The organism is Streptomyces naganishii JCM 4654, assembly GCF_014650575.1.
In the GTDB taxonomy this organism is placed as follows: domain Bacteria; phylum Actinomycetota; class Actinomycetes; order Streptomycetales; family Streptomycetaceae; genus Streptomyces; species Streptomyces naganishii.
Genome location: NZ_BMVF01000002.1, coordinates 1 through 57,671 on the forward strand (window position 1 = coordinate 1; position 57,671 = coordinate 57,671).

Consider the following 57,671-nt stretch of genomic DNA (forward strand, 5'->3'; position numbering starts at 1 on the left):
GTTTCCGACTCTATCAGATCTTTTCTCGACCTGATCCCCAGTCAGCGGGGTTTGTCTTCCCGGTCGTTGGGCCGTTCCGACGTTCCAAACCTTAGCGGACTCTCTCCGTGTTTCCCAAATCGAGGCCGATTCGGGGATCGGAATTGAATTCGGACATGCCGAAATCGTTCCCACTGGGAGGTCGTGCAGAGGTTTTGGAGTGCCGCTCGTGCGGCGGGAGGTGTCGCCGCAGAACCGTTCCGGTCCCGTGACAACCCGAAGAACTCTACGGACCGGGGCAGGCGCTGTCAACCACCCCCGGCCAGGATCTTCAGTCCAGGTCGGTGAGGCGGCCGCCGGCGTCCGGCTGAGCGTGTTCCACCCTGCGCAGGAGGCGGATGAGGACATCACCGAGGGCGGTGCGCTCGGCCGGGGAGAGGTCCTGGAGGAGGTCCGCCTCGAAGACGGTGGCGAGGCGCATCGCCTCCAGCCACTTCTCGCGGCCGGCCGTAGTCAGCTCCACGATCACGCGCACCCGGTTGCTCTCGTCGCGCTCGCGGGTGACCAGCCCCTCGGTGACCATGCGGTCGATCCGGTGGGTCATGGCGGCCGGCGTCAGGCCGAGGCGCTTGGCGAGGTCGCTGGGGCCCATTTGATAGGGGGCGCCGGAGAGGACCAGCGCCTTCAGGACTTCCCAGTCGGCGTTGCTGATGCCGAGTTCGGCGGTCTGGCGGCCGTAGGCGACGTTCATCCGGCGGTTCAGACGGGACAGCGCGTTGACGATCTTCTCGACCTGGGGGTCGAGGTCCTGGAACTCGCGCTGGTACGCGGCGATCTGCTCTTCGAGTGTCGGCTCGCTGGGGCCGGGGGTGTCGCCCATTGCCGCAGTATGGCACGACCTCACTTTGCCTCGAAGTCCTTCGCTGTGTACTCTTTAGTATCGAACTTTAGCTTCTAAGCCTTCATGGCTAACTAGTGAGAGAGGTGAACGTGACCAGGGCGATGGGCGCAGCGATGCGCCGGATCCACGTGGGCAACGCACTCAGCGCGTTCGGGCTGGGCTTCACCGTCCCCTACCTGTACGTCTATGTGGCGCAGGTGCGGGGTCTGGGAGCCATGACGGCGGGGCTCGTCCTCGCCGTCTTCGCCGTGGCCGCGCTGATCGTGCTGCCGTTCGCCGGCAGGGCGATCGTGCGGCGCGGCCCGCTGCCGGTCCTGCTCACCGCCCTGGCCACCGCCGCGCTCGGCGCGCTGAGCCTGGGGCTCGCGGGTGGGGCCGTCTCGGTGCTGGCGTCGGCGGCGGCGCTCGGGGCCGGGCAGGCCGTGATGCAGCCGGCGCTGGCGACGATGATCGTGGACTGCTCGACCTCGGAGACCCGTTCGCGGGCGTTCGCCATGCAGTTCTTCCTCCAGAACCTGGGGCTCGGGGTCGGCGGCCTCATCGGCGGTCACCTCGTCGACACCACGCGCGTCTCCTCCTTCACCCTGCTCTTCGCCATCGAGGCGGCGGTGTTCCTGCTGCTGGTGGTGCTGATGTCGACCGTGCGGATGCCGCACTCGCCACGCATCGAGGACGCGCCGGCGCAGGCCGGGCGCTCGGCGCGGGACAGCTGGCGGCAGCTGGCGCGCAACCGGGCCATGGTGCAGCTGTGCGTGCTGGGCTTCGTGCTGTTCTTCGCCTGCTACGGACAGTTCGAGTCCGGGCTGAGCGCGTACGGCGTGGAGGCCGCCGGGATCTCGACGTCGGCGCTGGGTACGGCACTGGCCGCGAACACGCTGATGATCGTGGTGGCGCAGTTCGCCGTGCTGCGGTTCGTGGAGCGCCGGCGGCGGTCCCGTGTCATCGCGGCCGTGGGGCTGATCTGGGCGCTGGCCTGGACGGTGGCCGCGTACGCGGGGCTCGGGCACGGCAGCCGTGCGATGGCCACGGCCGCGTTCGTGTCGACGTACGCGCTGTTCGGACTCGGTGAGGCGCTGCTGTCGCCGACCGTCGCCCCGCTGGTGGCCGATCTGGCGCCGGACGGGATGGCGGGGCAGTACAACTCCGCCTTCGCCCTGGTGAAGCAGCTCGCGCTGGCCGTGGGCCCCGCAGTGGGCGGTCCGCTGGCGGCCTCGCTGCCGGGGCCGTACGTGGCGACGTTCCTGCTGTTCTCGCTGGGCATCACCGTGCTGGCGCTGCGGCTGGGGCGTGGACTCACCGCCGTACAGGATCATCCGTGGGGCGCGCGGAGCCGGGTGGTGGCGCGCGGTGGTGCGGCCACGGAGCCGGTCAGCGCGTAGGCGTGAGGCGGGCGTGGGCTCGCGGGGGCGGCCGTCGTCTTCGGACGGCGGCCGCCTCGGCGTTCCCGTCGGGCCTTTGGGGGCGCGCGGAGGCGCGTCCCCCGTCAGCGGACCGCTGTGGCGAGGATCGTGGTGAAGGGGAGGGTGACCGTGCCGTCGGCCGCGGTGCGGTCGGCGAGGCGGTCGGCCACCGCGCGGCCCGCCTCGGCCAGGGTCTCCTCGCCGTGGGCGTCGAGGATGTCCTGCCCCCAGGGCAGGACCGAGAGCTGGGCCGGGGCGTACTCGGCGGGCGGGGGCAGCGTGATGCCGAAGGTGACCTCGCGGGCCGCCGGGTCCTTGAAGCCGGCTGTCCGCAGGGCGGTGGTGAGGCGGTCGGCGGTCAGCGCCGAGACGGCGGCGAAGCTCTCGGCGGCCTGCTGACCGCCGTAGTCCTTGATGACCTCGTACTGCGCGGCGAAGTACGGGCACAGCGAGCGGTCCGCCCAGACCGTGGCGGCGAAACGGCCGCCCGCGCGGGTGACGCGGGCGGCCTCGGCCAGGGCGGCGTCGAGGTCCGGGAAGAACTGGGCGCCCTGCTGGCAGACCACCGCGTCGAAGGTGGCGTCCGGATAGGGGAGCCGGTCGGCGGAGGCCACGGTGAACTCGATGTCGGGGTACATGCGCGGGTGGCGGGCCTCGGCCACCTTCAGCATGCCCTCGTTGATGTCGGCGCCGAAGACGCGCCCGGCCGGGCCGACCTGGGCGGCGGCCGTGCGGGCGGCGATGCCGGTGCCGCAGGCGAGGTCCAGGACGGTGGCGCCGGGGTAGAGGTCCACGGCTTCCAGGAGCGCGGTGACGAAGGGCGCCATGATCGGCGCGACGGACTGCTCGTAGCGCTCGGGAGCGCTGCCCTTGAGTTGGAACCCGGATGCGTCAGCCATGGTGAGCTACTAGCACCGCGCGCCGGGTTCGCCCAGCCGCCGCGCGCTCGCCGCACCCGTCATGCCCCGCACGTACCCGCCCAGCACCCGTGACGTACCTGCCCAGCACCCGTGTGGCTGCGTCAGGCGTGGCCCGTGCGGGGCTGGGCTCCGGCCGGGAGGGCGAACTCGCACCACACCGCCTTTCCGCCGCCCGGGGTCCTGCGGGAGCCCCAGTTGGAGGCGATGGTGGCGACGATGGCGATGCCCCGGCCGGACTCGTCGCCGGGTTCGGCGCGGCGGCGCCTGGGCAGGTGGTCGTCGCCGTCGGTGACCTCGACGATGAGGCGGCGGTCGGTGCGGCGCAGCCGCAGGCGCATGGGCGGGGTGCCGTGCTGGAGGGAGTTGGCGACCAGTTCGCTGGCGGCGAGGACGCCCAGGTCGTGCAGGTCGGCGGGGAAGCGCCAGCTGGTCAGGACGCCGGAGGCGAACGCGCGGGCGCGGGGGGCGGCTTCGACGCCGCCGAGCAGTTCGAGGGCCGCGTTGCGGAACCGTTCGCCGTCCGGGCCGGTGCGGGCGGGGTGCTGCAGGACGAGTACGGCGACGTCGTCGTAGTGGTCGGCCTGGACGCCCGCCGAGCGGACCAGGCGGTCGCAGACGACCTGGGGGGTGCCGGTGGCGCCGGCGAGGGCGCGCTCCAGGGCGGCGATGCCCTCGTCGAGGTCCTCGTCGCGGCGCTCGACCAGGCCGTCGGTGTAGAGGACGGCCATGGAGCCCGGGCCCAGCGGGACCGAGCCGGAGGCGTGGATCCAGCCGCCGGTGCCGAGCGGCGGGCCGGTGGGTTCGTCGGCGCGCAGCACCGTGCCGTTGTCGTCGCGGACCAGGATCGGCAGGTGCCCCGCCGACGCGTACACCAGGCGGCCCTCGTTGGGGTCGTGGACGGCGTAGACGCAGGTGGCGATCTGGTTGGCGTCGATCTCGGAGGCGAGGCCGTCGAGGAGCTGGAGGACCTCGTGCGGGGGGAGGTCGAGGCGGGCGTAGGCGCGGACGGCCGTACGGAGCTGGCCCATGACGGCGGCGGCTCGCACGCCTCGGCCCATCACGTCGCCGATGACCAGGGCGGTGCGGCCGCCGCCGAGGGTGATGACGTCGTACCAGTCGCCGCCGACCGCTGCCTCGGTGCCACCGGGCTGGTAGGTGGCGGCGATGCGCAGGTCGTCGGGCTGTTCGAGGACCTGGGGCAGCAGCGAGCGCTGGAGGGTGACCGCGGTCTCGCGCTGCCGGCGCTCGCTGGCGCGCAGCCGCTCGGCGGCCTCGGCGTGGTCGGTGACGTCGGTGGCGAAGACGAGGACGCCGGGGCCGGTCCCGCGCGGGTCGCTGGCCGCACTGTGCGGGTCGCTGCCCGTACCGCGCGTTTCGGAGGCGGTTCCGCGCGGGTCGGAGGCGGTTCCGCGCGGGTCGATGCCGGTGCCGCTCGGCTCGGCGGTCGCCCCGCACGGGTCGCTGCCCGTCTCGTGCGCGTCGGGGACGGCGGTCGCCCGCGGGGTGGTGGCGACCCCGCGCGGGTCCGTGGCCGGGGTCCCGCGTGTGTCCGTGGCGGTGGTCCCGCGCGGGTCGTGGTCCGGGGCGCCGGCCGGGGTGCAGGTGAAGGTGTACCAGCGGCCGTCCGTGGCCTTGCGGGACTTGAGGGTGCGCGGCCTGCGGCTGCGCAGGACCTGGTCGAGGAGCGGGAGCAGGCCCAGTTCGCGCAGTTCGGGCAGGGCCTCGCGCGCGGGCTCGCCGTGCGGCCGGGGCCCGAAGGCGGCGGTATAGGCGTCGTTGACGTAGGCGACGCGGTGGTCCGGGCCGTGCACGAGGGCGACGAGGGCCGGCACGCGGTCGAGGACGTCCCGCGCGGGCAGCCCGTCGACGGCGGGCACGGGCCCTGTCCCGTCGGTCAGTTGTCCGGCGCGGGCCGCCGGCACGGAGCCGTCCGCCCGGCGGTCCAGGGCGGTGGCCGTGAGATCGGTCCGCGCTGCGGCGCGGCGCTGCGTTCCGGGGATTCCGGGGAGCCGGGCGCTCCAGCGCGTGAAGTTCACGAATCCTTGCCTCGTGTCGTCGTCTCAGGCCGGCTCCGGCCCGGCCGGGGATCTGGGGCCGCGCGGCGGTGACCGCACATTCTTACCGCCCCGCGGGTGCGGCACAGCGGTTATGCGTCAAAGCCTGCCGCCCGCGCGGGCTGTCGCCTGCGTGCGGTTGCCCGCCGGCGGTCGGGGACCAGTCTGGCAGTGCGGCCGGTCCGGCCGGGCCCACCGGAGGGCCTCAACGGGCCGTACCGGGCCGGATGGCCGGTATCCGTGGGACGCCGGGGCGCCCGGTGGAGTTCCCCGGTCCGGTCAGGACGACCCTTTCGGGTTGATGTTCGGGTCGAGAGGATGCTTTCCACCGGCGGCGAGTTCGAACTCCGCGCGGGGGTGTTCCAGCGAACCCAGTGAGACGATCTCCCGTTTGAACAGCCCCGCCAGCGTCCACTCGGCGACCACCCGGGCCTTGCGGTTGAAGGTGGGCACCCTGCTGAGGTGGTAGGTGCGGTGCATGAACCAGGCGGGCCAGCCCTTGAGTTTGCGCCCGTAGACCTGGGCGACGCCCTTGTGCAGTCCGAGCGACGCGACGGAACCGGCGTACTTGTGCGCGTACGTCTCCAGGGGCTCGCCGCGCAGCCGGTGCGCGATGTTGTCGCCGAGGAGCTTGGCCTGGCGCACCGCGTGCTGGGCGTTGGGCGGGGTCTCCTTGCCGGGCTCGGCGGAGGTGACGTCGGGGACGGCGGCGGCGTCGCCCGCGGCCCAGGCGTGGTCGACGCCGTCCACCGTCAGCTGGGCGGTGCACCTGAGCCGGCCTCGGCCGTTCAGCGGCAGGTCGGTGGCGGCGAGGACCGGGTGCGGTTTGACGCCGGCGGTCCACACGAGGGTGCGGGTGGGGAAGCGCTGCCCGTCGCTGAGGACGGCCACCCGGTCGGCGCACGACTCCAGGCGGGTGCCGAGCAGCACCTGGATGTTGCGGCGGCGCAGTTCGGCCACGGTGTAGCGGCCCATCTCCTCGCCGACCTCGGGCAGGATCCGGTCGGAGGCCTCCACGAGGATCCACTTCATGTCCTCGGGCTTGACGTTGTGGTAGTAGCGCGCGGCGTAGCGGGCCATGTCCTCCAGCTCGCCGAGCGCCTCCGTGCCCGCGTATCCGCCGCCGACGAAGACGAAGGTCAGGGCCGCGTCGCGGATCTCGGGGTCGCGGGTGGAGGAGGCGATGTCCATCTGCTCCAGCACGTGGTTGCGCAGGCCGATGGCCTCCTCGATGGTCTTGAAGCCGATGCCGTAGTCGATCAGGCCCGGGATGGGCAGGGTGCGCGCGACGGAGCCAGGGGCGAGGACGAGTTCGTCGTACGTCAGCTTCTCGGTGCCGCCGCTCTCCTCGGTGGCGAGGGTGGTGAGGGTCGCGGTGCGGTGCGCGTGGTCGATGGAGGTCGCCTCGCCGACGACGATGTGGCACTGGTCGAGGACGCGACGCAGGGGTACGACCACGTGGCGGGGGGAGATGGCGCCCGCGGCCGCCTCGGGCAGGAACGGCTGATACGTCATATAGGGGTCGGGCGTCACGACCGTGATCTCGATCTCGCCCCGCCTGAGCTCCTGCTTCATCCGCCGCTGCAGTCGCAGCGCCGTGTACATCCCGACGTAGCCGCCGCCGACAACGAGAATGCGCGCACGTTCCTTCACCATCCCATGACGCACCCGGCGCTGCCGTTTGTCCACAGCCCCGGCAGTTTGTGTGACCGTCGGCCATCGCCGTCCCGGGTTGGCCGAATTACCCGAGTTCGCGGAAGGAGCGCAGGTCAGCGAGGGTGGGCCGGGGTGCGGAAGGGGGCGTTATCCGGACGTATACGGCCCGTACTCCGATCGGGGGGCGCTCCGTGCGGAACCTGCCCCTTCTGAATTGACCCCCGCTCAACTATGTTCGTGTGTCGACGGGGTGTAGGGGATGTTGTCGAGCGAGTCCGTGGGGTCCCACCGGATCCGGCAGGCGGGCGCGGTCGCGCACGGTCCCCGCTGTGTGCATCCCGCGTTCAGTGACGGGGAGAGTCTCCGGGGGGAGACGTCATTACCGGGGGATCAGTTATGCACATTCAGGACACTCATTGGTCGACCGCGTCCGCCATCGCCGGTGGCGCCGCGATGAGCGCGACGGCGGGGGGCGGGCGCGGTGACGAGGGCCGGTCCTCGCGTACGGCACCGCTGCGGGTGGACGCACAGCGCAATCTCGAGCACGTGCTGAGGGCGGCGCGCGAGGTCTTCGGCGAGCTGGGCTACGGCGCGCCGATGGAGGACGTGGCGCGCCGCGCGCGGGTCGGCGTCGGCACGGTGTACCGGCGTTTTCCGAGCAAGGACGTCCTGGTGCGGCGGATAGCCGAGGAGGAGACGTCCCGGCTGACCGAGCAGGCGCGGGCCGCGCTGGGCCAGGAGGACGAGCCGTGGTCGGCGCTCTCCCGTTTCCTGCGCACGTCGGTGGCCTCCGGCGCCGGGCGGCTGCTGCCGCCGCAGGTGCTGCGGGTGGGCGTCGGCGAGGACCCTGCCGAGGAGACGGCCGAGCGGCGGGTGCCGCAGCAGCGGACCCAGCCCGAGGCCGGTGAGCTGAGGCTGGTGTCCGACGAGCCGGCGGCGCTCGCCCCGGAGGCGGACGACGACACGGGGGCGGCGACGCTGCTCGACGTGGTGGGCCGGCTCGTGGAACGGGCGCGTGCGGCGGGCGAACTGCGGCCGGACGTGTCGGTCTCCGACGTGCTGCTGGTCATCGCGACGGCGGCGCCCTCCCTTCCGGACGCGGCCCAGCAGGCGGCCGCGTCGGCACGGCTGCTGGAGATCCTGCTGGAGGGCCTGCGGTCGCGGCCCGCCTGAGCGTTCTCCGCGAGGGCGAACGGCACGGAGTCCGCCGCGGCAAGCCCCACGGACGAGTGGACGGTCCCCGCGAGCCGGTCCCCCGCGCAGGACGGCGTGGCCCTCTGACCGGGCCATCGGGTCTCTGCTGGGCTTGCTGCGGGGGCTTCCCGCGACGGGCGTTGACGGGCGCGGCGCGCCCCTCGGCGACGGCGAGGCGCACACGCGCGGGCGACGCCCACAGCCGGCGCCGCGCCAGGGCGAACCGGCCGAGCCACCGGCGGGCATGCGGGCGTGCCGGCGCGGCGCGAGCGCGGGGACGACGAGGGCCCGCCGCGGCAGGCGCCGGGCGAGGGCGGATCCGCCGAACCGCCGACGGGCATGCCGACCCGGCGCGAGCGCGGGCACGACGACGGACCGCCCACGGCAGACGCAGCACCAAGGCGAACCCGCCGAGCCACCGACGGGCATGCCGACCCCGCGCTCGCGCCGGGACGACGACGGGCCGCCCGTGGCAGCGGGGCGGGCGCCCTCCAACGCGGGGCTGGTCACGCGGATCCGCGCAGGGGACGACACGGCCTACGAGGAGCTGTAGCACCGCCAGGGCCCGCGAGGAGCTGCGGCCGACCGTCGAGGCGCCGCGGCCGCCAGGGCCCGCGAGGAGCTGCGGCCGACTGCCAAAGCACCGCGTGTCTTATACGCGGTGACGCTCGCGGACTGGGCCGAGTCGGGGGTTCACCTGCGAGTGGCGAGGTGGACCCGCGCGGCCTCGGCGAGCTCGTCCAGGATCACGTCCATGGTGAGGGCGGCGCCCCGGTCGCGCTCGGCGGCCCAGCGGTCGGGGGCGAGTCCCGCGCGGGCGGTGGCCTCGATCCGCTCGGCGTGCGCGCGCTCCGGCATGGGCCGCGGGCGGCCCTCGCGCCGCCGGTCGGCGGCGGCCAGCAGACGCACCGCGTGCGGCAGGTCGCCGAGCAGGGCAAGCGGCTCGGCCGCCATGTCCAGCAGGGCCGTCGTGACCACCTCCGAACACCGCCGCTCGACGGCGGTGCGCAGCGCGTCCGCGAGCATGGGCAGCCCACTCGCCGGACCGTCCTCCCGGGCCGTGACCAGGGCGTCGACGCCGGTCAGCACCGCCTCGAACTGCGGCGGCGGGGAGCCCCGCCGCGCCTCGGCGTGGGCCGCGTCGCACTGCGCCCGGGCACCGGCCACGTCACCGTCGTCCAGCGCGAGCTGGGCGCGCAGCAGATGCACGAACGCCCTTGAGTCCACGACGGCATGGCGCTCGGCCGCCGCACTCGCGTCGTCCAGGGTGGCCAGGGCGGCGGTCCGGTCACCGGAGCGGTAGGCGATCTCGGCGAGCCGCGCGAGCAGGAACGGCGACTCCGTGTGCGCGCCCACCTCGTGGGCGAGGCGCAACGCCTCCTCGTACTCCCCGCGCGCCTCGGCGAACCGGCCGCGCGCCATGGCGGCCTCCCCGGCCGCGCTGCACACCTGCGCGCGCATCCAGCGGTCGCCCACGCGCCGGCTGAGCTGCCGCAGCTCCGCGAGGTCGTCGTCGACGCCCCGCAGGTTGCCGGGGGAGTCGACGACCATGTGGGCGCGGAACATCAGAGTGACACCGAGCTCCCAGTCCCCGCCGTACGTACGGCAGTTGGCGACGGCCGCGTCCAGGGCGGGCCGTACCTCGGCCGGGCCGCCGGCGTAGTGGACGGTCAGCGGCCAGATGACGCCGGGCATGCGCGCCGCGCGCGGGCCGCCGCTCTCGAAGGCGGCCCGCACCCGGGCGACATAGTGCTGGAAGCGCTCGTCGCGCACCCAGTCCCCCTGCTCCGACTCGGACGTGAGGAACAGGTGAAACAGCCGCAGCTCCATCCGCTGCCCGTACCGCGGGTCGTCCGCCGCCTCCTCCGGTACGGAGAGCAGGTCGTCCACCGGGTCCGGCGAGCCGGGCGGGGCCGCCATGCGCAGCACGCGCCGGACCCACTCCACCGCCTCGCGCCGATAGTTGCGCAGCCACCAGAACCAGCCCATGGCGATGACGAGGTCACCGGCCTCCGCCTCGTCCCCGGCTGCGAGGGCGCGGTCGAGGGCCGCGCGGACGTTGTCCAGCTCGGTCTCCAGGCGGGCGATCCACGGCAGTTGCCCGGCGGAGCGCAGCTGCGGCTCCGCCTCCCCGGCGAGCGCGCGCACCCACGCGCGGTGCCGGCGTTCGGCGGCCGCCCGCACCTCCGGGACCTCGGCAGCGCGCTCGACGGCGTACTCGTGGATGGTCTCCAGCATGCGGTACCGCATGCCGCCGTCCGGCCCCGGCGCCGCCACGACCAGGGACTTGTCGACGAGCGCCCCGATCAGGTCGGCCACCGGGCCGGTGCACACGGCCTCGGCCGCGGCGAGGTCCCAGCCGCCCGCGAAGACGGACACCTCGCGAAGCACCGTCCGCTCCTGCGCGTCGAGCAGGTCCCAGGACCAGTCGACGACGGCCCGCAGGGTCTGCTGGCGGGGCAGGACCGTACGGCTGCCGGCGGTCAGGAGGCGGAAGCGGTCGTCGAGCCGGTCGGCGATCTGCCGGGGCGTGAGCAGCCGCAGCCGGGCGGCGGCCAGCTCGATGGCCAGCGGGAGGCCGTCCAGCCGCCGGCAGATCTCCGCGACGGCCTCCTCGTCGAGCGAGCCACCCCCGTCGGGACGTACGGCGGCGGCGCGCTCCGCGAAGAGCCGGTGCGCGTGCTCGGGCGGCAGGGGCTCGACCGGCCGCACCGACTCGCCCGGGACGCCCAGGGGTTCACGACTGGTGGCGAGGATCGTGAGCCCCGGGCAGCGGGTGAGCAGCGTCTCGGCGAGGTCGGCGGCCGCACCGATGACATGTTCGCAATTGTCAAGGACCAGGAGTCCGCTGCGCTGTGCGCAGTACTCGACGAGCAGGGCTACGGGATCGTCCTGCGAGGCCGCCAGGTCGTTGCCCATGAGCACGGTCTCCCGCAGCCCGAGCGCGCTGACCACCGCACCCGGCACCGCCCCCGGCCGGTCGAGCGGCGCCAGCTCGGCCAGCCACGCCTCCGGCAGCCCGGCGGCGGCTTCCTCGGCGAGACGGGTCTTCCCTGAGCCGCCCGGTCCGGTGAGCGTGACGAGACGGGCCCTGTGCAATTCGGAACGGATGGCGGCCAGCTCGGGTTCCCGCCCCACGAAAGAGGTAAGCCGCGGCCGAATATTGACGCGCCCCACGGCACCCCGGGCAACCGGCGCCAGCAACTCCGCGTGCAGAGCCCGCAGTTCCGCCCCCGGATCCGTACCGAGCCCCCCGGCAAGCGCACGCCGCACACCCTCGTACGCGGCCAGCGCCTCGGCCCCCCGCCCGCAGTCACGCAGAGCGCGCACCAGCAGGGCGTGCAACGGCTCGTCATACGGATGACCGGCCGCGAGCTCCGTCAACTCCGCCACGACATCCTGAGCCCGCCCCAGCGCCAGCAACGCCCCGGCCCGCCCCCGGACCGCCTCCAGCCACAGCGCCTCGAACCGGGCCCCGGCCGACCGATCGGCCAGATCGACGAGCGCGCCCCCACGCCACAACCCGAGCCCCCGCTCGAACAGCCGCAGGGCCTCCCGCGCATCCACCCGCCCGAGCGCGGCCGCACCCTCCCGCACCAGCCGCTCGAAGACGAACACATCGACGTCGTCCTTGCCCGCGACGAGCCGGTACCCGCCCGCCCCCGACGCCACCGCGTCCTTCCCCACACTCCGCCGCAACCGCCCCACGAGCGCCTGAAGGGCCGCCACCGCGTCCTCCGGCGGCGCCTCCCCCCACACCTCGTCGACCAGCACCCGCGCCGGCACCTCCGAACCCGGCCGCGAGGCAAGCGCACAAAGCAACCCCCGCACCCGAGGCCCACCCACGGCCACAAGGCCGCCCCGGTCGTCCTCCACCTGGGCAACCCCCAGCACCCTGTACCGCACGCCCCGATTCTCCCAACCCACACCCGGCACCACGACGAAAGCCGCACGAGCGAGACGGCGGAAGGGGCCGTGGGGGCGCGTCACAGCCCGCCGCGTACAGCAGTCGCTGCCGACACCAACCACTCGACTCACAGCAGTACGTCCCACGTGCGGCGGGCTGGACACGCCCCCACGGCCCCGCCCCACAACGCACCGCACCGCACGCACCCGGCCAACGCACCGCACCCGGCCACCGCACCACGCACCGCACCCGGCCAACGCACCGCGACCGAACCACGGACCACAACCGGCCACCGCACCGCGACCGAACCACGGCCCGCACCCGGCCACCGCACCGCGACCGAACCACGCCCCGCACCCGGCCAACGCCCCCAGGCAACCGATCCCGTCACCCGCCGGAGGCCAACGCCCCCCGCCGAGGCGCGACCCCGGAGGGCACGGCCCGGGCCCGCCCAGGCGTCCCCGTCCAGCAGGTCCCCCGCCGGGCGAGCAACCTCCGCAGCCACACCTCGAGCGACACCAGATCCGCCAGCCCGTCCAGCGGCAGCGCCTCCCCCTCCGCCGCCCCCCGCAACGCCTTCCGCACCACCCGCGCCTCCACCAGCCCCGCCTCCGCGAGCAACGGCGCCCCGAACAGGTCGATCAGCCCGTCCACCGCCACCCGCAGCCCGGTCCGCGCCGCGACCGCCGTCGGCGCGTGCGAGGGCGCCCCCCACCCGGCGGGCAGCTCCCCCACCCCGGCCCCCTCCAGCACCGTACGCAGGATCGCCCCCCGCGCCCCCGGCTGCACCCGCAGCGCCTCCGGCAGGGCCCGGCAGGCCCGCACGACCTGGTTGTCGAGGAACGGCGCGTGCAGCCGCTGCGACCGGATCTCCACCGCCTGCTCCAGCACGCGCAGATCCGCGGCCTGCCGCGTCAGCGCGGCACGCGCGCGATGGTCACCGGGCCGCTGCCCGGGCCCCACGAGCTGTGCCCGCCCGGTCGCACGCTGCAGGCGAACCGATACTTCAGCCAGCGCCTCCCCGGTCACCCACCGCGCGGCCGGCCCGGGTCTCGCCCAGGTCAGCGCGGCCAGGGACGCCCCGACCGCCCCGCCGGGCTCGTCGAAGCGCCGGTGCATCAGCCGCTCCGCGAGCCCTTCGAGCCCGGACCGGTACGGCGTGCGCGCGAGCCGCCGCGCCGCGCCGTACACGCGCGCGGGGACGGTGACCGACCCGTCCGCGCGGGCGAGCGCGGCCACCGGCCGCACCAGGTGCCTGCGCTTGCGGTCCATCAGCAGATCGGCGAGCCGCGCGGGATGCGCGTCGAGCACCTGGCGCGCGCCGTACCCGGTGAAGTGGTCCGCACTGCCGGCGGCCAGGCGCGCGCGGTGGCGGGCCGCGGTCACCAGCGAGGGCCCGGGCTCGTCGGTCAGCGGCCCGTCCAGGTCGGCGTACGGCAGCACGTCCTCCCCGCCGGTCACCACCACGTGGTGCAGCCGGGGGTTGGCGGCGAGCGCCCCGGCCCGCTCCAGCTCGGCCTCGCGCCCGGCGACGGCGAGGTCGTTGAAGGTGACGGCGAGCAGCCGCTCACCCGCGCCCGTGCCGTGGCCGAGCAGCGTGCCCGGCACGCCGGGAAGCCCCGCCGCGAGCAGCGCGAGCGTCCCGGAGGCCGGCCCGCCGGACAGGTCGGCGCCGATGCCGGGCACCGGCATCCCGCGGGCGGCCCGGCGCTCGGCCGGGCCCATGCCGGGCACGGGTCCGGGGTCGATGTCGGGCACGTGCCGCGGCGCGGAGAGCCGGGCGCGCACGGCCTCGACCAGCGCGTCGCGCACCGCGTCGACGGCGCTGTCGGGGTCGGCGGCGGGGGCCGCGACCGCCAGCGAGGCGACCGGCTCGTAGCCGGCGACCTCGCGCGCCCCCGCCCGCAGGATCAGGGCGTGCCCCGGCGGAACGCGCTGTACGCCCTCGTACGGCGTGGAGTCGTGCAGCGCGGCCGGTACGTCGGGGGCGGCGAGCAGGGCGGCCAGGTGCCCGAAGTCGAGGTTGGCCTCGATGAGGTCGGCCAGCGGGAGCGCGGCGGTCGCGTAGGCGGTGCCGCCGGCCCAGGGGGTGTGGAAGACCGGGCGCGCGCCGGCGAGGTCGCCACAGACGGTGACGCGCCGGCCCACCTGGACGACGGCCGTGTAGCTGCCGGACCAGGCGGTCAGGTGCCGCAGGGCGCCGCCGCGCGCGGCGAGCAGCCCGACGCGCAGCTGTTCGTCGGAGGCGCCGCAGACGCCGAGCACGGCGATCCGGGTCTGCGCGTCGACGGTGATCAGGCGGACCTCGTCGGGGCGCCAGTCGCCGACCGCCCACAGCGGGTCCGGGTCGCCCCACAGGAGCTGGGAGCCCACCGGGTGCAGGGTCTCACCGTCGTGTCCGGTGGCGCCTGCCGATCCAGCCCCGGCGGCCCCCGCGGCGGTGCTGCTCCATCCCACCAACCACCGCATCGACGCCTCCACGGACTTTCCACGGACTGTGGACCACCAGTGCACCGCACGAACCGGGTCACCATGCTGCCACGAAGGACGCGCGCCGGAGGGGAGGCGGAGCCGCCTTCGCTCCCCCGAACGCGCCCTCGCGCGCCTGTCCGCGAGTTGGCGAACCGCCGTACTGGGCAAGGCCGCTGCGACGTGAATGCGCCCCCTGATGCGCTCCCCTCAACACCGTTCGCGCCGTCAAGTGCCGTGGTAGGAGCCGCATTCGGCGGCGGAAAGCGGGGTCGGTTTTCGGCCAAATAGCCGTTGGGGGAACAGGGCTGCGCACGCTCCGTACATGGTCCGCGCCGAGCGCGGACAACGCGCAGCCCGGGAGGCGGAGTTCGCCTCCCGGACCGTTCCGCCGCCCGCGGGGATGAAGGCGGCGGTGTCCCCCAGCCCACTGGATCCAGTACAGCGGGCCGACCCACGCACCGCCATGGAACCCCTTCCGCGATGGCCGGAGTAGAGCGCACGGACGGGCGCACGGCCACACGTCAGGAGCACGCCGCAACCCTGCGTGCAGGGCCCGTACTTCCGTGCGGGCCACAATCCCGCCATCCGGCGGAATGCCCCTTAACGCTTGGGATGCGGCGAACTACGCTGGGTTTACGAATGCCGCGTGCTTATGCCACGGCGGCAGCCGTCTGTGTCGAGGGGTGGCGCATGTCCAGGGAGCAACGCGGGCCGAACGAAAAACTCGGCGCCGTTCTCGCCCTCGCGGGAATCAGCAACGCAGGACTCGCGCGCCGCGTCAACGACCTTGGCGCCCAACGCGGGTTGACACTTCGCTACGACAAGACCTCCGTGGCGCGCTGGGTGTCGAAGGGCATGGTGCCGCAGGGCGCCGCGCCGCACCTGATCGCGGCCGCCATCGGACAGAAGCTCGGCCGCCCGGTGCCGCTCCACGAGATCGGCCTGGCGGACGCGGATCCCGCACCCGAAGTGGGCCTCGCCTTCCCCAGAGACGTCGGCCAGGCGGTCCGGTCGGCCACGGAGCTGTACCGGCTGGACCTGGCGGGCCGCAGGGCCGGCTCCGGCGGCATCTGGCAGTCGCTGGCCGGCTCCTTCGCGGTGACCGCGTACGCGACGCCCGCCTCCCGCTGGCTGATAACCCCGGCCGACAGCTCGGTGGCGCGCGAGGCGGGCGGGAGCGACGGCTCGGGCGCACCGATCAAAGTCGGCCACAGCGATGTGCAGAAACTGCGGGAGGCCGCGGAGGACGCGAGGCGCTGGGACTCCAAGTACGGGGGCGGCGACTGGCGTTCGTCGATGGTGCCCGAGTGTTTACGCGTGGAGGCCGCTCCGCTGCTGCTCGGCTCGTACTCCGACGAGGTGGGCCGCGCCCTGTTCGGCGCGAGCGCCGAACTGACGCGCCTGGCGGGCTGGATGGCGTTCGACACCGGCCAGCAGGAGGCCGCCCAGCGCTACTACATCCAGGCCCTGCGCCTGGCCCGCGCCGCGGCGGACGTCCCCCTCGGCGGGTACGTGCTCGCCTCCATGTCCCTCCAGGCCACCTACCGCGGATTCGGCGACGAGGGCGTCGACCTCGCGCAGGCCGCCCTGGAGCGCAACCGCGGGCTGGCCACGGCCCGCACCATGAGCTTCTTCCGTCTCGTCGAGGCACGCGCGCACGCACGCGCGGGCGACGCCCAGGCGGCCGGCGCGGCCCTGAAGGCCGCCGAGGGCTGGCTGGAGCGCTCGCGCGAGGGCGACAACGACCCGACGTGGCTGGGCTTCTACGGCTACGACCGGTTCGCCGCCGACGCCGCCGAGTGCTACCGCGACCTGAAGGCTCCGCGCCAGGTCCGCCGCTTCACCGAGCAGGCGCTGTCCAAGCCAACGGAGGAGTTCGTGCGCTCGCACGGCCTGCGGCTGGTGGTCTCGGCGGTCGCCGAGCTGGAGTCGGGCAACCTCGACGCGGCCTGCGAGCAGGGGGAGCGCGCGGTGGAGGTCGCCGGCCGCATCTCCTCGGCCCGCACCACGGAGTACGTCAAGGACCTGCTGCACCGGCTGGAGCCCTACGGCGACGAGCCGCGCGTGGTGGAGCTGCGGGAGCGGGCCCGCCCGCTCCTGATGGCCCCGGCCTGATCCGGCGGCGGTCCCGCCCGCCGTGCGGGACGGGAGGCCCCCCCGTCCGGCTTCCGCCGGGCGCGGGGGCCTCTGGCCTGCCTGCCGGTTTGAGGGCATTGTCAGTGGCGCAGTGCACTATCGAAGCCGGGAGGTGGAGCAGGTGCGGCCAAAGATCGCATACGACTGCGACGTGCTGGTGATCGGTGGCGGGATCGTCGGGCTGTCGACGGCGTACGCGATCACGCGCGCCGCGCCGGGCACACGCGTGACCGTGCTGGAGAAGGAGCCGGGCCCCGCCCGCCACCAGACCGGCCGCAACAGCGGGGTGATCCACAGCGGGATCTACTACCGCCCCGGCTCCCTGAAGGCCAGGTACGCGGTGCGGGGCGCCGCCGAGATGGTCAAGTTCTGCGCGGAGTACGGCATCGCGCACGCCGTCACCGGCAAGCTGATCGTCGCGACCGGGCGGGACGAGCTGCCCCGCCTGCACGCCCTGGTGCAGCGCGGCCGGGAGAACGGCATTCCGGTGCGCGAGCTGGGCGCCCCCCAGATCGCGGAGTACGAGCCGGAGGTGCGGGGCCTGGCCGCCATCCACGTCGGCACCACCGGGATCTGCGACTTCGTGGGCGTGGCCCGGCAGCTGGCCGGGTCCTCCGGCGCCGACATCCGCTACGGGGCGCGCCTGGCCCGCGTGGACCGGCGACCGGAGCTCGGGGTGGCCGTGGAAACCGCCCGCGGCGAGGTCGTACGCGCGCGCGTGCTGGTCAACTGCGCCGGTCTGCACTGCGACGAGGTGGCCCGGCTGACCGGGGACGAACCGGGCATGCGGATCGTGCCGTTCCGTGGCGAGTACTACGAGCTGGCGCGGCCGGATCTGGTGCGGGGCCTGGTGTATCCGGTGCCGGACCCGGCGTTCCCCTTCCTCGGCGTGCACCTCACGCGCGGGATCGACGGCGGCGTCCACATCGGGCCCAACGCGGTGCCGGCCCTGGCCAGGGAGGGGTACGGCTGGGGGACCGTACGTCCCCGGGAGCTGGCCGGGACGCTCACCTGGCCCGGCTCCTGGCACATGGCCGGCCGGCACTGGCGGTACGGGGTAGGGGAGCTGCGGCGGTCCATGTCCAAGAGCGCCTTCACTACGGCCGTGCGCAGACTGCTGCCCGCGGTGACGGCCGACGACCTGGTGCCGGCGGCGGCCGGGGTCCGGGCGCAGGCGGTGCTGCGGGACGGGACGCTGGTGGACGACTTCCTGATACGCGAGGGCGCCCGCACGGTGCACGTCCTCAACGCGCCGTCGCCCGCGGCCACGGCCTGCCTGCCCATCGGCCGCGAGGTGGCCCGGCGAGCGCTGGCCGCGCTGGCGTCGACGGACTGACCCCGGGACCGGGCGATGCCCGCCGCCTGACCGCTGACCGAGCGGCACCCACCGCCCGACCGGACGACGTCGGCCGCCTGACCCCGGACTGGGCGGCGCCTGCCCACCGACCCCGGACCGGACGGCGCCCGCCGCCTGCCCCCCACCGGACGGCACCGGCCGCCTGCCCCCTGACCGGGCGGCACCTGCCCACCGACCCCGGACCGGACGATGCCCGCCGCCTGCCCCCCGACCGGACGGCGCCCGCCGCCTGACCCCGAACCGGACGGCACCTGCCCACCGACCCCGGACCGGACGATGCCCACCGCCCGCCCCCCGACCGGACGGCGCCCGCCGCCTGACCCCGGACCGGACGATGCGCTCGGGCCGTAAAATCGGGTCCACTGTGTCTGACTCCCTCAACACCCCCGAAGCTCCCGGAGCCGCGCGTCCCGCACCCGGCGAGCAGCCCCCGCACGCCCCCGGAGTGCCCGTCCGGCACACCAGGGCCAAGGGGGAGCCGCGCTTTCCCGACGGGCCGCGCGCCGATCCGGCCGGCTCGCACTTCGAGCGGCGGATCCGCAGCTTCCAGCCGCGGCGCAGCCGGGTGACCACGGGCCAGGCCGACGCCCTGCAACGGCTGTGGCCCAAGTGGGGGCTGGACATCGACGGTCAGCGGGTCCTCGACCTCGCCGAGCTGTTCGGGAACACCCGCCCGGTCGTGCTGGAGATCGGGTTCGGGATGGGGGAGGCCACCGCGCAGATGGCCGCCGCCGACCCGGACACCAACATCCTCGCCGTCGACGTGCACACGCCCGGCCAGGGCAACCTGCTGAGCCTGGCCGACCGCAACGCGCTCACCAACGTCCGCGTCGGCAACGGCGACGCGATCATCCTGTTGCGCGAGATGCTCACCCCCGACTCCCTCGACGGGCTGCGCGTCTACTTCCCCGACCCCTGGCCCAAGAAGCGGCACCACAAGCGGCGGCTGATCCAGCCCGAGTTCCTCACGCTGGCCGCGACCCGGCTGCGCCCCGGGGCGACCGTGCACTGCGCCACCGACTGGGAGCCGTACGCCGAGCAGATGCTCGAGGTGCTGACCGCGCACCCCGACTTCGAGAACACCCGCCCCGACGGGGGTTTCGCACCCCGTCCCGGGTTCCGGCCGCTGACCCGTTTCGAGGGCCAGGGACTGGACAAGGGTCATGTGGTGAACGATCTGCTCTTCCGCCGCGTACCGCACGAGGACCGGACTCCGGAGCCGCCCGCCGACCCCTCGGCAGGCCCCGTCGCGGGCGGCGCACTCCCTCGTTAGGGTCAATGCCGTGGCCACCAGTCCCCCGTACCCGACACGTCCGAGCGTTCCCCCCGGCGGCCGGCCCCGGCACGCGCACTGGTGGCAGAGGCGATGGGTGCGCTACGGCGCCCTGATCACCCTGCTGGCGCTCTCCGGGCTGGTCATCCTCGCCCTGGTGCGCCGGCAGACCGGCACCGAGGGCTTCCTGGTGGGGCTGGGCCTGGCCGTGCTGCCGGTGCCGCTGCTGATGGCCGCCTTCCGCTGGCTGGACCGGGTCGAACCCGGCCCCTGGCGGAACCTGCTGTTCGCCTTCGCCTGGGGGGCGTGCGCGGCGGCGCTGATAGCGATCGTCGCCAACAGCTTCGCCACCCGCTGGATAGCCACCTCCACCGCCGACCCGTCCAGCGCGGACACCCTCGGCGCGACCGTCATAGCCCCGATCGTGGAGGAGTCGGCGAAGGCCGCCGCGGTCCTGCTGATCTTCCTCTTCCGCAGACGCGACTTCACCGGCATCGTCGACGGGGTCGTCATCGCCGGCGTCACCGCGACCGGCTTCGCGTTCACCGAGAACATCCTCTACCTCGGCACCGCCTTCGGCACCGACCAGATGAGCGGCGGCCAGGGCATCGCCTCCGTCACCGCCGCGACGTTCTTCGTGCGCGTGATCATGTCGCCGTTCGCGCACCCCCTGTTCACCGTCCTCACCGGCATCGGCTTCGGCCTGGCCGCGCTGTCCGGGGACCGCCAGCACCTGCGCCGGATCCTGTTCCCCCTGGCCGGCCTGCTGCTCGCGATGGGCATGCACGCCTTCTGGAACGGCTCGTCCACCTTCGGCGAGTACGGCTTCTTCGCGGTCTACGGCGCCTTCATGGTGCCCGCGTTCGGGCTGCTGACCTGGCTGGTCGTCTCCACCCGGCAGCGCGAACTGCGGACCGTGCGCGCCGAGCTGCCCGCGTACACGGCGGCCGGCTGGCTCACCCCGGCCGAGCCGTACGCCCTCGGCTCCATGCGCGCCCGCAGGCTGGCCCGCGAGTACGCCCGCCGGCACCTGGGCAGGCAGGCCGCGCGGACCGTGGCCCAGTACGAGGCCTACGCCACCTCCCTGGCCTTCCTGCGCCACCGGGGCAACCGGGGCCGGGCCGGCGCCGACTTCGTCCTGCGGGAGCAGCAGTTGCTGCACGAGCTGTGGCGCAGGCGCGAGACGGCGCAGCCGGCACTGGACCACGCGGCCCGGATGACCGCGCCCCCGATGCGGATGGCCGCGCCACCGTGGCCGGCGCACGGGCCAGTGCACGGACCGGTGCACGGGGTGTACGGCGCCCAGCCGCATCCGGTGCACCCCGTACACCCCGTACACCCCGCTCAGGGCCGGTACGCGCCGCCGCCGGGGCCGTACGGCTCCCAGCAGGGCTCGTACGGCCCGTACAACCCGTACCGCACCCAGCCGTAGGCGGCCCGGGCGCTACGCCGACGCGTTCGTCAGCCTGGCGACCTCGTCCTGTGTCAGCCGCAGATCGGCCACGCCGAGCAGGGCGGGCAGCTGCTCCACCGTGCGCGCGGAGGCGATGGGGGCGGCCACGGTCGGCTGGGCCGCGAGCCAGGCCAGGGCCACGGTGGCGACCTCGGCGTCGTGGGCGCGGGCGACCTCGTCGAGGGCGGCCAGGACCCGCTGCCCGCGCTCGGTCGCCAGGTGCTTGGCGGCGCCCTCGGCCCGCGCGCTGTCCACCTTCGCACCCGGCCGGTACTTGCCGGTCAGGAAGCCGGAGGCGAGCGCGAAGTACGGCACGGCGGCCAGACCGGCGCGCTGGGCCAGGTCGAGCAGGTCGCCCTCGTAGGTGTCGCGGGAGACGAGGTTGTAGTGCGGCTGGAGCGCCACGTACCGGGCCAGGCCCTCCCTCTCGGAGAAGTCCAGCGAGGCCTTCAGGCGCTCGGCGGAGATGTTGGAGGCGGCGATGTGCCGCACCTTGCACGCCCTCACCAGCTCGTCGAGGGCCCCGATGATCTCCTCGACCGGCACCTCGGGCTTGTCGAAGTGGGTGTAGTAGAGGTCGATGTAGTCGGTGCCCAGGCGCTTGAGGGAGGCGTCGGCGGCGGCCCTGATGTTGGCGGCGCTCAGGCCTGGGTAGTCGGGGTGCTGGCTGACCTTGGTGGCGATGACGACGTCGGAGCGGTTGCCGCGCGCCCGCACCCACTCGCCGATGATCGTCTCGGACTCGCCGCCCTTGTTGCCCTCGACCCAGGCCGAGTAGGAGTCGGCGGTGTCGACGAAGTTCCCGCCGGCCGCCGTGTAGGCGTCGAGGACGGCGAAGGACTGTTCCCGGTCGGCGGTCCAGCCGAAGACGTTGCCGCCGAGGGCGAGCGGGAAGACCTCGAGGTCGGATGTGCCGAGCTTGCGTACGGAAGTCATGTACAACATCAACAACGGCTTCCGGACGGCCCATTCCGGCACGCGCCGCATACTGCCGCAAAGGTTGCGCAAACCCCCGGACGGCGGTGCCGGCGGGGGCCGGGCGTGCGGGGTGTCAGGGGTTGAGGCCCTTGCCGCGCAGCCACGTCATCGGGTCGACGGCGGTGGCCTGGCCGTTCGGGTGGACCTCGAGGTGCAGGTGCGGGCCGGTGACGTTGCCGGTGGCGCCGACGCGGCCGATGACCTCGCCCGTGCTGACCTTCTGCCCGACCGAGACGCTGATCGAGGACTGGTGGCAGAACCACAGCTCGGTGCCGTCGTCGAGGGTCAGGACCGTGCGGTAGCCGTAGGCGCCGGCCCAGCCGGCCTCGGTGACGGTGCCGCTGTGGATGGCCTTGATCAGGGTGCCGGTGGGCGCGGCGAAGTCCAGGCCGGTGTGGTAGCCGGAGGACCACATGGAGCCGGGCTGGCCGAAGGTCCCGGTGAGGGTGTACGAGGAAGTGGGCAGCGTGTACTGCTTGGCGAGCTCGGCCAGCCGGGCGGCCTCGGCCTTCTTCTCCGCCTCCGCCTCGGCCTGCTTCTTCGCGGCGGCGGCCTTGGCCTCCGCGTCCTTGGCCGCCTTGGCGGCGGCCTCGTCGGCGAGCTTCGCGGCGGCGGCCTCTGCGGCCGCCTCGGCCTTGGTGTCGACCTGGGACTGCTGCTGCTCGGCCTGGGCCATGATGCGGTTGCGCAGCGCCTCGCCCGCGTCGGCGGCGCCCTTGGCGTTGTCGGCGGTGGTCACGCCCACGGAGCTGAGCGCGGTCGCGGAGCCCTGCGGGGCGTCGTCGTGGGACTCGTCGAACAGCGAGCCCACGGAGGGCAGGTCGGGCAGGGATATGGACACCGGCGGCTTGCCGGTGTTGGCGCTGGCCATGCCGCCCGCGCCGACGGCGGCTATGACGCCGACGCCGAGGACCGTGGAGCTGCGGGCCAGCCCGCCGCCGCGCTGCTTGCTGACGCGGTGCCGGCCGCGTGCCGGGCGGAGGGACTCCTCGGTGGGGTTCCACTCCTCCCAGGGGCCCTCGTCGTCACGCCGGTCGCCGTAGGCGAAGGTCCCGGTCCGCTGGCTCGGCATGGACGGGGCTTGTGGGGCAGGCGGGTTGGACGCCACTCGGGCGCGCTCCTTTCCTTCCGTTTCGCCTACCGGGTTAGCTGACGGGTTCGGAGCGGGAAGGTCTCCTACGCGCGTAAAGCCAGCCGTGCCAACACGGCGGACAACGCCCGATTCACCCCAATTCGGTGGTTCCCCGGTTCCCTTGCGGGATTCGGCGCGTGCGCACGGAGCCGCCTTCTGTGACGGCTGGGACGACCGCGCTGCGTTATCGAACGTTAATAGAGGGGAGGCACCGATTCCAAGCCGTTCGGCTTGATCCTTAAACCTTTTTGGCCAGGACTTACCGTCCATGAGCGGCGAAACCCGGGTGAGTTGACAAGAGTCCGGTAACGAACGGGCCACCCCGCCGCCGTACGGCGAGAAGCGCCATGTCGTCCGTCATCCCGCCCCCGCAGTGCCGCGCACCTCCGCCGCGAGGGCGGCGAGCAGGGCGTGGGGATCGCCGAACGCACGGCCCGCGAGGCGGAGTTCGGGGTCTTAGAAGGGAGCACCGCGGCCCGGCTGGACAGCAGCGGCGCGGCGACGAGGGGGGACGCGGTGAGGCTCGCGGGGGTGAGGCGGTCGTAGCAGGCACCGGCGAGGAGCAGCAGCGCGGGCAGGAACCGGACGGTTGCGCGGGCCGAGGCCCCGGCGGAGCTGAGCCGCCACCACCGGCCTGCGGCCGGGAGGCCGTCCGCGGCGCGCATCTCCATTTCGCTGCCGCCGTCCAGGTTTCCCGCAGCGGGCGCGGACAGCGAGTCGGTGTGGCCGTCCGGATGACAAGGTGTGACGAGGGACACGCCTGATGAGGGCCCGCGCACCGGCCGAAGGCACCCGGACGGCCCCGGACGGCCAGGGAAAACGTCCAGGGCCGGAATCCTTGATCGGATTCCGGCCCTGGGCCTTCAGTAGCGGGGACAGGATTTGAACCTGCGACCTCTGGGTTATGAGCCCAGCGAGCTACCGAGCTGCTCCACCCCGCGTCGTTGTGATTCCAGTGTACGCCATGTTCGGGGGCGCTCGCGCCCACATAAACGCCGGCCGGTCCGCTCAGCCCACGAGGTGCCGGTTCGGCTCCTTGGCGGCCTCCTCGAACTCCGGTACGACGACGACCTCCGCGCCCCCGGCCGCCAGCACTCCGGTCCCGTCGGCGCCCTGGACGAAGGTGTCCGGCTCACGCCACGCGGTGACCACTCTCCTCACGCCGGCGTCCAGAATCAGCCGGGCGCACGGGCGCGGGCGGGAGGCGCGTCGGGCGCACGGTTCGAGGCTGCTGTAGACGGTGGCTCCCGCGAGCCGCGCATCGGCGGGGTCGACCTTGGCGAGGGCTGCCTCCTCGGCGTGCGTGACCGGGTCGCCGGCCTCCCGGGAGTGTCCCCGCGCCAGCTCGGTGCCGTCCGCGGCGACGACCACCGCGCCCACGCTGAACGCGGTCCGCGACGGCGGGCACTGCGCGGCCAGCTCGCAGGCGACGCGCAGCCAGTGCCGGTCGGCGGGGACGGCGAGGGACCCGGTGCCGGGGGCGGTGGGCTCGTAGCGCATGAGGACCACGTCCTCGATGACGCGGGTCTCCACCAGCCGCAGCCGTCCTCCTTGGTACTCCCCCGGCCCGAACAGCCGGGGCGCCTTCGCGTCCCCGACGAACAGCGGGGCGAGCACGAGCTGCACCTCGTCCGCGAGGCGCTGCTGGAGCAGCTGGGTGTGGACGGTCCCGCCGCCCTCGACCATGAGCCGGCGCACGCCGAGCACGTCGTGCAGGTGCTCCAGGAGCCGCGCCCAGTCCAGCGCGGCGCCCAGCGGCACGACCTCGGCGGCGATCCCGGCCTCGCGCAGCCGGCGCGCGCCGGCGTCGGTCGTGTAGACCGCCTTGTCCCCGCCGGTGTGCCAGAAGACCGCGTCCGGGTCCAGCTCTCCGGAGGCGCTGACCGTCACCTTCAGCGGGTACTCCGGCTTCCCGGCGGCCACGCGGGCGGCGCGCCGCCCGGGCGAGTTCACCAGCAGCCGCGGGTTGTCGGCGCGCAGGGTGCCGGCGCCGACCAGGATCGCGTCCACGGACGCCCGCACCTCGTCGACGCGGTCGAAGTCGGCGGGCGAGGAGAGCAGCAGCCGCTCGGGCCCGGTGTCGTCCAGATACCCGTCGAGGGAGACGGCGGCGGACAGCAGGACGTAGGGACGGGGCATCGGCGCGCTCTCTCTGGCCAGACAGGTGACACCCCCATCCTCCCGGCCCACCGCGGGCCCGGGAAACCGGGGGCGAGCCGGAGGGCCCGGCAGCGCGGTCCCGCGGCGGCTCGGGCGGTCCCCGGCGGTCCTCGGCGGAGTCAGGCGGTGGCTTCGATGGTCGTCGGCTGGGACACCTCGAAGCCGGTCACCTCAAGCTCTTGATTCGACACATTTCTATGTTGACGTTTCTCGATTCAAGACGCAAGGTTGCATCAATGGACGTCGATACAGGCGGTTCCGGGCCACCGGCATGCCCCGTCACCTGGGAGTGAGTCATGAGTGAGCAGTCCACCGACCTGCGCGAGACCGTCCGCCGGCGCTACGCCGCCGCAGCCGTGAAGGTGACCGAGGGCGGTGCCGCGTGCTGCGGGCCGCAGCCGGTCGAGGTCGACGCGGACTTCGGCTCGGCCCTGTACGCCGCCGAGGAGCGCGACGCGCTGCCCGCCGAGGCGGTCGCCGCGTCCCTCGGCTGCGGCAACCCGACCGCCGTGGCGGAACTGCGTGAGGGCGAACGCGTCCTCGACCTGGGCTCGGGCGGCGGCATCGACGTCCTGCTCTCCGCCCGGCGTGTCGGCCCCACCGGCAAGGCCTACGGGGTCGACATGACCGACGAGATGCTGGCCCTGGCGCTGGCCAACGCCGAGAAGGCGGGCGCGACGAACGTCGAGTTCCTCAGGGGCACCATCGAGTCCGTCCCGCTGCCCGCGAAGACCATCGACGTGGTGATCTCGAACTGCGTGATCAACCTGTCCGTCGACAAGGCCGCCGTGTTCGCCGAGGCCTTCCGCGTCCTCAGGCCCGGCGGCCGCATCGGCGTCTCCGACGTCGTCGCCGACGACACCCTCACGCCCGAACAGCGGGCCGAGCGAGGCGACTACGCCGGCTGCGTCGCCGGCGCGCTCTCCTTCGCCGAGTACCGCGCGGGGCTGGAGGCCGCCGGGTTCACGGACGTCGAGATCGTGCCGGCCCACCCGGTCGCCGACGGAATGCACTCGGCGGTCGTCCGGGCCACCAAGCCTCCGGTGGCCGATGCCGGAGCCGATGCCGGGGACACGGCCGCCACCTGTTGCGGCGTCAACGCCTGCTGCACTTCTGCCGAGTCGGCGGCCGACCCGTCCCGGACCGTCACCGGGGCCAAGGCGGCGTCGGGCTGCGGCTGCACCGGCTGAGCGCGCGAACGCGAAACGGACTCGGCGCCCGGCCGGCCGAAACCGGCCCGGGCGCCGCGCGGCTGGCGGAGGGACCGGCCCTCCGTCCGCATCCGTAGGCCCTGTGGGACTCGAACCCACAACCAATGGATTAAAAGTCCACTGCTCTGCCAATTGAGCTAAGGGCCCAGGCGATGTCGCCTCCCCGAGCATAGCCGGACGAGGCCGGGTCTCCGATCGGGTATCGGAGTGCCGGGCCGGAAGTGTGCCGTACGGGTCAGGGGTCGGCCGGGTCGGGGGCGCTCGCGCCCGTGCCCGCAGCCGGGTCCGCGTCCGCAGCCGCGTCCGCGGCCGGGCCCGTCCGGGCACCGACGCCCGCGCGGGTCGCCTCCCGGGCCAGGGTGCGTTCGTGGGTCGGGTTGAGGAACCAGTGGCGGGCCGAGGCGAGCCACCAGGTGGTGGCGAAGCCGAGGACGACCAGGACCGCCACCGGGGCGTAGTTGAAGGTCTCCCAGGTGACCGGGGAGACCTGGGGGAGCATGAAGAGGATCGTGATCGCGCCGACCCAGGCCACCGCGATCACGCCGATCGTCCGCGACCAGCGGCCCAGGTGCCAGGGCCCGCGTTCGAAGTCGTCGCCCCGGCGCACCCGCAGCAGGGTCGGGACGACGTAGGCGATGTAGAGGCCGATGACCGCGATCGACGTCACGGCCGCGTAGGCGGTCACGTTGATCAGGTAGGGCAGGCCGAGGACGAGGGCGCCCAGGGCCGCGAGCCACACCGCCGCCACGGGGGTGCGCGTGCGCGGGCTGACCGTGTGCCAGACGTGGGAGTAGGGCAGGGCGCCGTCGCGCGAGAAGGCGTAGATCATACGGCTGTTGGCGGTGACCGAGGCCATGCCGCAGAACAGCTGGGCGCCGACGACCACCAGGAGCAGCAGCTTGCCCGCCGTGGCGCCGAGGGCGTCCAGGAGGATCTGGGCGGGCGGCGCGCCGGTCGGGGAGGCGAGCTCCTTGTCGTAGGACTGGATGGCGAAGGTGAAGCCCAGCAGGAGGACGAAACCGGCGATCCAGGAGGTCCAGATGGAGCGGACGATGCCCTTGGGGCCGGCCGTGGCGGCGTCGTGGGTCTCCTCCGTCATGTGGGCGGAGGCGTCGTAGCCGGTGAAGGTGTACTGGGCCATCAGCAGGCCGAGCAGGACGACGTACACCCCGCTGCCCCAGCCGGTGTTGTCGACGAACTTCGTGAACACGAAGGACGCCGACTGGTGGTGGTCGGGTACGAAGGCAAGCGCGCCGACGATCACCGCGACGCCCAGCACGTGCCACCACACGCTGACGCTGTTGAGGAAGGCGACGATGCGCACCCCGAAGGTGTTCAGCAGGCCGTGCAGCACCAGGATCGCCGAGAAGAGCAGCACGGTGCGGCCCGGGGTGACCTCGAAGCCGAACTGGAGGTTGAGGTAGGCGCCGAGGAAGGAGGCCGCGCCGAAGTCGATGCCGGCCGTCACCGCCACCTGCCCCAGCACGTTGAACCAGCCCGTGAACCAGGCCCAGGCGGCGGCCGAGCGCGGCGGCGCCAGCCGATGCGCCCAGAAGTACAGCCCCGCCGAGGTCGGGTACGCCGAGCAGATCTCGGCCATCGACAGCCCGACGAACAGCGTCATCAGGCCGACGCCCACCCAGCCCCACGTGATCACGGCGGGGCCGCCGGTGTTCATGCCGAAGAGGTAGAGGGTCAGGCAGCCGGAGAGGACGGAGATGATCGTGAAAGAGACCGCGTAGTTGGCGAACGCCGACATGCGGCGGGCGAGGACCTGCGTGTAGCCGAGCTGGGCAAGCCGTTCCTCGTCCGACAGCCCACCGCTGGAGCCCGTTCTGGCGTCATCTGTCATGCCCCCAGCAATTCCCTTGCCGGGGGCGTGACATGCGTCACTCGCGGACCGGTGTCAGCGCGTCAGCCGTTGCGCTTCAGCGCGTCAGCCGTTGCGCTTCCAGCGCGTCAGCCGTTGCGCTTCCAGCGCGGCTTGTCCTCGCGGCGGCCGAAGGAGCCGCCACCGCGGTGGTCGTCGCGGCGGCCGTACGGGCGGTCGTGGCCGCCGGTACGGAAGCCGGGGCGCTCGCCCTGACGGTCACGGTTGAACGGACGGTCGCTGCCGCGGTGCCCGCCGCGCTCGTCGCGCCGGGCCGGACGGTCGTCCCTGCGGAAGCCGCCGCGCTCGTCCCTGCGGTCGAAGGAGCGGGGGGCGCGGTCGCGGTCACGGTCGCGGTTGAAGCCGCCCCGGTCGTCGCGCCGGTCGTCGCGCCGGTCGTCACGGCGCTCGAAGGAACGGCCACCACGGTCGTCACGGCGGAACCCACGGTCCCGGTCACGGTCCCGGTCCCGGTCGAAGGAGCGCGGGGCGCGGTCGCGGTTGAAACCGCCCCGGTCGTCACGGCGGTCGTCACGGCGCTCGAAGGAACGACCACCACGGTCGTCACGGCGGAACCCACGGTCCCGGTCACGGTCCCGGTCCCGGTCGAAGGAGCGCGGTGCCCGGTCGCGGTCACGCTCGCCCCGGTCGTCGCGGCGCTCACGGCGGTCGTACGACGACGAACCCGCCGTACGCTCCTCACGCTCGCCCCGCTCGAAACGCTCGCCCCGCTCCGCGCGGTCGACGTCCTGCGCCGCCGGCTGCTCGGGCACCGACACCTCGGCCACCCGCTCGACGACGGTCTCGTCCGCCGCCTGGGCCACCGCGGCCTCCGGGTCCTCGCCGCGCTCGCGGGCGGCCCGGGCGACCAGCCGGTCGGACTCCTCGCGCAGCTCGGCCGCGCGCCGCTGCGCCCGCTCCAGCTGCTTGGTCAGGTGCGCGACCTCGCGCTCGGCCTGCTGCGCGGCGTTGGCCGCCGACTCGGCCTGCACCTCGGTCATCGACCGGGCGCCGGTGATCTCGGCGACCTCCGGGTCGAAGGTGGCGCCGCCCTGGATGATGTGGCGCGAGGCGTCCACGCCCGCGTCCTCCATGAGGCGGAAGATCTGGCGCCGCTGGTGCGGCAGCGCGAGCGACACGACCGTGCCGGTGCGGCCGGCGCGGGCCGTGCGGCCGGCGCGGTGCAGGTAGTCCTTGTGGTCGCCGGCCGGGTCGACGTTCAGGACCAGGTCGATGCCGTCGACGTGGATGCCGCGCGCGGCGACGTCCGTGGCGACCAGGACGTTGACGTAACCGTCCTTGAAGTCGGCCAGGGTCCGGGTGCGGGCGCCCTGGGTCATGCCGCCGTGCAGCGCGTCGGCCTTGGCGCCGGCGTCGCGCAGCTGTTCGGCCACCCGGTCGGCACCGAGCTGGGTGCGCACGAAGATGATGGTGCGGCCCTTGCGGGAGGCGATGGCAGCGGTGACCGGCGCCTTGTCCTTGGGCTTCACGATCAGGATGTGGTGCGACATGGTCGTCACCGCGCCCTGCGCCGCGTCCACCTCGTGCGAGACGGGGTCGTTCAGGTAGCGGTCGACGAGGGTCTTGATCTCGTTCTCCATGGTCGCGGAGAACAGCATGCGCTGGCCGCCCGCCGGGACCTGGTCGAGCAGTTCGGTGACCTCGGGCAGGAAGCCCAGGTCGGACATCTGGTCGGCCTCGTCGAGCACGGCGATCCGCACGTCCTCGAGCGAGCAGGCCCCGCGGTTGATGATGTCGCGCAGGCGGCCCGGGGTGGCGACGAGGATGTCGACGCCCTTCTCCAGGGCGTAGATCTGGTTGCCCATGGAGGTGCCGCCGCAGACGACCTTCATCTTCAGGCCGACGACGTCGCCGTAGGGCTGGAGCGCGTCGGCGACCTGCATCGCGAGCTCACGGGTCGGGGTGAGGATCACGGCGCGCGGCTTGTGCTTCTGGGTGCGGCCGCCGGCCAGCGTGGCCAGGGTCGGCAGGCCGAAGGACAGGGTCTTGCCGGAGCCGGTGCGGCCGCGGCCCAGGATGTCCTTTCCGGCCAGGGCGTCCGGGATGGTCGCGGCCTGGATCGGGAAGGGGACCGTCACGCCGTTCTGCGCGAGCTTGCGCACGACGGCCTCGGGCAGGCCGAGGTCGGAGAACGTCATCTCGGGAGCCTCGGCGGCCGCCTCGACGGTCTCGGGGGACCCGGAGGTCTCCGTGACCTCGGCGACGTCGGCGTTCTCGGGCACGACGACGTGATCAGTACTGGCAATGGACATGCGAATGCGAAACCTTCCGGAGTCTCGTCGGCACGCGCCCGTCAACTCCGTGTTTCGATTCACGACCGCCTCGATGCGGTCCGCCACGGCAAGGGAGAGTACGCGCCACACGGCGCGCTCTGCGTGGGCGCCGGGCAAATGGGATCAAACGATCTACCACCATACGCACTCCGCACCCCCGAAGGCAAACCAGCACCATACCCCCAGGTCAGCGGCCCGGCCCACGCCTCACGCGCTCAGGTCCGCCGACCACGTGACCGGCCCGGCGCCGGCTCCCGGTGTTCCAGCTGCGGACCCGGCCCCTCGTGCGCCGAGGAGGACGGTGCGGCCACCGTCGGATCGGGCGAGGGCGGCTGGGTGGGCGGCGAGTCCGGCGACGGCTCCGAGGCGGCGGAGGTCTGCGGCGGCGCCGGCACCGCCTGCGTGGGCGTCGGATCGCCCGCCTTCGGCGGCACCCCGCGCTTGCCCGTCGGCACGCCGGACGCGCTGCCCGCCGCGGACGGCGAGGCCGAGGCGGACGGCGACTCGCCGCCCTTGCCCTTCCCGCCGTGCCCGTGCTTGCCGTCGCCGGCGCCGCCGGCGTGCCCCGCGCCGCCGCCGGACACCCCCGGCCCGCCCATCCCGCCCTCACCGGCCCGCTGACCCGCGGAGTGCGACGGCCGGGCCCCGCCGTCAACGGCCCCGCCCACGCTCACGCAGCCGGCGGCGGTGGCGACGACGGCGGCCGCGGCGGCGAGACGGACGGACACGTACAAGGGGCGCACGGAAGCCACCTCCGGAGTGAAGAAGTCACCGTGCCCAACTCCCTTCACCCACAAGAGGACACGCGACCGCCCCCGCGGACCTCCGCCACGGCCCGGCGCAGCCCGGTCCGGCACCCTCGGCCCGGCCCAACCGGCCGGGCCGGTCCCGGCCCTCAGCCGTACCCGAGTGCGTGCAGCCGTGCATCGTCGATCCCGAAGTGGTGGGCGATCTCGTGCACCACGGTCACCTCGGTCTCCGCCACCACGTCCTCGCGCGTCTCGCACATCCGCAGCGTCGGCCCCCGGTAGACGGTGATCCGGTCGGGCAGCACGCCCGCGTACCACTCGCCCCGCTCCGTCAGCGGTGTCCCCTCGTACAGCCCGAGCAGCTCGGGATCGTCGGCGGGCGGTTCGTCCTCGACGAACACCGCGACGTTGTCCATCAGCCGCGTCAGCTCCCGCGGGATCCGGTCGAGGGCCTCGGCGACCAGTTCCTCGAACTCCTCGCGCGTCATCTCCAGCACACCGCCATTGTCCGGTACGGGCCCCCGGACCGACCCCCCTCCCGTGCCGCGCATATCCCGTGCCCCCCATGGGCATACGCGACCAATGGCCCGCCGCCGTCCGCCCCGCCCCCAGCCCGCTCTCACCCTCACCCCCCAGCCCCACCCCTGGGTCCGCGCCCTCGGCATGGTCACCGTGGTCGTCGTCGGCGCCTGGCTCGGCCTGCTGATCGTCGGCAACGTGCGCGTGCCCGTGGGCCCCATGAACACGACGATGACCCTGCGCCCCTCCCTCAGCGGCGGCACCAAGATCAACGTCTCCCCGCTGGGCGCCCTCCAGCTGGACAGCCACCAGGCCCCGGTCCGCCTGGACGTGAACGTCGACCAGCTCGACCCTGAACGCTCCCAGGCCCTGGTCGACCACCCCGAACGCATCTCCGGCCTCCAGGACGAGGTGGTGCGCGACGTCGAGCACGGCACGCTCGATCTGGCCCTCCGCTCCTGCGTGGCCGTGGTCTCCGGCGCCACCGCCCTCGGCCTCGCGGTCTACCGCCGCCCCCGCCGCGCCCTCGCCGCCGGCGGCCTGGCCCTCGCCCTCCTCGGCGCCTCCGGGGCGACGGCGTACGCCACCTGGAACCCCAAGTCGGTCCTCGAACCCCGGTTCTCCGGCCTGCTCTCCTCCGCGCCCTCGCTGGTGGGCAACGCGCGCAGCATCGTCACCGAGTTCGACGTCTACCAGAAGGAGCTGGCCCGTCTGGTCACCAACGTGACCAAGCTCTACGACGTCACCTCCACGCTCCCCGCCTACCAGCCCGACCCCACGACCATCCGGGTCCTGCACGTCTCCGACATCCACCTCAACCCGGCGAGCTGGAAGATCATCGCCTCGCTGGTGAAGCAGTACGACGTCAACGTGATCGTCGACTCCGGCGACACCATGGACCACGGCACGGCCGCGGAGAACGGCTTCCTGGACCCGGTCAAGGACCTGGGCGTCCCCTACGTCTGGGTCCGGGGCAACCACGACTCGGCGACCACCCAGCGCTACCTGGAGCGCATGAAGAACGTGCACGTCCTGGACGACGGCCGCGCCGAGACCGTGGGGGGTCTGCGTTTCGCGGGCATCGGCGATCCGCAGTTCACCCCCGACCGCTCGGTCACGTCCGGCGGTGACGCGGCGGAGCAGATGGCCGGCACCCGCCTCGCCTCCGCGCTGCGCGAGCAGCGGGCCAAGGGAACCCCCGTCGACATCGCCGTCGCCCACGAACCCGCGGCGGCGCGCGAGACCGACGGCACCGTGCCGCTCGTCCTGTGCGGCCACCTGCACCACGAGGACATGAAGATCCTGAAGTACGGCACCCGGCTGCGCATGGAGGGCTCCACGGGCGGCAGCGGCCTGCGCGCCGTCGAGCACCAGTACCCGGCCCCGATAGAGGCCTCGATCCTCTACTTCGACCGGGACGGCCGCCACCTCCAGGCCTGGGACGAGATCAAACTGGGCGGTCTGGGCCTGACGACGGCCGAGGTCAGCCGCCACCTCCCCAAGGACAACCAGCCGGGCGCCACCCGGGCCCCCTCCTCGCCCTCCCCGTCCAGGCCATAAACGGTTTTGGCGATACCCCTCGCCATCCCATATGCTTCTCACGTCCCCGACGCGCTGAGAAGCGCCCAGGCGGGCCGATAGCCCTCATCGTCTAGCGGCCTAGGACGCCGCCCTTTCAAGGCGGTAGCACGGGTTCGAATCCCGTTGGGGGCACGCAAGACCGTGTGCGACACTGTCGTACGCAGCGCTTGGTCCTGTGGAGCAGTTTGGAGTGCTCGCCACCCTGTCAAGGTGGAGGCCGCGGGTTCAAATCCCGTCAGGACCGCTGAGGTTTCACGTGAAACCTCGTGGCTGGGTAGCTCAGTTGGTACGAGCGTCCGCCTGAAAAGCGGAAGGTCGCCGGTTCGACCCCGGCCCCAGCCACCGCCAAGGCCCCGATCTCCGGATCGGGGCCTTTTGCATGCCCAGCCTGCCCACCCTGCCCACGCCTCCCCAGAGGTCGCCGTACCGGCACGGGCGCCGTGGAGCAAATCATTCGCCTGCGTTTTCCCCGAGGTGAGATCCTGGGTCGCATATGTCTACGCACCCCGCCCCCGCTCTTGGCCCCCTCGCCGCTCGCCTGGACGAGTTGTCGCTGCGCGACGCGCACCGGCTCGGTCGCAGGCTCGAAGGCGCGCGCAAGATCCGCAAGGCGGAGGCGCGTGCCGCCGTGCTCGCCGAGATCGAGGGCGAGGTCGGGAAGGCCGAGGAGCGCATGGCCGGCCGGCGCTCACGCGTTCCCGCGGTCAGCTACCCCGAGCAGCTGCCGGTCAGCCAGAAGAAGGCCGAGATCGCGGACGCCATCCGCGATCACCAGGTCGTGATCGTGGCCGGTGAGACCGGGTCGGGAAAGACCACGCAGATCCCGAAGATCTGCATGGAGCTCGGCCGGGGCGTGCGCGGCATGATCGGCCACACCCAGCCCCGCCGGATCGCCGCCCGCACGGTCGCCGAACGCGTGGCGGAGGAGCTGAACACACCGCTCGGCGAGGCCGTCGGCTGGAAGGTGCGGTTCACCGACCAGGTGGACCCGGACGCCACCTTCATCAAGCTGATGACGGACGGCATCCTGCTCGCGGAGATCCAGACCGACCGCGAGCTGCGCGCCTACGACACGATCATCATCGACGAGGCCCACGAGCGGTCGCTCAACATCGACTTCCTGCTGGGCTACCTGGCCCAGCTGCTGCCGAAGCGGCCCGACCTCAAGGTCGTCATCACCTCGGCCACCATCGATCCCGAACGGTTCTCGCGCCACTTCGGCGACGCCCCGATCGTCGAGGTCAGCGGACGGACGTATCCGGTGGAGGTGCGCTACCGGCCGCTGCTGGAGGAGGATGGCGACGACGCCGACCGGGACCAGATCACGGCGATCACCGACGCCGTCGAGGAACTGATGGGCGAGGGGTCCGGGGACATCCTCGTGTTCCTCTCCGGTGAGCGGGAGATCCGCGACACCGCCGACGCGCTCAACAAGAAGCAGTACAGGTTCACCGAGGTGCTGCCGCTGTACGCGCGGCTCTCCCACGCCGAGCAGCACCGCGTCTTCCAGCCGCACACCGGCCGCAGGATCGTTCTGGCGACCAACGTCGCCGAGACCTCCCTCACCGTGCCCGGCATCAAGTACGTCATCGACCCCGGCTTCGCCCGTATCTCCCGCTACAGCCACCGCACCAAGGTGCAGCGCCTGCCCATCGAGCCCATCTCGCAGGCCAGCGCCAACCAGCGCAAGGGCCGCTGCGGACGCACCTCGGACGGCATCTGCGTCCGGCTGTACTCCGAGGACGACTTCCTGTCCCGGCCGGAGTTCACCGACGCCGAGATCCTGCGCACCAACCTCGCCTCCGTCATCCTGCAGATGACCGCGGCCGGGCTCGGCGAGATCGAGAAGTTCCCGTTCATCGACCCGCCGGACCACCGCAACATCCGCGACGGCGTGCAACTCCTCCAGGAGCTGGGCGCGCTCGACCCGGCCCAGAAGGACCCCCGCAAGCGGCTCACCCAGACCGGCCGCAAGCTGGCTCAGCTGCCCGTCGACCCCCGTCTGGCCCGCATGGTCCTGGAGGCGGACCGCAACGGCTGTGTGCGCGAGGTCATGGTGATCGCCGCCGCGCTGTCCATCCAGGACCCGCGCGAGCGCCCCGCCGACAAGCAGACCCAGGCCGACCAGCAGCACGCCCGCTTCCGCGACGAGACCAGCGACTTCCTCGCCTTCCTCAACCTGTGGCGCTATGTGCGCGAGCAGCAGAAGGAGCGGGGCTCCTCGTCCTTCCGCCGCATGTGCAAGCAGGAGTTCCTCAACTTCCTGCGCATCCGCGAATGGCAGGACATCTACACCCAGCTGCGCACGGTCGCCAAGCAGATGGGCATCCACCTCAACGAGCAGGACGCGCCCGCGGACCGGATCCACGTCTCCCTCCTCGCCGGCCTGCTCTCGCACATCGGCATGAAGGACGTGAAGGAGTCCAAGGACGCCAAGGACTCCGGCCCGGGCGCCCGCAAGGACGGCGGCCGGGGCGAGTACCTGGGCGCCCGCAACGCCAAGTTCGCGATCTTCCCCGGCTCGGCGCTGTTCAGGAAACCGCCGCGGTTCGTGATGTCGGCCGAACTCGTCGAGACCTCCCGGCTGTGGGCCCGCGTCAACGCGAGGATCGAGCCCGAGTGGGTCGAGCCGCTCGCCGGCCACCTGCTCAAGCGGACGTACAGCGAACCGCACTGGGAGAAGGACCAGGCGGCGGTGATGGCGTACGAGAAGGTGACGCTGTACGGCGTGCCGATCGTAGCCCAGCGGAAGGTGAACTACGGGCGGATCGACCCCGAGGTCAGCCGCGAACTTTTCATTCGCAACGCGCTCGTCGAGGGCGACTGGCGTACGCACCACAAGTTCTTCGCCGACAACCGCAAGCTGCTCAGCGAGGTCGAGGAGCTGGAGCACCGGGCCCGGCGGCGGGACATCGTCGTCGACGACGAGACGCTGTTCGACTTCTACGACCAGCGGGTGCCCGAACACGTCGTCTCCGGCGCCCACTTCGACTCCTGGTGGAAGCGCAAGCGGCAGGAGCAGCCGGACTTCCTGGACTTCGAGCGGGAGATGCTGATCCGGGAGTCGGCGGAGGCGGTCACCAAGGCCGACTATCCCGACTCCTGGCGGCAGGGGCCGCTGAAGTTCCGGGTGACCTACCAGTTCGAGCCGGGCGCGGACGCGGACGGCGTGACGGTGCACATCCCGTTGCAGGTCCTCAACCAGGTCACCGACGAGGGCTTCGACTGGCAGATCCCGGGCCTGCGCGAGGAGGTCGTCACCGAGCTGATCCGCTCCCTGCCCAAGCCGGTCCGCCGCAACTACGTGCCCGCGCCCAACTACGCCAAGGCGTTCCTGGAGCGCGCGGTGCCGCTCCAGGAACCGCTGACCACCACCATGGCGCGCGAGCTGAAGCGGATGGTGGGGGTGCCGTTCGAGGCCGAGGACTTCGACTGGTCGAAGGTCCCCGACCACCTGAAGATCACCTTCCGGATCGTCGACGAGCGGCGCCGCAAGCTGGCCGAGGACAAGGACCTCGAGGCGCTGAGGCTCAAGCTGCGCCCCAAGGCCCGCCAGGCCCTCTCGCAGGCCGCCGCGGCCACCGCGGAGCGGCAGGGCGGCGAGTCGCTGGAGCGCCGTGGGCTGACCGACTGGACCATCGGCACGCTCACCCGCGTGTTCGAGACCCGCCGGGCCGGGCAGCCGGTGAAGGCCTACCCGGCGCTCGTCGACGACGGTCCGGCCGCCGGCACGGTCTCCGTACGGCTCTTCGACACCGAGGCCGAGCAGGCCGAGGCCATGTGGAAGGGCACGCGCCGGCTCATCCTGCGCAACATCCCGGTGAATCCGGCGAAGTTCGCGTCCGAGAAGCTGACCAACCAGCAGAAGCTGGCGCTGTCGTCGAACCCGCACGGCTCGGTCCAGGCGCTGTTCGAGGACTGCGCGACGGCCGCGGCGGACAAGCTGATCGCGGACTTCGGCGGGCCGGTGTGGGACGAGGAGTCGTACCGCAAGCTCTACGACAAGGTGCGCGCGGAGATCGTGGACGTGACCGTGCGGACGGTGGGCCAGGTGCAGCAGGTGCTGGCCGCCTGGCAGGCCTGCGAGCGCCGTCTGAAGGCGGTACGCAGCCCCGCGCTGCTGCCGAACCTGGCGGACGTGCGGGCGCAGCTCGACGGCCTGGTGCGGCCCGGCTTCGTGACGGAGGCGGGCATACGGCGGCTGCCGGACCTGATGCGCTATCTGGTCGCCGCCGACCGCCGCCTCCAGCAGATGCCGACGGGGGTCCAGCGGGACACCACGCGCATGGAGAAGGTCCGGGAGATGCAGGACGAATACGCCTGGCTGCTGGAGCAGATGCCGCAGGGCCGGCCGGTGCCGTCCGCGGTGCTGGACGTGCGCTGGATGATCGAGGAACTGCGGGTGAGCTACTTCGCCCACGCGCTGGGGACGGCGTACCCGGTCTCGGACAAGCGGATCGTGAAGGCGATCGACGCGCTGGCCCCGTGAGCCGTGACCGGTGACGGACCCCGCACCCTGAGTGAGTTCGACCCGGCGGCCCGCCTCCTGTACAGTCTCTTCTCGCAGCGCAACGCACGAATCGCGCCGCGAAACCAGGTCCTGTGGAGCAGTTTGGAGTGCTCGCCACCCTGTCAAGGTGGAGGCCGCGGGTTCAAATCCCGTCAGGACCGCAGCGAAGAAAACGAAGGCCCGCACCCGGCAACGGGGGCGGGCCTTCGGCATGTCGGCCTCCGGCCGGAGTGGCCCTGTTGCGACGGCTGTTGGGTCTCGGGGCGGGCGGGGTGCGGGACCGGCCGCCGGGGGCCCGGTGGCGTGTCGGGGTGTCTTGACGGGGTCACATTCCCTCGGTACCCAGGGAACAGGGCCCGTTCCCGTACGGTCCGCTGGAGGTGGCGTATGGCGGCATCGGCATCGGCCAGGCACGAGACCCGGGCACTGCTCCGCGCACATCTCGCGGCCGCTTCGTCGTACCGCCATCTCACCCGCCACTGTCCGGTCTGCCGTCACCTCCTGCGGCTGGCGATGGACAGCCCCCCACAGACGATCCCTCCCCAGACGATTCCTCCACAGGCGATCCCCCCGCAGACGGCCCAGGCGGTCCCGACAGCTCAGGCGGTTCAGACAGCCCAGGCGGTCCAGACGGCCCTCGGCGCCTCCGACGGGCCGCAGGAGCCGGCCACGGCCGCCGAGAGCCCCTCGACCGCGTGAGCCCGCGTACGTACGACCGAAGCCTGCGGTCCCGAACTCCCGTGCGCTCGTGGGCCGGTGGAACCGGAACCTCCTCTAGCGCACAGCCGCCGTACGCAACAAGCGTCCCGGCATGTGACGGGTGTCACCGCATGAGTTTCTGACATCGCGGTACTTACGCCTGCCCTACAACCGGTCAATTTAATATGTGCAATTGCACCACTCGGCGGGCTGCTTCACAGGTGATCCGACAGCCCTCCCCAGACTCCGACAAGCCCGCTCACGCAGCCGCCCGGGACACCGCCCAGGGCGGCGACCGCGCGCCCCCGCGCGCCCCCGCGCGCACAAAAAAGATCGCGCTGGACCCGGCGGAGTCCAGCGCGATCGACGACGCACCCGTGTTGATGTGCCTCAAAAGCTCTGACGGCTTGGGCGTGGGGCCTGTTGGGGCAGGTCCCGCGTCGCTTGGAGCTGCGGTTCCCGGACGTGTCGGCCAGTGGGGGACCAGCCGGTTTGCCCGGTTATGCGGTTGGTCAGGCCTCGCTGCGCTGCTGCGGGATGCCCGCGAGCAGAGCGCGGACCTCGGCCTCGCGGTAGCGGCGGTGCCCGCCGAGCGTGCGGATCGACGTGAGCTTGCCGGCCTTCGCCCAGCGCGTGACCGTCTTCGGGTCGACGCGGAACATGGTGGCGACCTCAGCCGGGGTCAGCAGCGGCTCGGCATCAGGGGTGCGAGCGGTCATGAGCGGCCTCCTCGGGAGAACCGAACCTTCTCGGTTCTTTCCTCTAAATTCTGCACCTTGACCCGCGTTGCCCGAAATGGCGGACGCGAGTCGAGTCGGTTATAGGACGAACGGCTTGTCCTCGGCACTACAACTACACCATCTGTCCAGCCGCGTCGGCCAAACCGATGGAATTGCCCTCCCAGGTGTTCATCAGCGACGGAAGCCGATGGACCATGCCATAGCGGACAGTCACGCCACTGTGACGATCAGTCACAGGGCGATCAGGAGGCACCAGACCCCCCAAAGCGTGCAATGCAGAGATTCCACCCTGAGCGGAGCATAGTTGGGCGGAAGGAGCCCTCCCCGGGCTCCTTGTCCTATTTTGGCATGGGGAGGGGCAAGTAGAGCAAGGGTCTTGTAAGTGCGGTCCGTCACCCTTGACGCAAACGCCCGGATCGGGGTCTACATCCCGTCAGCTCCCCGAAATGCCCTTGACCGTACGCTGTTCAAGCACGTCTCGGCCGTGACCCAGATCACTCCTGTCACGCCGTCAGTTCGCCGACCGCCGGTCGCGCACCGCCCGCCAGCGCTCCACGAGCCGCCCGTAGGCCTCGCCCGCCGCCTCCCCGTCGCCGTGGCGCAGCGCCTCGATGCCCGCGGCCACGTCCGCCGCCGAGTGGTCGCCCTCCAGCTCGCCCGCCGGGAGCACGTGCACCAGCCCGCCGTAGTCCAGCTCCACCAGCGAGCGCGGGTGGAACTCCTCCAGCCAGCGCCCGACGTCCACGAGACCGTCGATCAGCGGTCCCTCGTCGATGGCGTCCCTGAGCGCGCGCAGCCCCCGCGCGACCCGGCGCCGGGCCTGCACCATCGGCGTGCGGTAGCGCAGCAGCGGCGCCTCGCCGCCCAGGCCGCCGGCGTCGCCCGGGGCGCCGGAGCCCTTGACGTACTCGCGCTCGTCGTCGGAGACCAGCACGAACCAGTTGAGCGGCACCTGCCAGGTGGCGGTGCGGATCCAGGGGCGGGCGTCGGGGTTGTCGGTGAGCCAGCGCTCGTAGTCCTGGGCGGCCTGGCGCCGTACGACCGGGGGCAGCACCGCGTCCAGGACGACCGCCGGGAGCTCCTCGGCGAGCTCGTCCAGGGCCTGCCAGCCGCGCAGCCTGGTGCGCCAGGGGCAGACGCAGACCACCCCGTCGACGTCGAGCACGAACGCGTCCCGGCTCTCGTGCACCGGGACCGGCACGGGCGGGGTGGGCAGCAGGTCGGCCAGCGAGCGGCGCAGTTCGTCCTGGTAGGAGGGGCGGTCGGGGCGGCGGGCATAGCGGGCCCAGTGGCCGCGCTCGGGCTCCGGGAAGGCGGCCAGCGGCTCGTACACGCGCAAGTAGGCCGCGTACGGGACCACCACGGAGGACACCTTGGGCACGCCTGCTCCCTCCCCACGGGACCGGAGGCGAAACCCGACCGGTCCGCGCCCGGACGGACGGAAAACCACTGCAAATCGTCCCACGCCCGGGTGGGAACGTACTCCGCGGGAGCGTGATCCCCGCCACTGCGACCATGGTGAGGGGGGTCAGGGTCTACTCTCCTGGCACGGCCCCCGCCACCCTCAGGGAGCCGGTCCCCACTCGCCGCTACTTACCCGGGAGTCACCACCGTGACCGACGTGATCAACGGCGTCCTGAACACCCTGTTCCACTCGGAGCAGGGAGGTCATGAGCAAGTCGTGCTCTGTCAGGACCGCGCCAGCGGCCTCAAGGCCGTGATCGCCATCCACTCCACCGCCCTGGGCCCCGCGCTCGGCGGTACGCGCTTCTACCCGTACGCGAACGAGGAGGACGCCGTCGCCGACGCGCTGAACCTCGCGCGCGGAATGTCGTACAAGAACGCCATGGCCGGGCTCGGCCACGGCGGTGGCAAGGCCGTGATCATCGGCGACCCGGAGCTGGTCAAGACCGAGGAGCTGCTGCTCGCCTACGGGCGGATGGTGGCCTCGCTCGGCGGGCGTTACGTCACCGCGTGCGACGTCGGCACCTACGTGGCCGACATGGACGTCGTCGCGCGCGAGTGCCGCTGGACGACCGGACGCTCGCCGGAGAACGGCGGCGCGGGCGACTCCTCGGTGCTCACCGCCTTCGGCGTCTACCAGGGCATGCGGGCCTCCGCCCAGCACGTGTGGGGCGACCCCTCGCTGCGCGACCGCAAGGTGGGCATCGCCGGCGTCGGCAAGGTGGGCCACCACCTCGTGCGCCACCTGCTCGACGAGGGCGCCGAGGTCGTGATCACCGACGTGCGCGAGGACGCGGTACGGCGCGTGCTCGAGCAGCACCCCGGGGTGCGGGCCGTCGCCGACACCGACGCGCTGATCCGGACCGAGGGCCTGGACGTCTACGCCCCCTGCGCCCTCGGCGGCGCCCTGAACGACGACACCGTGCCGGTGCTGACCGCGAAGGTGGTGTGCGGCGCTGCCAACAACCAGCTCGCCCACCCCGGCGTCGAGAAGGACCTCGCCGACCGCGGGATCCTCTACGCGCCGGACTACGTGGTGAACGCCGGCGGTGTCATCCAGGTCGCCGACGAGCTGCACGGATTCGACTTCGACCGGTGCAGGGCGAAGGCCGCGAAGATCTTCGACACCACGCTCGCCATATTCGCACGTGCGAAGGACGACGGGATTCCGCCGGCCGCCGCGGCCGACCGGATCGCCGAGCAGCGGATGGCGGAGGCCCGCACCGCGGCCGCCGGCACGCGGTGACGAAGCGGGTGTCGTTCGTTTGACCGGTACCTGCCGGTGGACAGTTGGAGAGAACTCTCACTTCCACCGGCGGGTCGTCGGCCAATAAGTGGTTAAAATCGCCATTGACCAGCGAGGACGGGGCGCCTCAACGGTTCTGTGCACACGCGCGTGCTGCGGGCGACGTACCGTATGGGCGTGGGCTCAGGTACCGTGGAAGCCCTACGGACCGGTCTCTCCGAGGAGAGCCCGTTCCGGATCATGAACGCGTGTCAGACTCTGGGGCCGTTGAGCCCCGTCGTTGAGGGGGTCGAGCCATGGGGCGCGGCCGGGCCAAGGCCAAGCAGACGAAGGTCGCCCGCCAGCTGAAGTACAACAGCGGTGGGACGGACCTCTCACGCCTGGCCGAGGAGCTGGGCGCATCGACGTCGAACCAGTCGCCGAACGGCGACCGCTTCGAGGACGATGAGCATGACGACGACCTTTACGCACGGTACGCCGAGCTCTACGAGGACGACGAAGAGGACGAGGACGACGACTCCTCGCACCAGCGTCGCCGCGGCGCTTGACCTTGCTTCGACCACTGCCCGGTCCGTGGGTTTCCACGGACCGGGTTCTGTGCTGTCCGCGGGTCGGCCATCGCCGTCGGGGTGCCCGCGGGGCCTCGCGGCCCCCGGACCCCGGCCTCAGCTCGCGTAGTCGCCCACCAGTTCCGCACCCGTGGTGTGCTCGCCGCGGTCGGTGATCTCGCCGGCCACCCAGGCGTCGACCCCGCGGTCGGCCAGGGTGGCGAGGGCCACGTCCGCCGACTCCTGCGGCACGATCGCGATCATGCCGACGCCCATGTTGAGCGTCTTCTCCAGCTCGAGCCGCTCGACGCCGCCGCTGCGGCCCACGAGGTCGAACACCGGGGCGGGGGCCCAGGTCGCGCGGTCGACCACGGCGTGCAGGGTGTCGGGGATCACACGGGCCAGGTTGGCGGCGAGCCCGCCGCCGGTGACGTGGCTGAAGGCGTGCACGTCGGTGGTGCGGGTCAGCGCCAGGCAGTCCAGCGAGTAGATCTTGGTGGGCTCCAGCAGTTCCTCGCCGAGGGTGCGGCCGAAGTCCTCCACACGCGTGTCCAGCGACATCCCGGCGCGGTCCAGCAGGACGTGCCGGACGAGGGAGTACCCGTTGGAGTGAAGACCGGAGGACGCCATGGCGACGACCGCGTCACCCTTACGGATGCGATCCGCGCCGAGCAGCCGGTCAGCCTCCACGACGCCCGTACCGGCGCCGGCGACGTCGAAGTCGTCCTCGCCCAGCAGGCCCGGGTGTTCGGCCGTCTCACCGCCCACCAGGGCGCACCCGGCCAGCACACAGCCCTCGGCGATGCCCTTGACGATGGCGGCGACCCGCTCGGGGTGGACCTTGCCGACGCAGATGTAGTCGGTCATGAACAGCGGCTCGGCGCCGCACACCACGATGTCGTCCATGACCATGGCGACCAGGTCGTGGCCGATGGTGTCGTACACGCCGAGCCGGCGGGCGATGTCGACCTTGGTGCCGACGCCGTCCGTGGCGGAGGCGAGCAGCGGGCGCTCGTAGCGCTTGAGAGCGGAGGCGTCGAAGAGGCCGGCGAAGCCGCCGAGGCCGCCGAGCACCTCGGGGCGCCGGGTCTTGCGCACCCACTCCTTCATCAGCTCGACGGCGCGGTCGCCCGCCTCGATGTCGACGCCCGCGGTTGCGTAGCTGGCGCCGCCCTCGGCAGTCGGGGTCTCAGACATGACGATGAGAACTTTCGTGTCGTACGGCAGTGATACGGCCGTCTACGGGCGGCGGATGGCGTCGGCGGCGGCCGTGGCGGCGGGGCCGGCGGCCAGCTCGGTCTCCAGCAGCTGCTTGCCGAGCAGCTCGGGGTCCGGGAGCTCCATCGGGTACTCGCCGTCGAAGCAGGCCCGGCACAGGTTCGGCTTGGCGATGGTGGTCGCCTCGATCATGCCGTCGATGGAGATGTACGACAGCGAGTCGGCGCCGAGTGAGGTGCCGATCTCGTCGATGCTCATGCCGTTGGCGATGAGTTCGGCGCGGGTGGCGAAGTCGATGCCGAAGAAGCAGGGCCACTTCACCGGCGGGGAGGAGATCCGGATGTGGACCTCGGCGGCGCCCGCCTCGCGCAGCATGCGGACCAGGGCGCGCTGGGTGTTGCCGCGCACGATCGAGTCGTCGACGACGACCAGCCGCTTGCCCTTGATGACTTCCTTCAGCGGGTTCAGCTTCAGGCGGATGCCGAGCTGGCGGATGGTCTGCGAGGGCTGGATGAAGGTGCGGCCCACATAGGCGTTCTTCACCAGGCCGGCGCCGAAGGGGATGCCGGAGGCCTCCGCGTAGCCGATCGCGGCGGGGGTGCCGGACTCCGGGGTCGCTATGACCAGGTCGGCCTCGACCGGGGCCTCCTTCGCCAGCCTGCGGCCCATCTCCACGCGGGAGAGGTAGACGTTGCGGCCGGCGATGTCGGTGTCGGGGCGGGCCAGGTACACGTACTCGAAGACACAGCCCTTGGGCTTCGCTTCCGCGAATCGGGAGGTGCGCAGGCCGTTCTCGTCGATGGCGACGAACTCGCCCGGCTCGATCTCGCGGACGAAGCTGGCGCCGGTGATGTCCAGCGCGGCGGTCTCGGAGGCGACGACCCAGCCGCGCTCGAGGCGGCCGAGGACCAGCGGGCGGATGCCCTGCGGGTCGCGGGCGGCGTAGAGGGTGTGCTCGTCCATGAAGACGAGGGAGAAGGCGCCACGGACCTTCGGCAGGACCGTGTGGGCGGCCTCCTCGATGGTCAGCGGCTTGCCGTCCTCGTCGACCTGGGCCGCGAGGAGCGCGGTGAGCAGGTCGGTGTCGTTGGTCGCGGCGACGCGGGCCGAGCGGCTGTTGCCCTCCTTGGGCAGCTCGGCGACCATCGCGGCGAGCTGGGCGGTGTTGACCAGGTTGCCGTTGTGGCCGAGCGCGATGGAGCCGTGCGCGGTGGCACGGAACGTCGGCTGCGCGTTCTCCCAGACCGAGGCGCCGGTCGTGGAGTAGCGGGCGTGACCGACAGCGATGTGGCCCTGGAGCGAACCGAGGGAGGTCTCGTCGAACACCTGCGAGACCAGGCCCATGTCCTTGAAGACGAGGATCTGGGAGCCGTTGCTGACCGCGATTCCCGCGGATTCCTGGCCCCGATGCTGGAGGGCGTAGAGCCCGAAGTACGTGAGCTTTGCGACCTCTTCGCCCGGAGCCCAGACACCGAAGACGCCGCACGCGTCCTGGGGGCCTTTCTCACCGGGGAGCAGATCGTGATTGAGTCGACCGTCACCACGTGGCACGGCTCCGAGTGTAGGCGAGGTCGACCACTGGTCCGAATTCGGGATCCGCGCCGGTAGTGGAGCAACGGAGCGCGACCGCTGCCACCGCTCCGCTGTCTTCGCAGGTCACGCGGGGCGCGGTAGTGATCGTCCGGCGTCCTGCGGGCCGCCTGCGGGCTCCCGCCGGGCTCGTCGGCCGGGCGCGTGAGTGAGGTGTCGCACATCCTTCGGGCGGGCGGGCCCGCGCTGTACGCCGTACGGTCCGGCCCGGCCGGGCTCAGGACATGATCGGCAGCAGCGCACCGAGGTCGGCCCGCTCCCCGCTCGCACTGACCCGGGCCTCCTCGACCGCCTCCCGCCACGCCGTGCGCCCGGTGGCCAGCCGGACCCAGGTCAGCGGGTCGGTCTCGACCACGTTGGGCGGGGTGCCGCGCGTGTGCCGGGGGCCCTCCACGCACTGCACGACCGCGTACGGCGGCACCCGCACCTCGGTCGACCCGCCGGGCGCCTTCACGGCGAGCGCGTCGGCGAGCAGCCGGGTGCAGGCGGCCAGCGCCTGGCGCTCGAAGGGCACCTCCAGGCCGGGCACGGCGGCGTTCAGGTCGTCGGTGTGGACGACGAGTTCGACGGTGCGGGTGACGAGGTAGTCGGCGAGCGGCAGGGCGCCGGCGTTGGTGGCCAGCAGGCGGGTGCCGGGGTGCTCGTCGAGCTGCCGTACGAGGTCCTCCTCGACGCCCGCGAGATAGGCGTCCAGGTCGGTGTGCTCGCCGGCGAGCCGCCGCGTGAAGTCGTCGATGGCCGAGGAGCTGGCGGCGGTGGCGAACGGCCAGTCCAGCAGCACCGCGTCCTGCCGGGCCGGCTCGGGCAACTCCAGCGCGCGCCCGATCGCCGTGACCGCCATCCCGATGTGCGCGACCAGCTCCCGGACCGTCCAGTCGCCCAGCCGGGTCGGCAGCGCCGGCTGCTCCCCGGTCAGCCCCCGCACGCCCTCGCGCACCAGCCCCAGCTGCCCGAGCACCGCCGCACGGATCTTCACCGGGTCATAGGTCCGGGCACGCTTCTTGGCGGATGGCATGCCGCAGAGCCTAGTCGCCGCGCCGGCGGCGGGTTCACGTACACCTGACGGCTGCTCGGGACCGGTGACTGCCCGTGCTCTCCTCCGTCGGGCAAGGCGGGGTCGTCCTCCGGGTACCGGCCGCCGGCAGCCGTCGCGGCGTGTACCGCCAGGTGCCGTGGTCCAGGACGCAGGAGGGGCCCGGCCGCCGAAGCGGTCGGGCCCCTGCTTGCCGGTGGGCTAGGTCAGGAGGGACGGAATGGTGGTCTCGTGGGCCTCGCGGAGTTCGGCCAGGGACAGTTCGAACTCGCCCTGGACCTCGACCGTCTCGCCGTCGACGACGCCGATGCGGGTGGCGGGCAGGCCGCGCGCGCCGCACATGTCGTTGAAGCGGACCTCCTCCGAGCGCGGCACCGCCACGATCGCGCGGCCCGCCGACTCCGACAGCAGGAAGGTGAACGCGTCCAGCCCGTCCGGTACGACCAGACGCGCGCCCTTGCCGCCGAGCAGCGCGGACTCCACGACCGCCTGGATCAGACCGCCGTCGGACAGGTCGTGCGCGGAGTCGATCATGCCGTCGCGGGAGGCGGAGATCAGGATCTCGGCCAGCAGCCGCTCGCGCTCCAGGTCGACCTTGGGCGGCAGGCCGCCGAGGTGGTCGTGGACGACCTGGGACCAGGCCGAGCCGCCGAACTCCTCGCGGGTGTCGCCCAGGAGGTACAGCAGCTGGCCCTCCTCCTGGAAGGCGACCGGGGTGCGGCGGGCCACGTCGTCGATCACGCCGAGGACGGCGACGACCGGCGTCGGGTGGATGGCGGCCTCGCCGGTCTGGTTGTAGAGCGAGACGTTGCCGCCGGTCACGGGCGTGCCGAGCTGCAGGCAGCCGTCCGCCAGACCGCGCACGGCCTCCGCGAACTGCCACATCACCGCCGGGTCCTCGGGCGAGCCGAAGTTCAGGCAGTCGGAGACCGCGAGGGGCTTGGCGCCCGTGGTCGCCACGTTGCGGTACGCCTCCGCCAGCGCCAGCTGCGCGCCCGTGTACGGGTCGAGCTTGGCGTAGCGGCCGTTGCCGTCCGTGGCGAGGGCGACGCCGAGGCCGGTCTCCTCGTCGATGCGGATCATGCCGGAGTCCTCCGGCATGGCGAGCACGGTGTTGCCCTGCACGAAGTGGTCGTACTGCTGGGCGATCCACTTCTTGGAGGCCTGGTTGGGGGAGGCCACCAGCTTCAGGACCTGCGCCTTCAGCTCCTCCGCCGACCGCGGGCGGGGCAGCTTGCCGGCGTCGTCGGCCTGGAGGGCGTCCTGCCAGTCGGGGCGGGCGTACGGGCGCTCGTAGACCGGGCCCTCGTGGGCGACCGTGCGCGGGTCGACGTCGACGATCTTGCCGCCGTGCCAGTAGATCTCCAGGCGGTCGCCGTCGGTCACCTCGCCGATGACGGTGGCGATGACGTCCCACTTGGCGCAGATCTCGAGGAACCGGTCGACCTTCTCCGGCTCGACGACCGCGCACATGCGCTCCTGCGACTCGCTCATGAGGATCTCCTCGGGCGAGAGCGTGGAGTCGCGCAGGGGCACGTCGTCCAGGGTGACGCGCATGCCGCCGGAGCCGTTGGAGGCGAGCTCGCTGGTGGCGCAGGACAGGCCGGCCGCGCCGAGGTCCTGGATGCCGACGACGAGCTTCTCGGCGAAGGCCTCCAGGGTGCACTCGATGAGCAGCTTCTCCTGGAAGGGGTCGCCGACCTGGACGGCGGGACGCTTGGAGGGCTTGGCGTCGTCGAAGGTCTCCGACGCCAGGATCGACGCGCCGCCGATGCCGTCGCCGCCGGTCCTGGCGCCGTACAGGATGACCTTGTTGCCCGCGCCGGAGGCCTTGGCGAGGTGGATGTCCTCGTGCCGCATCACGCCGATGCAGCCGGCGTTGACCAGCGGGTTGCCCTGGTAGCAGGCGTCGAAGACGACCTCGCCGCCGATGTTGGGCAGGCCCAGGCAGTTGCCGTAGCCGCCGATGCCCGCGACCACGCCGGGCAGGACCCGCTTGGTGTCGGGGTGGTCGGCCGCGCCGAAGCGCAGCGGGTCGACGACCGCGACCGGACGCGCGCCCATCGCGATGATGTCGCGCACGATGCCGCCGACGCCCGTGGCCGCGCCCTGGTAGGGCTCCACGTAGGAGGGGTGGTTGTGCGACTCCACCTTGAAGGTGACGGCGTAGCCCTGGCCGACGTCGACGACGCCGGCGTTCTCGCCGATGCCGACGAGCATGGCGTCGTTCTCGGGGGCCTTCTCGCCGAACTGGCGGAGGTGGACCTTGGAGGACTTGTACGAGCAGTGCTCGGACCACATCACGGAGTACATGGCGAGCTCGGCGCCGGTGGGGCGGCGGCCGAGGATCTCCACCACCCGCTCGTACTCGTCCTTCTTCAGGCCGAGTTCGGCCCAGGGCAGCTCGACGTCGGGGGTCGCGGCCGCGTGCTCGACCGTGTCCAGAGGCGTCCTGCTCATGCGGTGACCAGCTTCTTGAGGATCGAGGTGAAGAAGGGCAGGCCGTCGGTGCGGCCGGTGCCGATCAGCGGCTCGGTGGCGTGCTCGGGGTGCGGCATCAGGCCGACGACGTTGCCGGCCTCGTTGGTGATGCCGGCGATGTCGCGCAGCGAGCCGTTGGGGTTGACGTCGAGGTAGCGGAAGGCGACGCGGCCCTCCGCCTCCAGTTTGTCGAGGGTGTACTCGTCGGCGACGTACCGGCCGTCCATGTTCTTCAGCGGGATGAAGATCTCCTGGCCCTCGCTGTAGTCGGCGGTCCAGGCGGTCTCCGCGTTCTCCACCCGCAGCTTCTGGTCGCGGCAGATGAAGTGCAGGTGGTCGTTGCCGAGCATCGCGCCGGGCAGGAGGTGGGCCTCGGTGAGGACCTGGAAGCCGTTGCAGATGCCGAGGACCGGCAGACCGGCCTTCGCCTGCTCGATGACGGTTCCCATCACCGGAGAGAAGCGGGAGATGGCGCCGGCCCGCAGATAGTCGCCGTAGGAGAAACCGCCGGGCAGGACGACCGCGTCGACCTGCTTGAGATCCTTGTCCTTGTGCCAGAGGGCGACCGGTTCCGCGCCCGCGAGGCGGATCGCGCGCTGGGTGTCCCGGTCGTCGAGACTGCCCGGGAAAGTGACGACGCCAATACGTGCGGTCACTTCGCGGCCCCCGCGACCACGTCGTCGGACTCGACCTTGACGGTGAAGTCCTCGATCACGGTGTTGGCGAGGAAGGATTCGGCAAGATCGTGAATGCGGGCGAGCGCGGCCTCGTCGACCGGCCCGTCAACTTCCAGTTCGAATCGCTTTCCCTGACGTACGTCGGAGATGCCTTCGAAACCCAGGCGCGGCAGTGCGCGCTGCACCGCCTGGCCCTGGGGGTCGAGGATCTCCGGCTTGAGCATGACGTCGACTACGACGCGTGCCACTGGCACTCCCGGTGTGTGGTGCTGAGCAGGTTCCTTCAGACTACCCGCCCAAAATTTCTACACGGGTAGATTCGTAGGAATCTACGTGACGGCCATCACGATCCGGCATCGTGGGGGGTGCATCGTGAAAAGTTCTGGGAAAGTTCGGCGATCCGCTCCCGATCCGCATTGCACTGGGACACGCGGAGAGATTTAGTCGGGCTTCACTTTCCAATGCCCGGCACTGTACAAATGAATTGGCAACAGCCGATACTTTCCGGCGGTAACAGGCGGACAGCCGACATCTCGCGAACATCTCCCCATGCCCCGCAGGTCGTGACGGAGCACGTGGACGCAGTGATGTCGCACGAAGGGACCGATATTCGTGGCGCAGCGTGTCGTGGTCACTCTCTTTGACGACATGGACGGCTCGGAAGCGGCGGAGACGATCGCCTTCGGACTGGACGGCAAGTTCTACGAGATCGACTTGAACCAAGCCAATGCCAGGAAACTGCGTAAGGCCCTCGAGCCGTACGTGGAGGCCGGGCGCAAGCGGTCGAAGTCGGGCAAGGCGTACCGGCAGACGGAGGTCGCCCCCGACCCCGCGGCCGTCCGCGCCTGGGCGCAGGCCAACAAGATGGAGGTGCCGGCCCGCGGCCGCATCCCCAAGAAGGTCTACGAGGCGTTCAGCGCGGCCCAGTGAGGCCGCCGGGCTCCGCCTGCCGCCGAGGCGGGCGGCCCGGGCGGCAGGGGCGGGCGCACGTGCCGCCCGGGCCGGGTTCCAGGGTCCGTCAGCGGGCCCTGGGGACAACCGACTTGCGCAACCCCCCTGCTGATCAGCTAATGTCTGGAGCACGCCGAGGGGCGCGGCCGAAAGGCCGGGACCCACGGAGTACACGCGGGTGTAGTTCAGTAGCAGAACATCCCCCTTCCAGGGGGAAGGCGCAGTGTGCGATTCCTGTCACCCGCTCTGCACCGCCGGTCCGGACCACTCTTGTGGATCAGGTAGGCTGGTGCTCGCGCCGATCGGTGGGAGCCGGTCGGAGGCAATGCGGACGTAGCTCAGTTGGTAGAGCGCAACCTTGCCAAGGTTGAGGTCGCGAGTTCGAGCCTCGTCGTCCGCTCCAGAGAAACCCCGGTCACACGACCGGGGTTTTTTCGTGCCTCTCCCTTCCCTCTCCCTTCCCTCACCCGTTCCCCGTCCACGCCGCTCGTTTCCGCGCGTCTGACATTTGTCATGCCGAGAGATGACACCGCGCACTGCTGCCCGGCCCCGGCCGCCGGGACGCTGAGGACATGGACAACGACGAACACGAGCACGTGATCGAGGTCGCAGGCCTCCGGCGTGTCTACGGGGGCGGGTTCGAGGCGGTGCGCGGCATCACCTTCCACGTGGACCGCGGCGAGGTATTCGCCCTGCTGGGCACCAACGGCGCCGGCAAGACCTCGACGGTCGAGCTCCTGGAGGGCCTCGCGGCCCCGGCCGGCGGGCGCGTGCGCGTCCTGGGCCACGACCCCCGCACCGAGCGGGCCGCGGTACGGCCGCGCACCGGCGTGATGCTCCAGGAGGGCGGCTTCCCCTCCGAGCTGACCGTCGCCGAGACCGCGCGGATGTGGGCCGGCTGCGTGAGCGGGGCGCGCCCCGTCGGGGAGGTGCTGGCCCAGGTCGGCCTCGGGCGGCGCACCGACGTCCGGGTCAAGCAGCTCTCCGGCGGCGAGCGGCGGCGCCTCGACCTGGCGCTCGCGCTGCTCGGCGACCCGGAGGTGCTGTTCCTGGACGAGCCGACCACCGGGCTCGACGCCGAAGGGCGCCGGGAGACCTGGGAGTTGGTGCGGTCGCTGCGCGAGAGCGGGACGACCGTGCTCCTCACCACGCACTACCTGGAGGAGGCCGAGGGCCTCGCCGACCGGCTCGCCATCCTGCACGAGGGACGCATCGCCGCGGCCGGCACCCCGGCCGAGGTCACGGCCGCCCAGCCCGCCCGGATCACCTTCGAACTGCCCGACGGGTACTTCCTGGGCGACCTGCCCCCGCTCGCCGCCCTCGGCGTGTGCGGCCACGAGACCGACGGCCGCGTCGTACGGCTGCGTACCCGCCGGCTCCAGCACACGGCCACCGAACTGCTGCTGTGGGCGCGGCGGGCCGGGCTGGAACTGCGGGGCCTGGACGCCCGGGCGGCCTCGCTGGAGGAGGCGTTCCTCACCATCGCCCGGGAGGCGTCCGCCGCACAGGAACCCACACGGACACAGGAGTACGCGGCATGAGCGGCACCCTCACCACACCCGCCGGGCGCATGACCGCGCTCGCCCGCGCCGAACTCACCCTGCTCGGGCGGAGCAGGAGCACCGTCGTCACGGCTCTGTTCGTGCCGCTGGTGCTGCCGTTCACCGTGCGCTCGGCGGTCGAGCAGATGGACCTGAAGGGCACCGGGCTCACGGTGGGCCTGATCCTGCTGCCCGCCGCCATCGGCTTCTCGCTGCTGTTCGCCGTGTACTCCACGCTCGTCGGCGCGTTCGCCGCCCGGCGCGAGCAGCTCGTCCTCAAGCGGCTGCGCACCGGCGAGCTGCGCGACGCCGAGATCCTCGCCGGGGCCGCGCTGCCCGCCGCCCTCACGGGCCTCGCGCAGTCGCTGCTCCTGGCGGCCGGGTGCACGGCCCTGCTGCACGTGCCCGCGCCGCGCGCTCCCCAACTGGCCGTGCTGGGGCTGCTGCTGGGGCTCGCCCTGAGCGTGGTCCTCGCCGCGGTCACCGCGGGCTTCACCCGCACCGCCGAGAGCGCCCAGGTCACCTCGATCCCGCTGGTGCTGGTGACCATGATGGGCTCCGGGCTCGCCGTGCCGCTCCAGATGCTGCCCGACCGGCTGGCCGCCGCCTGCGCGCTGCTGCCGCTGACCCCGGCTATGACCCTGGTGCGGGACGGCTGGACCGGCGGGGCGGACGCGGGCGAGGTGCTGCGCGCGGTGGCGCTGGCGCTGGCCTGGCTGGTCCTCGGGGTGTTTGCTGTACGGCGTTGGTTCCGCTGGGAGCCACGGCGCTGAGGGGGGCGGGGGGAACATGCGGGGACCGGGAAGCTGGTGGCGGAAGAAGAGCACGCCGGCCAAGGTCGAGACGTACACGCGGTGGTCGTTCCATCTCTTCGCGCTGCTCGAGGTTCCGGCGATCGGCTTGCCGGCCTTCGCCCGGGCGGGGGCGGGGCTCGGGGCCTCGCTCGCGGCGATCGTGACGGTGCACGCCGCCGCCTGCGCGGTGACCGCGTCCCGGGCGCTCCACTGGACACGCGGCCGGCGCGGTCAGCCCCTGCTCCTGCTGCGGGCGCTCGGCACGCTCACCGCCGTCCTCGCCCTGGCCGCGCTCGTCGTCGAGACGCACGCGACGCCGGGCGGCGGGGCGGGCACCGCCGCCGGCGGCGTCTTCGCGGGAGTGCCGGCCTTCGGCGCCGGCACGCTCGCCCTCGGCACGCGCAGCCGACGCCGTGCCTTCGCGGTGGTCGCGGGGTTCGCGGCCGGTTGCGGACTGGCCGCGCCGGTGCTGGGCCTGCCCGCCGCCGCGGCTCTCGTCACCACCGTCCTCGTACTGGTGGCCGGCGGCTTCCTCGCCTTCACCTCGGTCTTCTCCGTCTGGCTGCTGAACGCCGTCTACGAACTCGACGCCGCGCGCGAGACCCGCGCCCGGCTCGCGGTCGCCGAGGAACGGCTGCGGTTCGGGCGGGACCTGCACGACGTGATGGGCCGCGACCTCGCGGTGATCGCGCTGAAGGCGGAGCTGGCCGTGCGGCTGGGCCGGCGCGGGCGGCCCGAGGCGGTGGAGCAGATGATCGAGGTGCAGCGGCTCGCGCACGAGTCGCAGCGCGAGGTGCGCGCGGTGGTCCGCGGCTACCGCGAGGTGGACCTCGGCGCCGAACTCGCAGGTGCGCGGGGCGTCCTGACGGCGGCCGGCATCGACTGCTCGGTCACCGGCTCGGCCCCCGGCCTCCCGGCCCCGGTGCGGTCCGCGCTCGGCTGGGTCGTACGGGAGGCCACGACGAACGTGCTCCGGCACGGCGACGCCCGGCGGTGCGCCGTGTCCCTGCGGGTGACGGACGGTCTCGCCGAGCTGTCCGTCGAGAACGACGGCGTGCCCGACCCGCCCGCCGGCGACCGGCCGGGTTCCGGACTCGCCGGGCTGCGCGAACGCCTCCAGGAACTCGACGGCACCCTGCGGGCCGGCTCCGCGGGCCCCGGGCGCTTCCGGCTGACCGCCGCGATACCCCTGCCGGCGACCGCCGTGACGGAGGTGACGGCCGGTACCGCGGACACCACCGGTACGGCGGATACCACCGGTACGAGGGCGGCTGCCCTGAACCGAGAGACCAGCGAGGCCGCTCCATGACGACACCAACCGCCAAATCCGCCGCCACGGCGCCCGCCGGACCGGTCCGGCTGCTGCTCGCCGACGACGAGCACCTGATCCGGGGCGCGCTCGCCGCGCTGCTCGCCCTGGAGGACGACCTGCTGGTCGTCGCGGAGGCGGCCAGCGGCCCGGAGGCGCTGGCCATGGCCCGGGCGCACGTCCCGGACGTGGCCGTGCTCGATCTCCAGATGCCCGGCGCGGACGGTGTGAAGGTCGCCACATCGCTGCGGGCCGAGCTGCCGGGCTGCCGGGTGCTGATCGTCACCGGTCACGGGCGGCCCGGGCATCTGAAGCGGGCGCTCGAGGCGGGTGTGCGCGGGTTCGTCCCGAAGACCCTCAGTGCCCGGCGGCTCGCCGAGATCATCCGTACCGTCCACGCCGGAAACCGGTACGTCGACCCCGAGTTGGCCGCCGACGCGATCTCCTCCGGTGACTCCCCCCTGACCTCGCGTGAGGCGGAGGTGCTGGAGCTCGCCGCCGACGGGGCGCCGGTGGCGGAGATCGCCGAGCGGGCCTCCCTCTCGCCGGGCACCGTGCGCAACTACCTGTCGTCCGCCATGACCAAGCTGGGCGCCGAGAACCGGCATGCGGCGGTAAGGCTCGCGCGGGAGCGAGGTTGGGTATAGTTGGCCTCGCGCCACGGCGCAACGCGGACGTAGCTCAGTTGGTAGAGCGCAACCTTGCCAAGGTTGAGGTCGCGAGTTCGAGCCTCGTCGTCCGCTCCACAGTGAAGGCCCCGGTCACCGACCGGGGCCTTCGTCGTGCGCTCAGCTCCAGGGGGTGCCGGTCAGCCGCTCGTAGGCCTCGACGTACTTGACCCGGGTCGCCTCGACGACCCGCTCGGGCAGCGGCGGCGGGGGCTGCTCGCTGTGGCGGTCCCAGCCGGACTCGGCGGAGGTCAGCCAGTCACGGACGAACTGCTTGTCGTACGACGGCTGCGCGCGCCCCGGCTGCCACTGGTCGGCCGGCCAGAACCGGGAGGAGTCCGGGGTGAGCACCTCGTCGGCGATGACGAGTGTGTCCCCGTCGAAACCGAACTCGAACTTGGTGTCGGCGAGGATGATCCCCCGCTCCCGGGCGATGTCCCGGGCCCGGCCGTAGACGGCGAGGGTGGCCTGGCGCAGGTGGGCGGCGGTCTCGGCGCCGACCTGGCGGGCGACCTCCTCGTAGGAGACGTTCTCGTCGTGCTCGCCGACCTCGGCCTTGGTGGCCGGGGTGAAGATCGGACCGGGAAGCTCGGAGCCGTCGACCAGGCCCTCGGGCAGGGCGAGTCCGCAGACCGTGCGGGTCTGGTCGTACTCGGTCAGGCCCGAGCCGGTGAGGTAGCCGCGGGCCACGCACTCCACGGGGATCATCCGCAGCGACTTGCAGACCAGGGTGCGGCCGGCCCAGTCGGCGGGGGCGCCCTCGGGCAGTTCGGTGCCGATGACGTGGTTGGGGACCAGGTCGGCGAGCTTGTCGAACCACCACAGGGACAGCTGCGTGAGGATGCGGCCCTTGTCGGGGATCTCGGTGGGCAGCACCCAGTCGTAGGCGGACATGCGGTCGCTGGCGACCATCACGAGGTCGCCCGCCTCGTTCTGGTACAGCTCGCGCACCTTGCCGGTGTGCAGATGCACCAGGCCCGGAACCTGGATCGGCTCGGGCTTTTCGACGAATCCGGACACGGTTCCTCCCCGTGGTTCTGTCCAATGCCCCGATTCTCCCGTATCGGGCACGGGGAGCGGACGGCGGGTCAGTCGCGCTTGCAGATGCGGTCGAGGAGGTTGGCCGTGGCGCGCTGGATACGGGGGTCGGTGTGGCCGGGGCGGTCCAGGGCCGGGGACCAGGCGAAGGTGCCGGAGGCGAACACCAGGGCTCCCGAGGGCGCCCGGTACAGCGAGGTCTCCTGGTGGCGCAGGACGCCCTCGCCGTCGGTGTACGGCGAGTGGGCGAGCAGGATGCGGTCCTCGTGGTCGGGGAGCGGGGTGCGCGGGAAGTAGCGGTCGGCCTCGCCCGCGACCAGGCCGGCGATCTCCTCGCCCTCCGCGGCCCCGGTCGCCTCCCACAGCCAGTGGCCGGCGTTGCGGACGATCAGAGGGTGCGGCTCGGGGACGCGGCCGGCGTACTGGATGCCGACCAGCTGCTGCTCGGGCCGGTCGATCTCCCGCCACAGGAGCGGGCGGCCCGGGCCCTTGCGTTTGCGGCAGGTGAGCAGGCGGTCGGGGACGCCGGAGGGGGAAGGGCCGAGCTCCACCTGCCAGTACATGGTGTTGGCGGACAGGAACACCAGCGAGGTGCCGTTCTCCCGGGCCAGTTCCACGGTGCGGCGCATGCTCGCCGACCAGTACTCGTCGTGGCCGGGGAAGACCAGGCCCCGGTAGCGGGTGGGGTCGACTCGGCCGGCGTGCAGGTCGCGGGCGTCGGCGTAGGCGAGGTCGTAGCCGTAGCGCTCGGCCCAGCGGATGAAGTCGTAGGCGTGGCCGACGTGCAGGGGCAGGCCCGCGCCCGCGTACGGCCGGTCGAAGGAGACGGTCGTCGCCGCGTCGGCCTCGCCGAGCAGCCGGCCCTGCTCGTCCCACGCGTGGTAGAGGCTCGCGCCGGTGCGGCCGTCCTCCGGGTAGAGGTTGTAGGCCTGCCAGGTGATGTCGGGCAGGAGCAGCAGCAGGTCCGCGGGGTCGTCGTCGCGGACCGTGAAGGGGATGTGGGAGCGGTAGCCGTCGTCCGTGGTCAGTACGGCGACGTAGGCGCCGACGCTCCAGTACGACGGGATCTGCAGGCGCCAGGACAGCCACCAGTGGTGGCAGGAGACCGTGCGGTCGGCGGTCAGCGGCGGGGGCTGCACGATGCCGGAAAGACGCGGGCTGGTGGTGATCTTGGCCGCGCCGTCGCCGCCGTAGTGGCCGATGCGGTAGACGTCGACGCCGAACTGCTGGGGCGGGTCGACCGTGATGTGGAAGTCGATCGCCTCGCCGGGTGTGACCGCGCCGGTGGAGGCGAAGCCCTTGATCTGGCGGCGCACGTCGTCGGCCGAGCGGGGGCCGCCGCCGGAGGGGCGGGGGGCCGGGACGCGGGGGGCGGTGGCGGTGGCCTTGGCGGTCCGGGCGGAGGGCGTGCCGGGGGCGGTGCCGGGCGCGGGCTGCGGGTCCACGTACCAGGGGACGACCTGGCCGGTGTCGTCGAAGTAGGTCTCGCTGCCGCGCAGCCAGGGGACGGGACCCTGGCCGAACGGGTCCGTCACGGCGTGCGCGAGTGCTCCCGACTCCCAGCGTCGGATGTGCTCCGGTGCCATGGCCGTCCCCTCCCTCGTGCCCCCGTGGTCCGCCTTCGACGGATGTCGTATGTCGCGAGCGTTTGCCAGGTGCGCGATCGGTCCAAGCACATCACATTACGCACGCAGGCTGTCACTATTCGTTGCGAATTGGCCGAAAGTGGAAGCGGGGGGTCCGGTACTCCGGCCGGGCGACGCGCATCGCCCGAGGTCAGACCAGGCGCACCGGCTTCTCCGGACGTATGCCCGAATCGATCAGCCAGGCCCGCAGCGGGGCCGGATCGCCCTCCTCGACGAGGGCGAGGACCTTGGGGCCGAGGTCGGTGGCCCTGCCGCCGTTCAGGAGCAGGGCGGGGCCGTCGAGCCAGTCGAGGCCGGGGGTGGCGCCCGCGGTGTCCATCGC

Annotated in this window: 41 protein-coding genes, 9 tRNA genes, 1 pseudogene and 1 riboswitch (1 of these 52 running past the window's edge); of the genes and pseudogenes, 25 read left to right on the plus strand and 26 right to left on the minus strand. The window is 72.7% G+C overall.

Annotated elements, in window-relative coordinates:
• Window positions 1-310 precede the first annotated feature (310 nt).
• Window positions 311-859: a MarR family winged helix-turn-helix transcriptional regulator gene (locus IE217_RS02830; protein ID WP_190176095.1), complete on the minus strand. Its 549-nt coding sequence runs from the start codon at window positions 857-859 to the stop codon at window positions 311-313.
• 134 nt (window positions 860-993) lie between these two features.
• Between IE217_RS02830 and IE217_RS02835 the strand changes: the two genes are divergently transcribed.
• A complete protein-coding gene (locus tag IE217_RS02835) occupies window positions 994-2,259 on the plus strand; it encodes an MFS transporter (protein WP_190176519.1) in 1,266 nt (421 codons plus the stop codon).
• A gap of 104 nt (window positions 2,260-2,363) precedes the next feature.
• Here the strand turns inward: IE217_RS02835 and IE217_RS02840 are convergent, their stop codons facing one another.
• From IE217_RS02840 to IE217_RS02850, 3 genes are all read right to left on the minus strand, one after another.
• Window positions 2,364-3,179, minus strand: coding sequence for a class I SAM-dependent methyltransferase (locus tag IE217_RS02840; RefSeq protein ID WP_190176096.1), 816 nt, complete (start codon window positions 3,177-3,179; stop codon window positions 2,364-2,366).
• Between the two features lie 122 nt (window positions 3,180-3,301).
• Entirely contained in the window at window positions 3,302-5,236 is a 1,935-nt protein-coding gene (locus IE217_RS02845; protein WP_190176097.1) for a SpoIIE family protein phosphatase, read from the minus strand.
• Between the two features lie 297 nt (window positions 5,237-5,533).
• Window positions 5,534-6,910 (minus strand): NAD(P)/FAD-dependent oxidoreductase, encoded by a 1,377-nt coding sequence (locus IE217_RS02850; RefSeq protein ID WP_190176098.1) that lies wholly within the window; start codon window positions 6,908-6,910, stop codon window positions 5,534-5,536.
• A 396-nt stretch (window positions 6,911-7,306) separates the two neighbouring features.
• On the opposite strand from IE217_RS02850, the gene IE217_RS02855 reads away from it, so the two are divergent.
• Both IE217_RS02855 and IE217_RS35045 read left to right on the plus strand, forming a co-directional pair.
• Window positions 7,307-8,083, plus strand: a complete 777-nt coding sequence (locus IE217_RS02855; protein ID WP_190176099.1) for a TetR/AcrR family transcriptional regulator — start codon at window positions 7,307-7,309, stop codon at window positions 8,081-8,083.
• Window positions 8,084-8,531: 448 nt separating this feature from the next.
• Window positions 8,532-8,657, plus strand: coding sequence for a hypothetical protein (locus tag IE217_RS35045; RefSeq protein WP_268249124.1), 126 nt, complete (start codon window positions 8,532-8,534; stop codon window positions 8,655-8,657).
• A 140-nt stretch (window positions 8,658-8,797) separates the two neighbouring features.
• Here IE217_RS35045 and IE217_RS02860 read toward each other — a convergent pair whose 3' ends face one another.
• Together IE217_RS02860 and IE217_RS02865 are read right to left on the minus strand one after the other, a co-directional pair.
• Window positions 8,798-12,010, minus strand: coding sequence for an ATP-binding protein (locus IE217_RS02860; protein WP_190176100.1), 3,213 nt, complete (start codon window positions 12,008-12,010; stop codon window positions 8,798-8,800).
• Between the two features lie 388 nt (window positions 12,011-12,398).
• Window positions 12,399-14,480 carry an asparagine synthase-related protein gene (locus IE217_RS02865; protein WP_190176101.1) on the minus strand — a complete coding sequence of 694 codons (2,082 nt, stop codon included), beginning with the start codon at window positions 14,478-14,480 and terminating at the stop codon, window positions 12,399-12,401.
• 693 nt (window positions 14,481-15,173) lie between these two features.
• Here IE217_RS02865 and IE217_RS02870 point away from each other — a divergent pair.
• The 4 genes from IE217_RS02870 (at window position 15,174) to IE217_RS02885 (ending at window position 20,681) form a co-directional block, all read left to right on the plus strand.
• Window positions 15,174-16,598 (plus strand): NsdA family TPR-like regulatory protein, encoded by a 1,425-nt coding sequence (locus tag IE217_RS02870; protein WP_190176102.1) that lies wholly within the window; start codon window positions 15,174-15,176, stop codon window positions 16,596-16,598.
• 133 nt (window positions 16,599-16,731) lie between these two features.
• Window positions 16,732-17,955: an L-2-hydroxyglutarate dehydrogenase gene (gene lhgD, locus IE217_RS02875; RefSeq protein WP_229865045.1), complete on the plus strand. Its 1,224-nt coding sequence runs from the start codon at window positions 16,732-16,734 to the stop codon at window positions 17,953-17,955.
• 385 nt (window positions 17,956-18,340) lie between these two features.
• On the plus strand, window positions 18,341-19,249 hold the full coding sequence (gene trmB, locus IE217_RS02880) for a tRNA (guanosine(46)-N7)-methyltransferase TrmB (RefSeq protein ID WP_229864997.1): 909 nt from the start codon (window positions 18,341-18,343) through the stop codon (window positions 19,247-19,249).
• A 10-nt stretch (window positions 19,250-19,259) separates the two neighbouring features.
• On the plus strand, window positions 19,260-20,681 hold the full coding sequence (locus IE217_RS02885) for a PrsW family intramembrane metalloprotease (protein ID WP_190176104.1): 1,422 nt from the start codon (window positions 19,260-19,262) through the stop codon (window positions 20,679-20,681).
• Window positions 20,682-20,693: 12 nt separating this feature from the next.
• Here IE217_RS02885 and IE217_RS02890 read toward each other — a convergent pair whose 3' ends face one another.
• The 4 genes from IE217_RS02890 to IE217_RS02905 all read right to left on the minus strand — a co-directional run bounded on the left by IE217_RS02890 (window position 20,694) and on the right by IE217_RS02905 (window position 24,951).
• Window positions 20,694-21,638, minus strand: a complete 945-nt coding sequence (locus IE217_RS02890) for an aldo/keto reductase (RefSeq protein ID WP_190176105.1) — start codon at window positions 21,636-21,638, stop codon at window positions 20,694-20,696.
• Between the two features lie 115 nt (window positions 21,639-21,753).
• Window positions 21,754-22,788 (minus strand): M23 family metallopeptidase, encoded by a 1,035-nt coding sequence (locus IE217_RS02895; protein ID WP_190176106.1) that lies wholly within the window; start codon window positions 22,786-22,788, stop codon window positions 21,754-21,756.
• Window positions 22,789-22,799: 11 nt separating this feature from the next.
• Window positions 22,800-22,958, minus strand: a riboswitch (cyclic di-AMP (ydaO/yuaA leader).
• A 721-nt stretch (window positions 22,959-23,679) separates the two neighbouring features.
• A tRNA-Met gene (locus tag IE217_RS02900) sits at window positions 23,680-23,753 on the minus strand.
• A gap of 67 nt (window positions 23,754-23,820) precedes the next feature.
• Complete coding sequence (locus tag IE217_RS02905) at window positions 23,821-24,951, minus strand: dihydrofolate reductase family protein (RefSeq protein ID WP_190176107.1); 1,131 nt, start codon at window positions 24,949-24,951, stop codon at window positions 23,821-23,823.
• Window positions 24,952-25,268: 317 nt separating this feature from the next.
• On the opposite strand from IE217_RS02905, the gene arsM reads away from it, so the two are divergent.
• Window positions 25,269-26,162, plus strand: a complete 894-nt coding sequence (gene arsM / locus IE217_RS02910; RefSeq protein ID WP_190176108.1) for an arsenite methyltransferase — start codon at window positions 25,269-25,271, stop codon at window positions 26,160-26,162.
• A gap of 95 nt (window positions 26,163-26,257) precedes the next feature.
• On the opposite strand, the gene IE217_RS02915 is transcribed toward arsM, so the two are convergent.
• The 5 genes and pseudogenes from IE217_RS02915 to IE217_RS02935 form a co-directional block, all read right to left on the minus strand.
• Window positions 26,258-26,330, minus strand: a tRNA-Lys gene (locus IE217_RS02915).
• A 163-nt stretch (window positions 26,331-26,493) separates the two neighbouring features.
• Window positions 26,494-28,035, minus strand: a pseudogene (locus IE217_RS02920) (amino acid permease); the annotation flags it as partial.
• Window positions 28,036-28,142: 107 nt separating this feature from the next.
• Window positions 28,143-30,326, minus strand: a complete 2,184-nt coding sequence (locus tag IE217_RS02925; RefSeq protein ID WP_190176109.1) for a DEAD/DEAH box helicase — start codon at window positions 30,324-30,326, stop codon at window positions 28,143-28,145.
• A gap of 236 nt (window positions 30,327-30,562) precedes the next feature.
• Window positions 30,563-31,090 (minus strand): hypothetical protein, encoded by a 528-nt coding sequence (locus IE217_RS02930; RefSeq protein WP_190176521.1) that lies wholly within the window; start codon window positions 31,088-31,090, stop codon window positions 30,563-30,565.
• A 152-nt stretch (window positions 31,091-31,242) separates the two neighbouring features.
• Window positions 31,243-31,593: a metallopeptidase family protein gene (locus IE217_RS02935; protein ID WP_190176110.1), complete on the minus strand. Its 351-nt coding sequence runs from the start codon at window positions 31,591-31,593 to the stop codon at window positions 31,243-31,245.
• 85 nt (window positions 31,594-31,678) lie between these two features.
• Between IE217_RS02935 and IE217_RS02940 the strand changes: the two genes are divergently transcribed.
• From IE217_RS02940 to IE217_RS34455, 7 genes are all read left to right on the plus strand, one after another.
• Complete coding sequence (locus IE217_RS02940) at window positions 31,679-33,175, plus strand: metallophosphoesterase family protein (protein ID WP_190176111.1); 1,497 nt, start codon at window positions 31,679-31,681, stop codon at window positions 33,173-33,175.
• Window positions 33,176-33,255: 80 nt separating this feature from the next.
• Window positions 33,256-33,328: transfer RNA gene (locus tag IE217_RS02945), tRNA-Glu, on the plus strand.
• Between the two features lie 37 nt (window positions 33,329-33,365).
• Window positions 33,366-33,440: transfer RNA gene (locus IE217_RS02950), tRNA-Asp, on the plus strand.
• Between the two features lie 24 nt (window positions 33,441-33,464).
• Window positions 33,465-33,538: transfer RNA gene (locus IE217_RS02955), tRNA-Phe, on the plus strand.
• Window positions 33,539-33,689: 151 nt separating this feature from the next.
• Window positions 33,690-37,685, plus strand: a complete 3,996-nt coding sequence (hrpA, locus tag IE217_RS02960) for an ATP-dependent RNA helicase HrpA (protein WP_190176112.1) — start codon at window positions 33,690-33,692, stop codon at window positions 37,683-37,685.
• A 107-nt stretch (window positions 37,686-37,792) separates the two neighbouring features.
• Window positions 37,793-37,867: transfer RNA gene (locus IE217_RS02965), tRNA-Asp, on the plus strand.
• Between the two features lie 226 nt (window positions 37,868-38,093).
• Window positions 38,094-38,405, plus strand: a complete 312-nt coding sequence (locus tag IE217_RS34455) for a DUF6274 family protein (protein WP_229864998.1) — start codon at window positions 38,094-38,096, stop codon at window positions 38,403-38,405.
• 512 nt (window positions 38,406-38,917) lie between these two features.
• Here IE217_RS34455 and bldC read toward each other — a convergent pair.
• Window positions 38,918-39,124: a developmental transcriptional regulator BldC gene (bldC, locus tag IE217_RS02970; RefSeq protein ID WP_003949541.1), complete on the minus strand. Its 207-nt coding sequence runs from the start codon at window positions 39,122-39,124 to the stop codon at window positions 38,918-38,920.
• 532 nt (window positions 39,125-39,656) lie between these two features.
• On the minus strand, window positions 39,657-40,526 hold the full coding sequence (locus IE217_RS02975) for a DUF8083 family protein (protein ID WP_190176113.1): 870 nt from the start codon (window positions 40,524-40,526) through the stop codon (window positions 39,657-39,659).
• 231 nt (window positions 40,527-40,757) lie between these two features.
• On the opposite strand from IE217_RS02975, the gene IE217_RS02980 reads away from it, so the two are divergent.
• The gene (locus IE217_RS02980; protein ID WP_190176114.1) at window positions 40,758-41,855 is read left to right on the plus strand and encodes a Leu/Phe/Val dehydrogenase; all 1,098 of its coding nucleotides are present in this window, start codon (window positions 40,758-40,760) and stop codon (window positions 41,853-41,855) included.
• Window positions 41,856-42,151: 296 nt separating this feature from the next.
• Window positions 42,152-42,403, plus strand: a complete 252-nt coding sequence (locus IE217_RS02985) for a DUF3073 domain-containing protein (protein WP_190176115.1) — start codon at window positions 42,152-42,154, stop codon at window positions 42,401-42,403.
• 117 nt (window positions 42,404-42,520) lie between these two features.
• Here the strand turns inward: IE217_RS02985 and purM are convergent, their stop codons facing one another.
• From purM to purS, 6 genes are all read right to left on the minus strand, one after another.
• Window positions 42,521-43,600 carry a phosphoribosylformylglycinamidine cyclo-ligase gene (gene purM / locus IE217_RS02990; RefSeq protein WP_190176116.1) on the minus strand — a complete coding sequence of 360 codons (1,080 nt, stop codon included), beginning with the start codon at window positions 43,598-43,600 and terminating at the stop codon, window positions 42,521-42,523.
• A 42-nt stretch (window positions 43,601-43,642) separates the two neighbouring features.
• Window positions 43,643-45,172: an amidophosphoribosyltransferase gene (purF, locus tag IE217_RS02995; protein WP_190176117.1), complete on the minus strand. Its 1,530-nt coding sequence runs from the start codon at window positions 45,170-45,172 to the stop codon at window positions 43,643-43,645.
• Between the two features lie 256 nt (window positions 45,173-45,428).
• Window positions 45,429-46,226, minus strand: coding sequence for a maleylpyruvate isomerase family mycothiol-dependent enzyme (locus tag IE217_RS03000; RefSeq protein WP_190176118.1), 798 nt, complete (start codon window positions 46,224-46,226; stop codon window positions 45,429-45,431).
• Between the two features lie 219 nt (window positions 46,227-46,445).
• Window positions 46,446-48,704 (minus strand): phosphoribosylformylglycinamidine synthase subunit PurL, encoded by a 2,259-nt coding sequence (purL, locus tag IE217_RS03005; RefSeq protein ID WP_190176119.1) that lies wholly within the window; start codon window positions 48,702-48,704, stop codon window positions 46,446-46,448.
• Window positions 48,701-49,381 carry a phosphoribosylformylglycinamidine synthase subunit PurQ gene (gene purQ / locus IE217_RS03010; RefSeq protein ID WP_190176120.1) on the minus strand — a complete coding sequence of 227 codons (681 nt, stop codon included), beginning with the start codon at window positions 49,379-49,381 and terminating at the stop codon, window positions 48,701-48,703. The genes purL and purQ overlap by 4 nt, the downstream gene beginning before the upstream one ends.
• Entirely contained in the window at window positions 49,378-49,650 is a 273-nt protein-coding gene (gene purS / locus IE217_RS03015; protein WP_190176121.1) for a phosphoribosylformylglycinamidine synthase subunit PurS, read from the minus strand. The genes purQ and purS overlap by 4 nt, the downstream gene beginning before the upstream one ends.
• A 364-nt stretch (window positions 49,651-50,014) precedes the next feature.
• On the opposite strand from purS, the gene IE217_RS03020 reads away from it, so the two are divergent.
• The 8 genes from IE217_RS03020 to IE217_RS03055 all read left to right on the plus strand — a co-directional run bounded on the left by IE217_RS03020 (window position 50,015) and on the right by IE217_RS03055 (window position 54,743).
• Window positions 50,015-50,332 carry a histone-like nucleoid-structuring protein Lsr2 gene (locus IE217_RS03020; protein ID WP_190176122.1) on the plus strand — a complete coding sequence of 106 codons (318 nt, stop codon included), beginning with the start codon at window positions 50,015-50,017 and terminating at the stop codon, window positions 50,330-50,332.
• 195 nt (window positions 50,333-50,527) lie between these two features.
• A tRNA-Gly gene (locus IE217_RS03025) sits at window positions 50,528-50,599 on the plus strand.
• A gap of 81 nt (window positions 50,600-50,680) precedes the next feature.
• Window positions 50,681-50,756, plus strand: a tRNA-Gly gene (locus tag IE217_RS03030).
• Between the two features lie 169 nt (window positions 50,757-50,925).
• Window positions 50,926-51,894, plus strand: a complete 969-nt coding sequence (locus tag IE217_RS03035) for an ABC transporter ATP-binding protein (protein WP_190176123.1) — start codon at window positions 50,926-50,928, stop codon at window positions 51,892-51,894.
• Window positions 51,891-52,667, plus strand: a complete 777-nt coding sequence (locus tag IE217_RS03040; RefSeq protein WP_190176124.1) for an ABC transporter permease — start codon at window positions 51,891-51,893, stop codon at window positions 52,665-52,667. Before IE217_RS03035 ends, IE217_RS03040 begins: the two co-directional genes overlap by 4 nt.
• A 16-nt stretch (window positions 52,668-52,683) precedes the next feature.
• Window positions 52,684-53,997: a sensor histidine kinase gene (locus tag IE217_RS03045; RefSeq protein ID WP_190176125.1), complete on the plus strand. Its 1,314-nt coding sequence runs from the start codon at window positions 52,684-52,686 to the stop codon at window positions 53,995-53,997.
• A complete protein-coding gene (locus IE217_RS03050) occupies window positions 53,994-54,644 on the plus strand; it encodes a response regulator transcription factor (protein WP_190176126.1) in 651 nt (216 codons plus the stop codon). Before IE217_RS03045 ends, IE217_RS03050 begins: the two co-directional genes overlap by 4 nt.
• A 23-nt stretch (window positions 54,645-54,667) precedes the next feature.
• Window positions 54,668-54,743: transfer RNA gene (locus tag IE217_RS03055), tRNA-Gly, on the plus strand.
• A gap of 42 nt (window positions 54,744-54,785) precedes the next feature.
• Here the strand turns inward: IE217_RS03055 and IE217_RS03060 are convergent.
• The 3 genes from IE217_RS03060 to IE217_RS03070 all read right to left on the minus strand — a co-directional run.
• A complete protein-coding gene (locus tag IE217_RS03060) occupies window positions 54,786-55,685 on the minus strand; it encodes a phosphoribosylaminoimidazolesuccinocarboxamide synthase (protein ID WP_190176127.1) in 900 nt (299 codons plus the stop codon).
• A 68-nt stretch (window positions 55,686-55,753) separates the two neighbouring features.
• The gene (locus IE217_RS03065) at window positions 55,754-57,289 is read right to left on the minus strand and encodes a N,N-dimethylformamidase beta subunit family domain-containing protein (RefSeq protein ID WP_190176128.1); all 1,536 of its coding nucleotides are present in this window, start codon (window positions 57,287-57,289) and stop codon (window positions 55,754-55,756) included.
• 190 nt (window positions 57,290-57,479) lie between these two features.
• Window positions 57,480-57,671: the 3' portion of a hypothetical protein gene (locus tag IE217_RS03070; RefSeq protein WP_190176129.1), read on the minus strand. 1,653 nt of this gene lie beyond the right edge of the window; 192 of the gene's 1,845 nt are visible here — the last part of the coding sequence; the start codon falls outside the window, past its right edge; its stop codon occupies window positions 57,480-57,482.

What these genes read in the sequence shown, in the direction of transcription:
- IE217_RS02830 (WP_190176095.1), bottom strand. Translation starts at nt 859, where the DNA reads ATGGGCGACACCCCCGGCCCCAGCGAGCCGACACTCGAAGAGCAGATC.
- IE217_RS02835 (WP_190176519.1), top strand. Translation starts at nt 994, where the DNA reads ATGCGCCGGATCCACGTGGGCAACGCACTCAGCGCGTTCGGGCTGGGC.
- IE217_RS02840 (WP_190176096.1), bottom strand. Translation starts at nt 3,179, where the DNA reads ATGGCTGACGCATCCGGGTTCCAACTCAAGGGCAGCGCTCCCGAGCGC.
- IE217_RS02850 (WP_190176098.1), bottom strand. Translation starts at nt 6,910, where the DNA reads ATGGTGAAGGAACGTGCGCGCATTCTCGTTGTCGGCGGCGGCTACGTC.
- IE217_RS02855 (WP_190176099.1), top strand. Translation starts at nt 7,307, where the DNA reads ATGCACATTCAGGACACTCATTGGTCGACCGCGTCCGCCATCGCCGGT.
- IE217_RS35045 (WP_268249124.1), top strand. Translation starts at nt 8,532, where the DNA reads ATGCCGACCCCGCGCTCGCGCCGGGACGACGACGGGCCGCCCGTGGCA.
- IE217_RS02865 (WP_190176101.1), bottom strand. Translation starts at nt 14,480, where the DNA reads ATGCGGTGGTTGGTGGGATGGAGCAGCACCGCCGCGGGGGCCGCCGGG.
- IE217_RS02870 (WP_190176102.1), top strand. Translation starts at nt 15,174, where the DNA reads ATGTCCAGGGAGCAACGCGGGCCGAACGAAAAACTCGGCGCCGTTCTC.
- IE217_RS02890 (WP_190176105.1), bottom strand. Translation starts at nt 21,638, where the DNA reads ATGACTTCCGTACGCAAGCTCGGCACATCCGACCTCGAGGTCTTCCCG.
- IE217_RS02905 (WP_190176107.1), bottom strand. Translation starts at nt 24,951, where the DNA reads ATGCCCCGTCCCTACGTCCTGCTGTCCGCCGCCGTCTCCCTCGACGGG.
- arsM (WP_190176108.1), top strand. Translation starts at nt 25,269, where the DNA reads ATGAGTGAGCAGTCCACCGACCTGCGCGAGACCGTCCGCCGGCGCTAC.
- IE217_RS02925 (WP_190176109.1), bottom strand. Translation starts at nt 30,326, where the DNA reads ATGTCCATTGCCAGTACTGATCACGTCGTCGTGCCCGAGAACGCCGAC.
- IE217_RS02940 (WP_190176111.1), top strand. Translation starts at nt 31,679, where the DNA reads ATGGCCCGCCGCCGTCCGCCCCGCCCCCAGCCCGCTCTCACCCTCACC.
- hrpA (WP_190176112.1), top strand. Translation starts at nt 33,690, where the DNA reads ATGTCTACGCACCCCGCCCCCGCTCTTGGCCCCCTCGCCGCTCGCCTG.
- IE217_RS34455 (WP_229864998.1), top strand. Translation starts at nt 38,094, where the DNA reads ATGGCGGCATCGGCATCGGCCAGGCACGAGACCCGGGCACTGCTCCGC.
- bldC (WP_003949541.1), bottom strand. Translation starts at nt 39,124, where the DNA reads ATGACCGCTCGCACCCCTGATGCCGAGCCGCTGCTGACCCCGGCTGAG.
- IE217_RS02985 (WP_190176115.1), top strand. Translation starts at nt 42,152, where the DNA reads ATGGGGCGCGGCCGGGCCAAGGCCAAGCAGACGAAGGTCGCCCGCCAG.
- purM (WP_190176116.1), bottom strand. Translation starts at nt 43,600, where the DNA reads ATGTCTGAGACCCCGACTGCCGAGGGCGGCGCCAGCTACGCAACCGCG.
- IE217_RS03000 (WP_190176118.1), bottom strand. Translation starts at nt 46,226, where the DNA reads ATGCCATCCGCCAAGAAGCGTGCCCGGACCTATGACCCGGTGAAGATC.
- purL (WP_190176119.1), bottom strand. Translation starts at nt 48,704, where the DNA reads ATGAGCAGGACGCCTCTGGACACGGTCGAGCACGCGGCCGCGACCCCC.
- IE217_RS03035 (WP_190176123.1), top strand. Translation starts at nt 50,926, where the DNA reads ATGGACAACGACGAACACGAGCACGTGATCGAGGTCGCAGGCCTCCGG.
- IE217_RS03040 (WP_190176124.1), top strand. Translation starts at nt 51,891, where the DNA reads ATGAGCGGCACCCTCACCACACCCGCCGGGCGCATGACCGCGCTCGCC.
- IE217_RS03045 (WP_190176125.1), top strand. Translation starts at nt 52,684, where the DNA reads ATGCGGGGACCGGGAAGCTGGTGGCGGAAGAAGAGCACGCCGGCCAAG.
- IE217_RS03050 (WP_190176126.1), top strand. Translation starts at nt 53,994, where the DNA reads ATGACGACACCAACCGCCAAATCCGCCGCCACGGCGCCCGCCGGACCG.
- IE217_RS03065 (WP_190176128.1), bottom strand. Translation starts at nt 57,289, where the DNA reads ATGGCACCGGAGCACATCCGACGCTGGGAGTCGGGAGCACTCGCGCAC.